Source organism: Acinetobacter sp. ANC_7513, from assembly GCF_056779915.1.
On sequence record NZ_JBWYIW010000016.1, the window covers coordinates 1 to 47845 of the forward strand.

Below are 47845 nucleotides of genomic sequence, written 5' to 3' on the forward strand. Positions count from 1 at the left end.
TAATTAAACCCTTGTAATTAAATAAGAAGCTCCATTCAGTTAATTTATGCCAAAAGATTGATGATTCTTGCAATTAAAAAAACAACAATAATCGCGAAATTTTCGGATTTAATCTAATATTTAATGTACTGCTGAAATTTTCTCTAAAAAATACTTTGTTCTTTCATGTCGCTCTTGTGGCTTATTAAAGAAGTCATCAGTCGGGCAATCTTCTAGAATTTTGCCTTGATCCATAAATATCACTCGATCTGAAACTTTTTTTGCAAATCCCATTTCATGCGTAACACACATCATCGTCATGCCTTCTTTTGCAAGTTGGCTCATGACTTCAAGCACTTCACCGACCATTTCAGGATCTAATGCGGAAGTGGGTTCATCAAAAAGCATACAGACTGGGTCCATACAAAGACCACGTGCAATCGCGACACGTTGTTGTTGACCACCTGATAATTGTCCTGGAAATTTATCTTTGTGTGCTGTCAAACCCACTCGATCCAAATATTGTAAGGCCTTTATTTTAGCTTCTTCAGTTGAGCGATTAAGTACTTTGATTTGTCCTATTGTTAGGTTCTCTAACACAGTCATATGAGGAAATAGTTCAAAATGTTGAAATACCATACCTACTCTAGATCTGAATTTTGCTAGATTCGTTTTAGAGTCTTTTAAAGCGGTACCATCAACGATAATATTTCCTTGTTGAAAAAGTTCTAAAGCATTCACTGTCTTAATAAGTGTAGATTTACCTGAGCCAGATGGACCGCATACAACGACAACTTCACCTTTGTTGATAGTGGTTGAGCATTCGCTAAGTACCTGAAAATCTCCATACCATTTGGATACATCTTGAATTTCAATCATTGGCATTTTGATTCTCCTTATCGAATAATGGCTATTTTTTGATGTAAGTGTTTAACTAGTCGTGAAAGTGCAAATGAAATGACAAAATAGACGACAGCAACAACTAGATAAAAAACGGCTTTGGTTTCCGAACCATAGGTATTAGCTAAAGTATTTGCATTGCCTAGGAAATCTGGTGCACTGATGACATAAACCAAAGATACATCTTGAAAAAGAACAATGGATTGCGTCAATATCACGGGTAACATATTTCTAAAAGCTTGGGGTAAAACTACGTATGACATTGTCTGGCGATAATTAAAACCCAAGGCGTAACCTGCATTCACTTGTCCTTTAGAAACTGATTGAATGCCAGAGCGGACAATTTCTGAAAAAAAAGCAGCCTCAAAAATGGCGAAGGTTACTACACTTGAAAATAAAGGTCCCCAATAGGTGTGATATTGGAAATCGAAAAACTTAGGAAGTAAAAAGTAAAAGATAAAAATAACTTGAATGAGGGGAACACCTCGAAAAAAGTCGACATAAAATTTTGCAAATCCACTGGCAATTTTATTATTCGATAGACGCATCATCGCGATTGGTGTACCAAGAAGAATCCCACCAATAATCGAAAGAATGGTTACTGTAACTGTAAATTTAAAACCAGCGATCAAACTTGCAACGACATCGGGATGAGTTAGAACACTAAAGTCCATTTTATTTACCTCCCGAACCTAGACCTGGTACAGCCATCCGTTTCTCAATCCATGCCATCAGGTATTTAATTGAATAAGTGATGATGAGATAAACAGGTGTTGAAAGAATTAAAATGACCACGTCTTGAGAGGTTTCTTCTCGCATTGTTTTGGTATATGCAAAAAAATTCAAAACACTTAAGGCAAAAAGTACGGCTGAATTTTTAAATACATTCATTGCTTCTGATGTCAGTGTTGGCCAAACGATTCGATAAGCCACTGGCAGAATGACATAACGATAACTTTGGTTTAAATTTAAACCGATCGCATAAGCTGCATTTTTTTGACCTTGTGAAACGGTATTAATACCTGCTCGAACCTGCTCAGCAATCCTTGCAGCGGTATATAGGCCCAGCGCAAATACACCAATAATTGCTGGATTATTATTTAAAATATTTTGCCACCATCCGCCAGAAACCATTTCACCACTTCCAGTACTCATACTCAATGGTAGAAGTTGAGGGAAAACGAATGCCCAGAAAAATAGTTGAACAATTAAGGGTATATTTCTGAATAACTCTACATAACAAGTCCCAATGAATGACAGTAATTTATTGGGTAATGTACGCATAATGCCAATAAGTGAACCAAGTATAAATGCGATGAAAAAGGCAATGACAGCAGTCCAGATCATGGTCCAAATACCTGATCCAAGTATCTGTAACCAAGTCGGTGCATCAGCAACAGCTGAATAACTTGAACCTCCAATTGCACTACAGATAGATTCAGCCCAATCTTTTTTATCAACGCCATATTCGTTGGATGCCAAGCAAAATGACGTCCAATTTAAAGAACCAACAGCCATTGAAATTCCCTGCAATGGTTACGAGAAAAAAGGGCTTAAGTGTTTCTATTTAAGCCCTCATAATTTTTGTTATTTAATCCCTGCATCATTCGGAGATGCTTTTAATTTTTTAAATGAGCTACTCATAGGCATGTTTAGATTGATATTGCGTGGTGGAATAGGTGATAAGAACCATTTTTTATAAAGGGTATCCATTTGACCATTTTTCCACATTCCAGTTACCACACGATCTGCAATCGCTTTAAACTTGGCATCGCCTTTAGGCAGCATAATTCCGTAAGGTTCTGACGAAAGGACTGGACCTACAATTTTAAAATCTTGAGGTTTTGATGATTTGGCAATGAGCCCTGCAAGAATATTGTCATCCATAACAAATGCAGCTGCACGTCCCGAAGCGACCATTGCAAAAGAATCAGCATGATCTTTACCATAGACATTGGTAACTTTTATTTTTTCTCCTCGTGCACCCATTTTGATGTATTTATCCGAGGTTGTTCCTTGCGTTGTGGCAACGGCTTTACCATTTAAATCACCTAAATCTTTGAAAGGCGCTGAAGCTTTGACTGCCATACGTACTTCAGTGGCAAAGTAATTTGTAGAGAAGTTGACTTGCTGTTGTCGCTGGACAGAGTTGGTTGTCGTCCCGCATTCCATATCAATGTTTCCAGCGAGCATTTCAGGAATTCGCGTGGAAGAAGTAACCGCTTTATATTCAACTTTTAAGTTGGGGAGTTTTAAGTCTTTTTTTAATTCGTTAGCTACGTTATTACAGATATCGATGGCATATCCCATAGGTTTACCACCAACAATATATGAGATTGGATCAGAAGATTCACGATACCCGATGATCACTTTTCCATTTTTTTTGATTTTCGCAATGGTGTCAGTAGCATTGGCTTGACTCATTGTTCCACCAGCGATGATGAAGCCTAATGCGCTGAGAAGGACTTTACCAGATAGACTTTTCATCAAGAAATCTCCATGTCTTTTAATATATCGTTCTTATAATTTTGACAGTTCTCAAATTTGGTTGAAATCTATTCAAAATAAGCTATTAATTATTTTTATACTTTCTATGAGAATAAGTAAAGAATAAAAAATACTCGAAATTCGAATGAATTTAGATTTTTTGATTAACGCGAAACAAATCATGAGCTTATAAAACCTTAATCATGAGTAAGTGGTTTATTTTTAATCAACCATAACTGCAGATAACGCTAAAAAATTATTTTTTTTATTTAAACTTGAGTGCTCATATTTTTTCTGAATATTAATTAAAAAAAAATGATTGAATTATAATGTATTTTATCCTTATTTGTTATTAACAATTAAGACTAATTGATTAACTTAACACTTGAAACTTATGTTATAAGAATTGTAGGCATGATTATTGCTTAAATAATAACGATGTTAGGGGGTAATGATTAATGAAATTAGCGTTAGGACTAAAAGTATCCAATTCTTTGTCTTTGACACCCCAACTCCAACAAGCGATCCGACTTTTACAATTATCCAGCTTAGAGTTGGAGCAAGAAGTTCAATTGCAGTTGGATAGTAATCCCTTACTTGAGAAGGTGGAAGACGATTCCCCAATGCAAAGTTTGGAGGAGTTGAATCAGGAGCAGTCTGCTAGTGATCTTACTCGAGAATTAAATGCAGATCATTTACCAAATGATTTACCTGTAGATACTGAATGGGATGATGTCTATACTCATCAATCATCATCAATGGAATTACCAGAATATGAAGAACGTGAGGATAATCGTTCAATTCAAAATACACTGAAAGATCATATTTTACAGCAAGTTAATCTCCTAAATTTCTCCCAAACTGATCTTTTGATTGCCTATTGCATCGTAGATGGTTTGGATGAAAAAGGCTTTTTAGATGAGAGCGTTGAAGAAATTCACCACGCAGTGCTGACTTTACTCGCACAGATGGATATTCAAGAAGATGTTGAGATTGATGAAATTTTAGTGGTGTTGAAACATATACAAAGACTAGAGCCGATTGGCGTTGGTTCACGCAATCTTGTGGAATGCTTATATGTTCAGCTTCAAGTATTGCCTAATACCTTACCTTGCCGTAATGACGCGTTATTGTTATTGCAGCATTATGAATTATTGATTGCCAATGACCTAAATAAATTACTGAAGCAAACAGGTTTTAAACTTGAACAGTTAAAAGCAGCAATACAACTTTTAAAATCATTACAACCCTATCCAGGTCTAATGTTTGAGAATAAAGAATCTGATTACCAGGTACCTGATGTGGTGGTGGCAAAGAAAAATGACAGTTGGCATGTGCACTTAAATCCGGATATTTTGCCAAAATTACGCATCAATCCTTATTATGCAAATATGATTCGTCGAGCTGATCAAAGTGCAGATAATCAATATTTACGCAATCAAATGCTTGATGCTAAAAATTTTATTAAAAGTGTAGATGAGCGCCATAAAACGCTTTTAAAAGTAGCGACATGTATTGTTCAGCATCAACGAGATTTTTTAGACTTGGGTGCTGAAGGAATGAAACCTTTGGTGTTGAGAGAGGTGGCGGAGGAGGTTGAGTTACATGAATCAACAGTATCTCGTGTAACCACCAATAAATATTTGCTTACTCCGAGAGGGTTGTTTGAACTTAAATATTTTTTCTCAAGCCATGTTGGAACAACGTCAGGTGGTGAAGCGTCTTCAACTGCGATCCGAGCAAAAATTAAAAAGTTGATTGCTGAAGAGAACCCAAGAAAACCATTATCTGATAACAGTTTAGCTAAGTTGTTAAATGAGGATGGTATCGATGTTGCACGTCGTACAGTCGCAAAATATCGCGAATCGTTACATATTCCTGCATCATCCGATCGAAAAGTCTTGATCTGAAATTTGAAGTGTGATTATTCTAGAGGTTCATTATGACGAAATAATGAATCTCTTTTTTTTAGTTACACGAGGTTTAGCCAGCATGATTTCATGACTTAAATTTGCAGAATAATTCTATGTTGAATGTTCTGTCATGCAATCACATGGCTTAACTCAATCAAATCCTTTAGAAGGAGAGGGATAGGATTATGCAAATAACAATTCGTGGACATCATTTAAGTATTACTCCTGCAATAGAAGAGAATATTCGTTGTAAATTCGCCGAAATGACCAAGCACCTTGATCAGGTCAATAGTATGCAGGTGAAACTCACAAAGGATCACCAAGTCGATAAGCGTTCGAAAAAAGGAAGTTCGAATCATATCGCTGAAGCAATCGTGCGTTTACCCGGCGTCGAACTTTTTGCTCAAGCATCTGGCGATGATATGTATGCATCAATTAAAAAATTAACTGAGAAAATAAAAAGACAGTTAATGCGATATCGTAAAATGCAAATGGCTTTTCAGCCGCTGCCTATATGACGGTCTGTAGCTGAAAATAAAAAAAGAGGTATATTGCCTCTTTTTTTTATAGATAAATTGTATAGCAGATGAATTCATTGAATGAGTTATAGTAAAATAATCCGTTTTTACACAATCGATCGTCCCATGAGAGGTCTTTGCAATGAATAGTGAACAGCTCACTGAAATCTTAAAAGCTGCTTTCCCTTCTGCTGATGTTGCTGTAAGTGGACAAGGTGGGAAATTTGACCTCCGTATTGTAGATGATCTGTTTGAAGGTAAAAGAACAGTTGCTCGTCAACAAGCAGTTTATGCTCCTCTTAACGAATATATTAAAAGTGGTGCAGTTCACGCTGTAACCATACGCGCAATGACAAAAGAAGAATGGCGCAAAGCTAGTCTTTTCGGAGCTTAAGGAATAAATGGATAAATTTCTAATCACTGGTGGTAAAAGACTAGAAGGCGAAGTTCGCATCTCTGGTGCAAAAAATGCTGCATTGCCACTTTTAGCAGCAATGATTCTTGCTGAAACACCAATTACGCTCAGAAATGTACCCAAGCTTAAAGATGTTCATACGCTTGTAAAATTAATTGCAGGGCTTGGGATTACCATGAAGTATGAAGGTGATACTGTTGTCGCTGATACTTCAACCCTTGATAATCAATTTGCACCATATGAACTCGTAAAGACTATGCGAGCGTCTATTTTGGTGCTTGGCCCATTGCTGGCGCGCTACGGTAGTGCAAAAGTATCTTTACCTGGTGGTTGTGCTATTGGCTCACGTCCTGTTGACCAGCATTTAAAAGCATTAGAAGCTTTAGGTGCGGAAATTGAAGTCGAAGCAGGCTATGTCAATGCAAAAGTTGATGGTCGCTTAAAAGGCGGTGAAGTTGTTTTCGATATGGTCACTGTAGGTGGGACAGAAAACATCCTCATGGCTGCTGTCTTAGCAGAAGGTGTTACTACCATCCGTAATGCGGCTCGTGAACCTGAAATCACTGATCTTGCACTAATGCTCATAAAAATGGGTGCGAAGATTGAAGGTTTAGATACGGATACATTAATCGTCACTGGCGTAGAAAGTTTGCATGGTTGTGAATACTCAGTTGTTGCTGACCGTATTGAAACAGGATCTTATTTAGCTGCTGCTGCTATTACGGGTGGACGAGTTAAAACGACACATACAGATCCATTGCTGATGGAATCAGTGTTGGATAAATTTGAAGAAATGGGTGCAGAAGTTACGCGCGGTGATGATTGGATCGAACTCGATATGATGGGTAAGCGTCCTAAGGCCGTTAGTTTCCGTACATTGCCTCATCCAGATTTTCCAACAGATATGCAAGCACAATTGATGGCGGTCAATGCAATCGGTCGTGGGTTTGCAACAATTTCAGAAACGATTTTTGAAAACCGTTTTATGCATGTACCTGAATTGTCACGTATGGGCGCTAATATTCAGGTTGAAGGTAATGATGCAGTTGTAACAGGAGTTGAAAAACTTTCAGCTGCACCTGTTATGGCAACAGATTTGCGTGCTTCATTTTCTTTAGTTTTGGCTGCTTTAGCTGCTGAAGGAGAGACTTTAATTGACCGTATTTATCACATTGATCGCGGTTACGAAGATGTTGAAGCAAAATTACAAGGTTTAGGTGCCCAAATTAAGCGAGTGAGCGAGTAAGTTAATGAGCGATATGAGAAACGATGATCCTAATTTTGACGTAATGGGCAATTTTGATCATGGTTTAACCTTAGCATTAAGTAAAGGTCGTATTTTAAAAGAGACATTGCCATTGCTAGAAACAGCAGGGATTAATCTTTTAGAAGACCCAGATAAATCGCGTAAATTAATTTTTCCTACGACGCATAAACATGTTCGAATTTTAATTTTACGTGCATCTGATGTACCAACTTATGTAGAAAATGGTGCGGCTGATATTGGTGTTGCAGGTAAAGATGTACTGATGGAACATGGTGCACAAAATGTCTATGAACCATTAGATCTTAAAATTGCAAACTGTAAGTTAATGACAGCGGGCAAAGTGGGTATGGAGCGTCCGAAAGGTCGTTTGAAGATCGCGACCAAGTACGTGAATTTGACGCGTCAATACTATGCGAGCTTAGGCGAGCAAGTAGATGTGATTAAACTTTACGGTTCGATGGAGCTTGCACCTTTGGTTGGTTTGGGTGATTACATCGTTGACGTCGTGGACACAGGTAATACACTTCGCGCGAATGGTTTAGAGCCTCTTGAAGAAATTTGCAAAGTGTCTTCAAGACTGATTGTGAACAAAGCGAGCTTTAAGCGTAAACAAGCCTTACTTAATCCGATTCTTGCACAGCTTGAAAAAGCGGTGGAAGAAAGAGAAGCGAAAAAAGCTTAAGCTAGTTTAAAAAAAAACCGCCTTATTAGGCGGTTTTTTTTATGCGGTTTAATAATTTTAACTAGTTCTTGAACTAAATCATTAAAAGATTGATCGTAATCTTTTTTGTGCTCTGCAAAAGTTTTATCTGATTCGTTTATTTCTATTGATAATGGATCGGTGATAGTAACTTTAATATTTTTTGTAGTTATCATTTCATATAATTGATCGCTGAATTCTCTTCGAGCAGCATTTCCGATTATAGGTGGTGAATTTTCGAAATTCGTACCAAAATTATGTAGATCAATGATCTGAGTATTTGGGGTCACCTTAAATGCGTCATTGATGTGTCTGTAATAATTATTTAAATAACTTTCTTCAATATAAGTTATAGATTGATCAAAAAAATGAAACTGCATATAGAACTTTTTGTAGAACTTTATATCAATACGATCTTGATGGTTTAAAATTTTGTTTAGTAGTTCTAAGCCTTGTTGAATTAATTCGATCTCATTAATTTGAGACAAGCTTACTCTTTCATGCTCAAGGCTTGGAATGATTACAATGCTTTCTTTAACAGAATAAAGTGATTCAATTAATTTGTATTTTTTGTAAATTTTAAAATTCACTTCAATTAAAAGACTTATTAGTTTCTCAGCTTGTGATTTTTCTAAATCATATTGTTTTTCAATCTTCCAATTTAAGAAACCAATAATTGCAACTATTGGCGTCAGTACATATGCGGTTAAAGTTACTATATCTTGGATTCCTTGTTTAGTAACGGCACACATCAAAGACTGTCCCTGACAGTAATAAAAGTATTGAAAAATCCACAAATAGTTAAAACAACGACATAAATACCTAAATAGTAACCGACATATTTTTCTATTTCTTTCATCTAAAATCCCCCCGAGTAAAATCAAATTATGATAAGAACAGAGCTCAATAGAAAATTCAATTTAATCAAAAGTTATTTTCAATCATTTCTATCTGGGTTGCTTGAATGAAGATGCCCACAAATCAGTAGAAAACAGGTAAACTAAAGCTTCCCTTTAATTTCATTGTGGATAAATTGATGCGACGTTTATCGACTCAAGATCAAAATTTTAAGCAAGACTTTGCTGACTTGCTCGCTTTTGAAACCGTGAGTGACCCAGAACTTTTAAAAACAGTAGACAAAATCATTGCCGATGTTCGTCAACATGGTGATGCTCATGTTCTCAAACTCACACAACAGTTCGATCGACATCCAGCGCATCAATTTTCAGATTTAGAACTGACACAAGATCAACTTAAAGCTGCATTTGATCATTTAACGACTGAAGTTCGAGAAGCTTTAGAGTTGGCTGCAAATCGTGTCCGTGAATTCCATCAGGCACAAAAACAAGATGGTTGGACCTATGTTGATGCTTTGGGTAACACCTTAGGTCAAAAAGTGACGCCGCTTGACCGTGTTGGAATTTATGTGCCAGGTGGTTTGGCTTCATACCCATCATCAGTACTCATGAATGCGGTTCCTGCTCACGTCGCAGGAGTACCTGAAATTATTATGGTTGTGCCTGCACCAAATGGTGATTTAAATCCATTGGTGTTGGCAGCTGCGTATTTGGCAGGTGTCACTCGAGTTTTTACGATTGGTGGTGCACAAGCGGTTGCAGCATTGGCCTATGGTACTGAAACTATTCCAGCAGTAGACAAGATCACTGGACCGGGCAATCGTTTTGTTGCAGCAGCAAAACGCGCCGTATTTGGTCAGGTAGGTATTGATATGATTGCAGGTCCTTCAGAAATTTTAGTGTATGCTGAAGGGGAAAATAATGCAGAATGGCTTGCAATGGATCTTCTGTCTCAAGCAGAGCATGATACTGTTGCTCAAGCTGTATTTATGACGCCAGACGAGCAACTGCTTCATGATGTCGCGATTGCAATTGAAGAGCACTTAAAAGCACTTCCTAAAGCAGAAATCGCACGAACTTCTATTGCTAATCGTGGTGCGCTCGTTTTAGTTAAAGATCGTGCCGAAGGTGCAGAATTGATCAATCAAGTTGCCCCTGAACACTTGATGCTATGTTTAGATGAAGCACAAGAAATGGCTGAAGGTATTCGCCATGCAGGTGCTATCTTCATGGGGCGTTATACGCCTGAAGCAATTGGTGATTACTGTGCAGGTCCGAATCATGTATTGCCAACCTCGGGTACGGCACGTTTTTCATCACCACTCGGGGTGTATGATTTCCAAAAGCGTTCAAGCCTAATCATGTGTTCGGAAGATGGCGTGAAAACTTTAGCGAAAACAGCAGATATTCTCGCACAGCAAGAAAACTTAGATGCTCACGCTCGTTCAGCGCGATATCGTTATCAGTAATTTAAACCATAAATTTGGTATGAATATTCCTCTCTAAATCTGTTTTTAAGCATTGCTGGAAATCGAAATGCAAGTGAGGTTAGGTGAGGGTAATTAAAAAATCTCTCCCTAACCTCCTTAGTCAGTGAGGGGAATTTAGAGAATTTAAAAATGAATATTACAGTAGAACAAATGCGTTTTTGGAGTCCCGAAGTACGTGAACTAGAGCCATATGTGCCTGGTGAACAACCCAAAATCCAAAATCTTTTAAAATTGAATACCAACGAGAACCCGTATCCACCATCTCCAAAAGTTGTAGAAGCGGTACAACAAGTTTTAGCAAATGGCGCGGATGTTTTACGTTTGTATCCTGACCCTGACGCATCGGAATTAAAGCAAGCAATTGCGAAACAGCAACATGTTCCAGTGGGGCACGTGTTTGTTGGTAATGGTTCTGATGAGGTTTTAGCTCATATTTTTAAGGCATTTTTTGTTCAAGATTTGCCAATTCTTTATCCAGATATTACCTACAGTTTCTATCCTGTTTATAGCCAATTTTTTGGTGTGAAAACTCAAATTTTGCCTTTAAACGAAAAATTTGAAATTGTTGTGGATGACTATAAGCAACCAAATGGCGGCATCATTATCACCAATCCAAATGCCCCTACCAGCATTGCACTTGGTTTGTCTGCAATTGAGGAAGTACTTCAATCGAACCCAAATTCAGTGGTTGTGATTGATGAAGCATATGTAGACTTTGGTGCTGAATCTGCAGTGGCTCTCGTAGAAAAATATGACAACTTGGTGGTCTGTCAAACAACTTCGAAATCACGTTCGCTTGCGGGATTACGGGTCGGGTTTGCGATTGCACAGCCGCATTTAATTGCAGCGTTAGAAGCGGTAAAAAATAGCTTCAATTCATATCCAATGGATCGTTTTGCGATTGCCGCTGCAGTGGCGTCTTTCGAGGATCAAGCCTATTTCGAAGCGCAAAATGCCAAAGTGATTGCCAGTCGTATAAAGTTAGTTGAGCAACTGCAATCTTTAGGATTTGATGTGTTGCCTTCTGCCGCAAATTTTATATTTGCAACTTTACCAAGCAAAGATGCAGGTCAGCTTGCAAATGAATTGCGAGAGCGTGGCATTATCGTAAGATATTTTAATAAACCACGTATTAATCAATATTTGCGTATCACCATTGGTACCGATGAGCAAAATCAACGTTTAATAGACACCTTGAAGGATGACATTTTAAAAGTGTGAGTGCTGCAAATTTTTGTTGTGGAAAAAGCGACCAGATAGGTCGCTTTTTTATGATTCGTACCATTGATTCATCAGTTTTAGCATGGCATCAACCTTATCAAAACATTCTTGATATTCTGCATCGCAATCTGAACTGATTGTGACACCACCACCAGCCCAAATAGACACATCTTGCTGATATTTTTGAATTGTTCGAATCAAAATATTCCAAGAACCAGTACCATCAAAATTAAAATAACCAATAGAGCCACAGTATGCACCGCGTGGGGACTCTTCAAGTTCTTCAATAATTTCCATCGCTCGAATTTTGGGTGCCCCCGTTATTGAACCGCCGGGGAGCGCTGCGTGTAAAACATCTAATTGATGAACATCGGATTTTAACGTCGCTTCAATTTCACTGACCATGTGGTGGACTTGATTAAAGCTTTCAATGTTAAATAATTTTGGTGTCTTGACAGTGCCAGTTTCTGCATAAATGCTTAAATCATTTCTGAGAAGGTCAACAATCATCAGATTTTCGGCCTTATCTTTCTCAGAGTTGATGAGTGTTTGTTTGGATTCTTGGTCTTTTTGAGTATCTTTAAAGCGTGGCATGGTGCCTTTGATCGGTTTAGTGATCATTTTTTTATTGGGTCTAAACTCGATAAATAACTCAGGTGAACAGCTCAAAAGTTCAAGGTTATCAATTTTAAGATAAGCAGCATAAGGAGCATTTGTGAGTGCCCAAAAAGGTTTAGCTATACTCAGTAGCTCACCTTCAGCTTGTGCTACAAATTCTTGAGTTAGGTTAATTTGGTAACAATCCCCAGCAACAATGTAATCTTTTACTCGTTGAAATGCAGTTTGATATTGTTGTTTAGTCCAACGTGCTTGCATGGGTGAACTGAGTTGAAATGATGATGGACTAGATTGCTGAATACAGTCTAATAATCGTGTATAAAGGCGCTCGGCATTATGTTCAGTGCTATAGAAAACCCAATCATTATTTTCATAAATCAAATAGCTTTCATACAAGCCAAAAAACAATTGTGGTTGTTTTTTTACCTTAGTGTTGATTTGAAAATTTGCTGCAAAATTATAATCATAGTATCCAATGTAACCACCTCTGAAATAATGGCGTGCAGAGTCAGAAAGTGGATTTTCACTACACTGAACAAAATCTTTGAGTGAAGAAATTTGACTTTCATACTGATAATTAAAATCAGAGCAACGCACAAATTGACTGAATCCGCCGTTTATATAAACGCAATATTTTTTTGGCAAAAATCCGATAATCGGTAAATCCTGATTTTCAAGATATACCAATCCTGTCAATGAACCAATTTTTTGCAAAAAATCAGCTTTACTTAGTCCTGAAATTTTTAAGTTTTGTTTAAAAAATGAAGCACTTACCATTTGTGACTTGTTACACTCTTTTCAGAAAATTTGCATCACCCATTTAATACTAGTTCACACTTATGCCATTTATCGGGAATAGGTCGAATTTTCTTAACAGATATTGATCATAAGATAACATAAGGTTAACTTAATACTGCAAAGCGAACTGCTCAAGGATGAAGTTTCAGTCGTTAAATTATAAAAACTTCAGAAACACGGAGAGCAGTCAAAAAAATGAAAAAAATGCTCTTGGGAGAGTACATAATGAAATTATTCACAAAATTGGCTTTAGTTTCTTCAATGGCGGTGAGCGTGAATGCTATGGCGATGCAGGCAATGGATGATGCATCACTCAGCGCAACGACTGGTCAAGATGGTATTACTATTGCCATTGATACAACTGCTGGTATCGAAATCGATAAGTTATATATTCATGATAATGATGGTTTTACAAATAGCGCTTTGACATTCGGTGATACGACCATTAATACAGCTGGCACTGCTGATCCAACAATTGGTGCTGGTGCAATCACGGTTAACGGTTTAACGATTTCAAAGGGTACTGGAAATACTCAAAACTTAGCAACGTTGAAAGTTGATGCCGCAGATGTTGGTGGTCAAGCGGTACTTAATGTTCTTGCTGAAACTGGTGCTTTAGACATCAATGTTGGTTCTATTGGGGTTGCAAGCTCTGGCACTTACAGTTCTGATGACAATGTTCGTGGTGTGGTTGAAGGTTCTGAAAAACAAATTATTACAGGTTTAACATTATCATTGGGTGCAACCAAAGCAAACGTTCAATTAGGTAATGCACCTCAAGGCGCTATGATTGTCGTTGATTCTGAAATCACTGGTGGTTTATCTACAAGCTTAACTATTAATGATACATCTACATCGGGTGGTGGTAGCATTGGAATCGAGGGCTTGAAAGTTACAAGTTCAGGCAGTAAAAACCTGAATGCTGACGCCAAAATTGGTGTAACAAAAGATGGATTATATATCAGCCCAGCTCAATCACCATTGAATGCTTACATCCAAAAAGTTTCTTTAGGTGAAGCTAATAAGAGTATCGGTTCAATCGAAGTTCAAGGTTTGAATTTGGGTAGCACTTCAATCAAAATTTCTGGTCACTAAGTTTTTATACAAAAAACGCGTGTTGATCACGCGTTTTTTAAATTTTGCGAATTTGAAATTAAAAAGTAAAAGTACTGTATTTTTAGGATGAAAAAGGTATTCTGAATATAAGAATAAATGTGAGTGCAAACTCCAACTACAGAATCATAAAGGCAAGTACGCCGAACTAGAACAGTTAACATTATGATAGAAATTACTTTAGGCTCTGCAATTATGTATTTTTTTGCGAGTCATGCTCTCGAAATTAAAGAAAAACCACGCGAAGCAGTTTATTACAGTGAGATTGCAGACTCACGACATCTATCTTATACAAAAAATCACCGTGAACCTGTAGTTATCAAGCCGGCTATCGAAAATCAGTTTAGAGGAATAGTTCGTCAAGCGTATGACTATAGTTGTGGTTCTGCGGCGTTGACGACAGTTCTTAATGGTCACGCTGGTCTAAATTTGACAGAACAACAAACCATGGAGGGATTGTTGCGATTTGGCGAGTATGATCGAATCATTGAGCGTAGAAGCTTTTCATTATTGGATATGAAGCGCTTCGTCACTGCTTTAGGTTATGAAAGTGGGGGGTACCGTGGTGAATTCAAAGACCTGATTAAACAGACACAACCTGCTATTGTTCCAATTCACTATGCAGGTTTTAAGCACTTTGTTGTATACAAAGCATATAAAGATGGAAGGGTTTATGTTGCTGACCCTGCATTAGGAAATATCAGTTTTGATGAAGCACGATTTAAAGAAATTTGGGAAAACAATACCTTATTTTTAGTGAACGTTCCTGAATCTCAACAGAAAGATCTATTGGCATTACAAGAAACAGATTTAAGACATGTCGATGATGCAACAATTAACCGTTACGCCTTAGTTGATGCACAATTTTCGTCAGATTATATGAATAAAATCGCAGATAAAGCCTCAACTATGCGTAAAGTATTAGATCTTGATCCCAAATCTCCAACGTATAATCAACCCATTACAACATATATGCGGCTTTACTATAAACGTAAGTAATTTAAATGCAATTAAATTGAATTGAAACAAAATCCAAATAATGAAGAATTGTGGTAGGAAGTAAAATGAATAATCAATGGACGAAAAGAACGCTACTCGCAATCAGTATTCAAATGATTGTCACAGGCGTCTATGCAGCACCCGAAACAGTTGAAGCTCCATCAGAAGAGAATATTTCTCAAGATACTCAAAATAATACTGAAAATAGTTCTGCGACCGAGCTTGAACAAGCACAATCAAGTTATACGGCAGAATCTACTGAAAATGTTGATGCAACACCTTCTCTTAAGCCAGGTGTTGAAGGGCAGGCTGCAAATGCACTCCAACAAAAAGAAGGTGATGCGACGCAAGAGACTAACTTGCAGGAAGTTTTTTCCTCTAATGAGCGACAATATTCACTGATTAAGCGTGGTGAGTTTTCAACGTTCTATGATCTTGATTATTCGTACTATCGGGATTCACAAATAAATGCTTCGATCGATGAAGGACAGTTGTATCAACTTCGTATTGATGAAGATGCAAATCATACGATTACCAATACCATCACAGCGCAATATGGTTTAAGAGATAACATCACGCTAAATGCTTCAATTCCATTGGTTGCAAAGTCTGATAGTGTCAAAGATACGACCACTGCTGGTTTGGGTGATATTAGTTTAGGGGCGCGTTGGGAGCCATTTCCACTGAAAGAAGGTCGTTTGCCACTTATTTTGTTTGGTAATCTATCGACAAAAACAGGTGATAGCCCCTATGAAATTAATCCTTTGACGGATCTCTCAACAGGTAAGGGGTATTATTCAGTTGGTGTTGGTGCAAGTACAAGAAAATATATTGATCCAGTTGTATTGTTTGCGTCAGTATCAACAAATTATGGTTTTAAGGAATCTGGCTTAAATCAAATCCGAGGGGGAGGAAATACTCAAGGTGAAGGTTTAACCGGGCGTAACCGTGTTTTAGATACATTTGAACCCGGTGTTACGGCTGGATTCTCGTTCGGGTTTGCATATTCATTTAACTATGATGTCTCGTTGACCATGTCTTATCAGCAATCGATGAACATGGGTACCAAATTTACATATGATACAGGTGAATATTACGAGCCTGCGACTCAGACCAGTTCTATGTTTGCGGTGGCTCTCGGTGTACGTGTTAGTCCGAAGACGATTGTCAATGGAACGATAGGTATCGGTTTAACTGAAGATTCTCCAGATGTTTCTCTCGGCCTATCGTTCCCATTAGATATACTTGGCTTCGGTAAGAAAAAAGCAAGCTAAAGGAGTTCGGAAATGAGTCAATTCCGTTTGCATCCTTTAGTTACGGCAATTGTTCTGAGTGGATGTAGTACGCAAGTCTTTGCACACCTTGGGCAGAATTTATCTGTAGATGTACGCTCATTATCAATGGGTAATGCTGTCACTGCAGATCCACCCGGGATTAGTGCAATTCACTTTAACCCTGCGGGTTTAACCAAACTCAAAGGGTTACAAACCGACGTTCAAGGGTTAGTTGCTAATTTTGATATTCAGCGTGAATTTTCCGCGCCATCAGGTTATGACGTCTTTGGATATTCTGATGATCCATTAATCTGTAATGATGCGCTTGATAATCCATCAAACCTCTGTACTGATTTTAAGGATTCTGTGAGAGGTGATGTCGAGTACGCATCCTTATATATTCCTATATTGAAAAAAATGGTGGATTTAGGAGAGGGATGGCCAGTAGCAGCTCCAACTGGAGGAATCTCCTACAACCCACCAGGATCTAAGTTTACTTTCGCTACAGCAGTTTATGCACCAATGGTTGCAGGTTTCGGTGCAGAAGATGGTAATCCGGGTAACTTCATGGGGCAGCAAGTTGCCATGGAGCGTATTACATATTTATCACCATCGATTGCATATCAAGTAAATGATGAACTTTCAATTGGTGCTTCAGTGGGCATGTCTTATCAAGCCATTGCCATGAAAACAGATTTACGTTTTCCAAATGAAATGATTGGTCTTCTTCGGATGGTGGATGAGTCTGTCTGTGCCCCTTTCCGTGGAGGGAATGACAATATTGTCACGAATATTTTGTTATTCGGCTTATGTAATACCAATGAGGGCATGAATCCATTTTCAACTTTCGGGAAAATCAATGTTGAAATGGAGCAGAGTTTATCACCAAGCTACAACTTAGGTGTCTTGTGGGAACCCACTGAAGAGTTTGGTTTGGGGCTGGTTTACCAAAGCGGTGCTAAAATGCGCTTGAAGGGTAAATATATTGTAGAAAATGGAAACGCATCCCGAGAATTAATCAAAGGACTAAACTCCTCACCTACGGGGCAAGTTTTGGCAACCATACTTGGTTTTCCAAACTATGTACCTGCGATTGAAACTGGTCTAATGTCTATGGATTTAGAATATCCAGCACATTTCCAAGCGGGGATTAAGTACAAAGTATTCCCGGACTTACAGGTAAATTTCGATGTGGGATGGACTGACTATGCGGCTTGGGATAAGTTTAAATTTGAGTTCGATCGTCAAATTTCTGCTCTGAAGATTGCAAAACTGTTATCTAATGATGTAACAGACTCTTCTTTATCTCTGCCTCTAGGTTTTCAATCTCCATGGAGTTGGGGCGTTGGCGTTGAATATTCTGCCAATGACCGTTTGAAATTCCGTGCTGGTTATGAACCTAGAACAAGTGCGATCCCAGATGGAAAGCGGAATACAATGGTACCGATCAATAATGCACAATTGTTTGGATTGGGTATTGGTTACCGTTTTGATGAAGATACAGATATTGATTTATCAGTCGGGTTCCTTCGTAGCCGCGATAGAATTCCAGCGGGATCAAGTAGCCTAGCCAATCTAGACGCCGTGGATAATTTATTACTTAATCCATATGCTGGCTTAAATGTATCGACGAATACCAAAGTTACGATTTTAGGTATAAATTATAGAACGAGATGGTAATGGACTTAAATCTTGAGCAATTTAAACAAATAAAGATAAGAGTAAGCCAGTCTCTCGGTTGTGTCTTATGCGCAGGTTCTTTTTTAATATGTCCTACATTGAATGCCCAAGACTTTTACACAATTATAGGTCCAGATGGTAGACCGATTGTCATTGAAAGATCTGCATCTAGTGCTCAAAAAAACGAATCTATTAAAAATCGAAAATCAATTCAAAGAGAAAATGTTCAGCCAAAAATCATTCAAAAAAAACCAGCAGATGAGCCTAAAAAAATACAGGTTGAAATCGCTCAGCCGAGTATTAAAGCTCCTACAGCGAGCAAATCAGTTGGGCGCAGTCAAAATGACAATGTTGAACAATCAACAGTGAGTGTTGAAAAAAAGACTCAAGATCAAACGACGAAAATTGATCTTGCACAGACTAAAGTCAATACGAAACATGAGCAGTCATTAACAAAAAATAAATCTACACACGATCAAAATTCTAAAGAAAGCGTTCAACGTGTTGAGCAGATTTCAGATAGCAAAAACGCAGGTGGTTCACTGAAAGCTGAAAAAGGAAGTCCTGTAACTGTAATTGATGGTGTTGAATACATTGATCATGAATATCTTGAGGATCATGAGTTTAATCTGGAAGGAAGAAAACGGTTTTATGTAGTTCCTGATACGCAGGGTGTAGGTGCAGCTCGTTTTGAAACAATTGAGCGACAAAAAGGGATTACCAAAGCCGTTTTATCTCAGTTCCTACAGCCGACAGAGCCTACAGCGAAAGAAGCAATGGCTTTATCGAGTACGTACATGCGTATTGAAGCAAAAGATCTTGCAGAATCTTTGGAACGTAAATGCTTTCAAGATAAAAAAATTCAGAAAGCTAAGCGTTTGAAGGGTGCTCAAGGTGAAATTGGTTTATGGCCAGTTGCGCCATTGAAAGAACGTTTTGCTTATGAGGTGGTGGAGTTAGATGAATCAATTGATCAGATTCAAATTCAATCATTTGCTTCATCTCAAAATAACCCAACTTTTTATTGGCCGATTGCAGTATTTTTGGATCAGCAAGGTTGCATTTTAGAGGGAGCGACTGGTTTTAAAAGTACAGATACTCAAGCCAACGTCACGACATACTCTGCACTCGAAGGTATATTAAAAAAACCACCTCAAACACGATATTTATTACTCACCCCTTTAGTCGAATCAATTGATATTCAAAATCAAAAACTCGTGAATACTGGTCAGCTAAAGCTTAAGGCCATCAAATAAAAGAGAACTAGAATGAAAAAGTCTAATATTATCCCATTCACGTTTTCCACGCTTTTTTTAGCACTGACTGGATGTGGTGGAGAGAGTGCTAAAATAAATGAAGATCCTAACCGTGGTTCCGTTACAACCTCTAATGGTTGTTTAACCTCAAATGATGCTAATTGTCTTGGATTTGTCTTGGACTATCCTGTAGAGGGACTAAAGTTCGATTGTAGTACTGACAAACTGAATCACTATCGAACTGAACTCGATCCTAATGTTGCGATTGGTTCATGCAAAGTGGGAGACAAAGTTACATTTTATATTCAGGGTGAAGCCAGTGCTCGAAAAATTGAGTTAGGGACGGTCGATTTAGGTTCAATTGTGCCTAAGAAAATGAGCGATGTTTATATTCAGATTGGTGTGCAAGATATGGCTCAAGGGCTAACTGGTAAGCCAATTGAAAATTTTAATATGTCCGATCCTACCTATAACGCAATGGTCGGAATTACACGAATTTTGCAAACATTAGGTGTAGATCAAATCAGTAATGTGCCTGGTGATATACAGCAAGTTGTGCTGTCAAAAGACAATTTGGATGGGCTTCAAGTGATCAGCCAAAATATAACGGCCAATGAGTTCAAAAATGGCAGTTATGTTCAGATCCTGAAACCATGGTTAGATGTCGATAAGGTATCAATTGATGATGCGGAAAAAGTAGCACAACAGATCATAAGAATGAGAAGTGTGGGTATTTATCAGGCCAATCACTTACTCTTTATTGGACAAAATACTAATTTCGCAGGGTTTCACGGCTCAAGCCTAAACAATAATCAAGCAATTGCTGATATGAGCGTAATTACTACGCGCGAAGGTTATGCGAGTGGTTATCTCTCACAGTGGAGAGGGAAACCAATTGTTACGGGTAGTAATACTTCAGAAGAGTTAGCACGAGTATTATTAATCAATCAAGTACCACCTGAAAAATTAGATGTCGTTTCTAATTCAAAAGATTGGTTGAATAATATCTCACAAAAAATACAAAAACCTTTAGTTTTTAAAAGTATTGAATCTTCAAATGACAAATTAGAAATCTATAAAGGAACTCTGTTTGGTCAATCCATTATTCCTGGTAATCAGTATGCTTATCAAGGATTCTTAGGCAGCAAGGATACACCTACAAGCACTGAGGTATATGGGGAGTGGCGTCAAGATGTCAATTCTGAGCGCTATACAGGTAAGCTTGATATTCTAAAATACAGTCCAGTGAGCTATTTAGATCGTAAAGTGTTCAAAACACGTAAAAATGTTGAAGCTGGGGATCAAATTATTTTCCCATTATACGCAGATTTAGTGTTTAACTTTAATGATAAAACGATTCCATCACAAACAGTGAGTATTGTCATTGATGAAAATGGAGATATACGAACCAATCGTACTGCATCGAGTTTAAAATCTACCACTTGTCCAAGCATTAAGAATACTTCAACCATGACAGATGAATTGGATGTTCAACAATTCATTGTTGGTACGACAGGCACAACATATTCAACTGCAAATGATAAATCTCTGACAATACGTATGATTCTAGCGAATCCAATTTTTGGGAACCTAAATGGGGTCAGAGCTGGACTAAATAACAGACCAGACTTTGGAGTCGATTCTAATAGTGAACTTGTGTCATCTGGAGGTGTACGTTTAAATTTACAAAACTTAATCGTAAATAATGACATAAGAGCGGGTATTAATATCACGAGTTGGGATACTAAGGGCTCTACAGCCGCAGCTGAATGGGTGAATACGCATGCGACATACCAACACACGTACAATTCGATTCCAGAGAATAAACCAACGACTGAACAACTTAATCTAGCAAAGCTTAGAACAGGAACAATTGAAATTGCTTTAACACCTTGTTATCAAATAGGTCGAAAAGCTTAACCAAAAAAACTCCATCTTATGAGATGGAGTTTTTTTTAACCTGTTTGATCAAGTCGAGTACCTAAGGTCTCTAAGTGTGTAGGAAAATGATTCGATTTTCGGTCTTCAAAATAATGACGAAGCGTTCGTTCAACACTTGGGAAAGCTAAACTATCCCATGGAATCTCATGTTCTTCAAATAAACGACTTTCGATAGTTTCTTCACCAGCCCCAAATTTACCTTCAACAAGGTGAGATTTAAATAATACGTAAATTTGACCAATACGAGGGATATTGTACATACAGTACAATTGCTCAATTTCCACTTCAGCTTCAGCTTCTTCACGAGTTTCACGAGCTGCACCTTGCTCCATTGTCTCGAAGAGTTCCATATATCCTGCTGGTAGCGTCCAAAGACCATAGCGTGGCTCAATCGCTCTACGACATAAGAGTACTTTATCTTCCCAAATCGCTAAGGCTCCACAAATGACCTTCGGATTCACATAGTGAATGGTCTTACAATGCGTACAGACTTGGCGTACTTTATGATCACCTAAAGGAATCTGTTCGGTCGTCGGTTGCCCACAGGCCGTGCAAAAAGGCATATGCTGTCAAGTAAAAATGAGATGATTCAGCATACCCCAAAAAAATAACTTTCGCATCATTTATAGCCTTATGCACAAAATTTCATATATGATGGGATGAGAATAAAAAAGAGAGATCGAGCTATTCAAGATGATGGATCATTCATTAACATTGCAACTGCAACAACACCTTAGGTTTTCTAAACGCATTCAAAAAGCTGATGCTGCAGTATTACTTGCAATCACCAATGAAGATGATCCTAAAATTCTGCTGACGCGTCGCTCTATTTATATGAATAATCATGCGGGTGAAGTGTCATTCCCAGGAGGAAAAAGAGATCCGAACGACACCAGTAATATTGTTGTTGCACTCCGAGAAGCGTGGGAAGAAACGGCTTTGAATCCGTTCGATGTAAAGTTGCTAGGTGATCTGCCTTCAGAGCGCTCAAAAGCGGGTGTTTTAGTAAAACCTGTGGTTGGATTGATACCGCCTAATGTGAAGCTTGTCCCACAACCTACAGAAATCGATCGTATTTTTTTTGCTTCAATCCGCGAAATGATGGATGCTCGCCCAACACCTTATGAAGTTCGATTGGCTAAGCAATCAATCTATTTTCCAAGTTTAAGAGTTGAGAATGAGGTGATATGGGGTCTTACAGCAAGGATCCTGATTTCGTTGTTTCAGTATGGCTTAAATTATAAAAAAAACTGGCCCTTTTTGCTCAATTCCCCAAGTTTTAAATCTTCAATTTTCAAACAACATTAAAATATTAAATGCATAGGATTGCTGCATATGATGTACAAATTTCAAGACAAAATCCCTTCAACGACGATTCAACCATGGAATGGATGGATTGCAGAAAATGCCACTGTGATTGGCGATGTTGAACTTGGACAAGAGGTGAGTGTTTGGTTTGGTGCGGTAATACGCGGGGATAACTGCAAAATTCGTATTGGTGATTTCAGTAATATTCAAGAAAATGCCGTCTTACACACTGATCCCGGCATTGAATTGAATGTTGGGCAATATGTCACCATTGGTCATCAAGCAATGTTACATGGTTGTACGATTGGAGATAATAGTTTGATTGGTATCAACGCCGTCATATTAAATAATGCTGTAATCGGTAAAAATTGCATTATTGGCGCGAATGCGTTGATTCCAGAAGGTAAAATCATCCCAGATAATTCATTGGTGATGGGCTCTCCTGGCAAAGTAATTAAAACATTAGATGAGTTTGCAGAAGCTAAACTCAAAATGAGTGCGATGCATTATGCGCATCATTTCAAAAATTTCACTCAGCTTGAAAAATTTGAATTTTAAATATAAGTGTTGAGATTGATACGAGCGTTCAATAATCACTAAATCTGAACAGATCTGCTCTCGCAGGAATAATTCGAGTGGAGTATGATTAGCACCATTTTTAACGATTTATAGGGGCATGCATGAAATTGCTTGCATTAGAAACTGCCAATGAGCAGTGCTCAGTTTCGTTAATTGATGAGAATCAAGTACTTTTTTATCAACTAGATGATCGTGCAAAAGCGCAGACCCAATCTATCCTCCCAATGATTGAAGCAGCTTTTCAGCAAGCTGAAGTACACGTTTCAGATTTGGATGCGATCGCTTTTAGTCGTGGTCCTGGCTCATTCAGCGGTGTGCGTATTAATGCAGCAGTCACTCAGGCACTTGCATGGTCACATGACGTGCCTGTGATTCCTGTTTCATCCCTTCAAGCTCTGGCACAGGCTGCTTATCGAATGTATCTACTGACAGAAGTTACGGCTGTACTTGATGCAAGAATGAGTGAGGTCTACATTGCAAGTTTTCAGTTAAATGCTCAAGGTTTAATGCAGTTGGTGGATGAAGAGCAATTATTAAATTATGAAAATGCTGCAGCCTATCAAAAGTTTCAAATGATTGGTTCAGGAACAAAATGTATTCATCCCGAATTAAATGATTATTCACATGTCCAAGCAACTGCTGAGGATATAGCGACGATTGCACGTGAACATGCTTTAAAAGAACAATGGCTCAGTGCCGATCTCGCACTACCCGTTTATTTACGTGACAATGCGTGGAAAAAAATTCCAGAACAAGGCAAAGCATAATTAGGAATTTCTATGGATCTTTTACTGCTGCTTAAAGCGGCAATTATGGGTATCGTTGAAGGTATTACTGAGTTTTTACCCATTTCTAGTACAGGCCATTTAATTTTAGCCGCTGAACTCATGAATTTCTGGACCAAGGAAAAAAGTGATGTCTTTGTGATTGCCATTCAAATGGGGGCAATCGCAGCGGTTATTTATGAATATTGGTCGCGCTTATGGGGTGCTGCAACGGGTATGGTCACTGGCGAAGCCCAAGGTAGAAGACTCGGATTTGGTTTAATCTTGGCTTCAATCCCAATTGTTACAATAGGTTTGACCTTTGGGCAAACAGTAAAAGAGCTATTATTTAATAACTACGCGATTGCAATTGGCCTGATTGTGGGTGGTTTAATTATCATTTGGGTAGAAAAAAATCCCCCAAGAATACGTGTCAAAGAAGTTGAAGAGCTCAGTTATAAAGATGCAATTTGGATTGGTTTAATTCAAGTGCTCTCTTTGATCCCAGGTACGTCACGTTCTGGTGCTACGATCATCGGGGCAATGTTTTTAGGCGTTTCCCGCAAAGCAGCAACCGAATTTTCATTCTTTCTTGGAATTCCAGTCATTATTGGTGCTGGATTATTAGATTTATATCAAAGCTATGATGTGTTCCAGACTGCTGAAGATTGGGCAGTGTTGACAACTGGGTTGATTGTTTCATTTGTCTCAGCTTTATTACTCATTCGAGCTTTGGTTGCCTATGTCGCAAAACGTGATTTTATGATTTTTGCTTGGTATCGAATTGCTTCAGGTTTAGTGATCCTTCTCTTTGCATTTACAGGTTGGAAATTATGGTAAGCGAAATACGCTTATTTGCTGAACGAGATTTTCTTGAGAAAGCACAGCATTTTAATGCTGTGCTTTCTTCTCGTGGGGTGCAGTCAACAATCGAAGAGGTTGAAAAATTGAATGCTCGATTTTTCAGACATCATCCTGAACTTGCGCTTTGTGTTGATCAAGATGGGTTGTGGCTGTGCGCACAGGGCATGCGTATGCAACCTGATTGGAAAGCCGAAGTCGGTCGCTTAAAACGTGCTAGCTTGAAATCTGAAATGATTGCGAGGGCATGCCAGTTATCTGAAAAACCCCAGCTCATTGATGCCACCGCAGGGCTTGGGCATGACAGTTTACTGATGGCACATTTAGGGGCAAATGTCACATTAGTTGAACGACATCCAATTTTATATACTTTGTTAGAATCTACTCATCAACAAGCGAGTCTTGACCCATTTTTAAAGAGTATTGTTGCGCGTATACAGCTGGTTTTCTCAGATTCTGCTGATTATCTTAAGCAATGTGCAAACCAACTCGTCGATGCCGATGTAGTGTATTTAGATCCAATGTTTCCACAGCGCGATCAGAATCAAAATGCCATTAAAAAACAAGCGCAAGTGAAAAAACAAATGCAGCTGTTACATCTTCTGTTGCCTGAAGATGGAGAGATGGATTTAGGTGAAGAATTGTTGGCATTGGCTCAAAGCGTTGCTAAGCGAGTTATTGTAAAGCGACCAAGACATGCTGTTTATCTCAATGCGCAAAAACCTGATCATCAATGGTTAGGTGATGCATGTCGCTTTGATGCCTATTTTCAAACGATTGTTTCTGAGTAGTTTGGTAAATGACTCAAAAATAATCGAAAAATTGTTATATAGTTAAAAGTAGCATTGATAATTATTTAACCGAGCATAAACTTAAAAAAGCTGATCCAAGCACCTACACAGTAATCTTATGATAGACCTTAAACCTTCAATTAACTTTTGGCATGATTTAAAAAGTAACCAGCTTGCAGGGATTTGGTTATTTTTAGGTTCAAGGAAATCACTACAGATTGTAAGGCCATCAATTCTTCAACTTATTTTTTGGGGAATTCTTGGAGGTTCAGCGAGCTCTTTATTTAGCTGGTTGTTATCGAATGGTGCTGGAGAATTTAATTCTCAAGGATTAGTGAGTTATGCGCTCTGGCCATTTATTGCTTTAATTGTTGGGATTTTCCTTTCACAGCGTACTAATAATCCACGTTTGATGTTAGTGCCAGCATTACTTTGGTTAGTACTAGACACACATATTGTTTTGATTCAGTGTCTTATCCAATATTATTTTAATAACTTTGACTATCAACCTAATTTCCTTGTTGATCATTTGCAGCACATATTTTCTTTATTGTTTGTTTGGCAAAGTTTAGCTGTTGTTTGGGTTTTTTCGCGTGAATTAAAATGGCCTTGGTGGGAGCGACTGCTCATCATGATCGCCACGTTTTTTACACTTTTTGTGTGGCAGATTTCGTCACAAAGTCAACCAATTTGGAAGGTAGATGAGGCGCCTCCAAGTATTTCAGAACAATCATTTTACGCGCAAAGCAGATTATTAAATCAGGCGCTTGAACAGATTCAATTTGGAGAGTTTGCGAACTCGCATTGGTATTTTATGGGCGTAGCTGGTGCAAGTTATCAAGATGTATTCAAATTGGAAATTCAAAGATTTAAAGATCAATTTGATACGCGTTTCGGAACCTTTGGTCGTTCAATTGCGTTAATTAATAATCCTGCGACTCGCGAAGAATATCCAATTGCGTCAAAGACCAGTATTGATTTGGCATTGCAACGTATTGGCGCTCAGATGAATCGTGAAAGTGATGTCCTGTTTCTTTATATGACTTCCCATGGATTGAGTAACCAATTTCAAATGGAGAATACGCCAATTGATTTGGAAGACATAGATCCAAAATGGTTGCGCCAAACGCTTGATAAATCAGGGATCAGGTGGAGAGTCATTGTGATTTCATCATGTTTCTCTGGTAGTTTTATTCCAGCGTTGCAATCGCCAGATACATTAGTCATTACTGCAGCTGCAGCAGATCGAGAGTCTTTTGGTTGTTCAAATGATGCAGACTCGACTTATTTTGGACGTGCTTTCTTTGATTTAGCGATGCGTGAAAAAAATAGCTTACGTGAAGCCTTTGAAGATGCATCAGTCAATATTGCGCATTGGGAAAATGCACAAGGGTTTATGCCATCAGAGCCACAATGGGTCATTGGTAAGAATATGGAAATTATGTTGCCGCAACTTGAAAAGAGATTATTTCCTCAGGTTGGATTATCAACCGTAAGTAGTGAACACCAGAGTGATAGTGCTCAGTTTACGAATATGCGATGATGTTTTAAAAATTAAATGTGTGAGGCAGTGCAATGGAATTGGTTCAAAAGAATAAATGTTTTGATGGTGAACAACGTGTTTATCAGATCAATTCAAAGTTTTTGAAAAATCCGACTAAATTTTCTGTATTTTTACCTTCACAGGCACTCGAAGGTCAAAAATGTATTGCGTTGTACTATCTTGCAGGTTTGACTTGTACTGAAGAAACTTTTGTCATCAAAGCACACGCACAACGTTTAGCTGCACAATTGGGAATTATATTGATTGCTCCAGATACATCACCTCGTGGTGACGACGTGGCGGTCGGGGATTCTTGGGATATAGGGCAAGGGGCTGGATTCTATTTAAACGCAACTCAAGCACCTTGGGCTGAGCATTATCAGATGGAGTCGTATCTTATACATGAGCTGTATTCTCTAGTTCTTACATCGTTTCCTGTACAGGATGAGGGGATTGGTATTTTTGGTCACAGCATGGGAGGACACGGTGCACTCACGCTTGCTTGGAAGTATCCAGACTTATTTAAGTCAGTCTCAGCATTTGCACCGATTTGTGCGCCATCAATTTGTCCATGGGGTGAAAAGGCATTTTCAGCTTACCTCGGAGAAGAACGTGAGTTATGGAAAGCACATGATGCGAATGAACTCGTGAAAGAAAAGGGTGCTCTATATCACGAAGTTTTAATTGATCAGGGGGTTGCAGATCAGTTTTATGCTCAACTTAATCCAGCGCTATTTGCTGAATCATGTAAAACCGTAGGTCAAAAGCTCACATTGCGGGAGCATGAGGGTTATGATCATGGATACTTCTTTATCCAAAGTTTTATTGATGATCATCTGCAATTCCATGCTTTACAATTGCAAAATTAATCTCATTTGAATTTTAAGATATTCATACTTAAGTTCGTTATAATGTGTGCGATATCACATTTAAACCATGTTGAATGATGACATCTCTCGGGATGTCATTTTTATAATCAGAGAAAATAATAATGAATTCATCAGAACACTCCGCTGAACAAGCACCCTTACCGTTCATCAACGATCCATTTCCATTATCTGATGCAGATGAAAATCGACCGATTTATATGGGGAAAGTATTTAAATTTAAATTTCATGGCAATGCGATGGAGTACTTTGGCATATGGATCGTCAATATTTTATTGACGATTGCGACATTGAGCCTATATGCGCCATGGGCGAAAGTACGTCGTTTAAGATATTTTTATAACAATACCGAATTTTTTCATCGCTTTTTTGATTTTACTGGTTTACCGACTAAAATTTTGATTGGTCGACTGATAGCCATTGGCATTTGGGCAATATTTGCGATTGCCTCATATATGGATATGACGATAGCAGCATTTGGTGGACTGATTATTTATATTGCTCTTCCATGGTTGGTACGAGCCACAATTCGATTTAATGCGCGCAACAGTAAATTTGGGAACAGCCGTTTTTATTTTTCTGGCACGAATAAAGAAGCCTATAAACAATTTTTAATTGCGCTTGCTATCACCATTTTTACATTAGGAATATTTAGCCCTGTCGCAATTTGGATTTATAAAAAATATACGCTTAATCATTTGTACGTTGGACAACTCAAATTTCAATTAAACAATGACTGGCCTAGTTATATGCGAGCAGTATATGTTCCCATGATTCTCTTTGTATTGATTCTTATGCTCATCGGATTTGGTGGTTCGACATTATCAATACTCAGTGGTCATGGAATGGATATGATGCTGATGATGATCTTTGCCGTTTATGCGATTGGAATGTTGTTTATTGGTCCGTTAATACAGGCACGAATTTTTATTACTACGTGGAATAGCACAACACTCAACAGCAGTCAGTTTAAGACCAGTTGTAATCAATGGCGCTATGCATGGATTGTTGCGAGTAATTGGATCGCTAGAATCTTAAGTTTAGGATTATTGTCAGCATGGGCTGCTATTCGCATTTATCGATACCAAGTTGAATCGATGAGCTTAGAATTAAATGATGATCCAAACCTGATGATGAATATTGCGCAAAGTGATCATAGTGCCATCGCGGAAGAAATTAGTGATATTTTTGATATTGATATTTCACTTTAGGAGTTAATTCAATGAATCAACCTCTCACAGTGACATATTATGATGGTGTTCTTTCTAAGCCTTTTACAGCACAGATTCGCCCTGCTAATCAAGACAGTATCGCTGTCAGTTATACAGATAAAGGCGAAGTGAAAACAGTCTACTATCATGCAGATGAAATGGTATTGCTTGGTAAAATTGGTCGACGTAATCCAGCTTTAGAGTTAACACATGACGCTAGGATTGAATTTCATGAGCGTCAGCTTCCTGAATGGTTGCCTGTTGAGCATAAAAATTTTCATCAAAAAGTATGGAAACTTGAACGTACACCATCGTTGATTATTTTTAGTGTTATTTTCGTGGTCGCACTTGGTTTCTCCGTCATTAAATGGGGAATACCGACGGCATCGCACATTGTTGCTTTCCAGCTGCCAGAAAATACGCTGAATCGTTTGGGTGGTCAGGCAGAAGTTTATTTAGCCGAATACACTAAACCTTCTCAGTTATCACAGCAAAGACAGGATCGGATTCTCGCGGATTATCTGAAATATGTTGCTGAGGGTCGTCCCGCTCAGTTGAAATTTAGGGAAGGTACCTCGCTTGGAGCCAATGCACTCGCATTGCCAAACAATACAATTTATCTCACCGATGAATTAGTAAAGCTTGCCAAGAATGATCAGGAAATTATCGGCGTTTTGGCACATGAACAAGCACATTTATTAAAACGTCACAGCTTACAACAAGGTCTTTCGAGCCTAGGATTCAGCGTACTTTATATTGCTATCACTGGTGATGGATCGGATTTAATTGCGACTTTGCCAGTTGCCATGATTGGTGCAGGATATTCACGGAGGTTTGAGTTAGAATCAGATCAGTATGCGCTAGAACTCATGCATAAACATGAAATGGATACAGTGCATTTTGCAAACTTTTTAAAACGTATGAGTGATGATATGGGGGAAGACGAAGATCAATCAAAAATTCTTGATCTCTTTGCAAGTCATCCTGCCACAGAAGAACGAATTCGCCGTGTTACTGAATTTAAACAGCAAAAATAATGAAAAGCCGACTTTATGTCGGTTTTTCTTTAACTTTCTCTAGACCATATAACTTGATAGTCAGCTTGAACCATGCGATTGATATGATCAAGCACGACATTTTCTAGTCGTATTAATTCTTCTAAAGATATTTCTTCTTTATTCACAACACTGACATGAAGTTGATCAGGTTGTATTGATAATTCAACTGTCACTTTTGGCATAAAAATTTGATATTGGTCATCGGTATTGGCGACATCAAATTTATGTTTCCAATGATTGCTTAATCGTTTAGCGATACGTAATGCTTCGGAGCTTTCTATCGTTGTGGTTGTTTTCATTATTTACCCTAATACTTGAAATTCATTGTATCTTAACATTCATCTCACTATAAGGTTGTTCCGAATATGCAACATAGCTTTGCATAAGTCATATTCCGTCCTTGAATATTTTTTAATCAACGATTTGCATTTTGAGTTGAAATTTAAATAGCAGTAATTTCGAAGGAATGAATAAACGAAGTTTTGCTATAATCATCTTTTGAATTCTAATTTCCCGCCAGGTCCTGACATGTCCAAGCCATTCTTAATTGCTCCATCGATTTTATCTGCTGATTTCGCTCGCTTAGGTGAAGAAGTCGAAAATGTACTTGAAGCAGGTGCAGATGTGGTCCATTTCGATGTAATGGACAATCATTATGTACCAAATTTAACTTTTGGTGCTGGTGTATGTAAGGCACTTAAAAAATATGGTATTCAGGCTCCAATTGACGTTCATCTTATGGTGAAACCAGTCGATCGTATGATCGGAGATTTCTTAGAAGCGGGTGCAGATATCATCACTTTTCATCCAGAAGCATCAGACCATATCGACCGTTCATTGCAGCTGATTAAAGCTGGTGGTGCTAAAGCAGGTTTAGTTTTTAACCCTGCAACACCTTTACATTACCTTGATTATGTACTGGATAAAGTGGATCAAGTCTTATTAATGAGCGTCAACCCTGGCTTCGGTGGACAAAAGTTTATCCCAATGACACTAGATAAGCTTCGTGAAGCACGCAAAATTATTGATGCATCTGGTAAAGATATTCGCTTAGAAGTTGATGGTGGTGTTGGTCCAGCAAATATTCGTGAAATCGCTGAAGCTGGTGCTGATATGTTTGTGGCTGGTTCTGCCATTTTTGGAAAGCCAGATTATAAAGCTGTAATTGATGAAATGCGTGCAGAGTTGGCGAAAGTAGGTTCAATTAACGTTTGATCCGAAACATGTATAACACTACACACATCTGTGGATAAGTTTATGGATAACATGGTGGATATCTGTGTTGATAACAGTCTGGATAATTTGATTAGATTATAATCATATTTAGTTCAATGGTTTGTTTATTAGACAATAAATGTATAAAAAGGACTCATTTGAGTCCTTTTTTACAAATAATGGATCTTCTTATCCTTTCTGTTGAATTGTTAGGGGGGAGAAATTTTCGTTGCTCATTATTTGGCTTATCTTCATTAATAAGTCTTAAAAGAGCGAGATAAAAAATCAATTTAAATTTAAACATCCCAGACCAGTGATTCTATAGTGCAGTAAAGTGTTTTAATTTAGTGCGGATTTAGTCTTCTATCTGCCAATAGCGATCGCCTTTGTAATACAATAGCCTAAAAATGCAGAAATAATCTAGAAAAGCTAGTCCGATAATGACCTATTTTTTGTAGGTGTATTTTGGGTCAAAAATTGTAAAATTGCGCCTATTTTGTGCGTGTGTTGATATAATTCAACCATCATTTGGAGGAACGACCTCCCTCATTTCTCTGAGAAAAATCGTCAGGACGGCCTGACTCTTAAATTATTTTAATTGGGAGCAGGCATCATGGCTTGGTTTATTCTTATTCTCGCGGGTTTATTTGAGATCGTTTGGGCATATAGTATGAAAATGTCTGAAGGATTTACTAAATTCACACCGACTGCAATTACTCTATTTTTTATGGTTCTCAGTTTTGGGTTGTTGGCACATGCCATGAAAACATTCCCTCTGGGAACTGCCTATACGATTTGGACGGGGATTGGTGCAGTAGGGTCTTTTTTAGTCGGCATTTTTATTCTGGGTGAGCCTGCGACAGCAATGCGGATGATTGCGGCTATTCTGATTATTTCAGGTTTAGTCATGATGAAATTAGCTTCAGCGTAAGATTTAAGGCAGCGTATCCATACGCTGCTTTTTTTAATTGAGAGAGGGTTTATTTTGGCTTGGTTAGTCTTGATTGTTGCAGGGTTGTTGGAAGTGGTCTGGGCCTATTTTATGAAAGTTTCAGATGGATTCACCAAATTGACACCCAGTATTTTGACGATCGTTTTCATGATCGCAAGTTTTGCTTTACTTTCCCATGCGATGAAAACTTTGCCACTCGGGACAGCTTATACCGTATGGACAGGCATAGGCGCTGTAGGTTCATTTGTGGTTGGGATTTTTATTCTTGGAGAACCTGCAAATGCAATGAGAATGATCGCTGCAGTATTGATTATTTCGGGTTTGGTCTTGATGAAGTTATCATCAACATAGTTAGATGATTCAACTTTCAGGCGATTAAAAAATGACTCAATTTTATTTAAAAAAAATAATGACACCTGTCGGTGAACTTCAATTGGTTGCTCATGATCGAGCATTGATTGTTGTCGCTTGGGAGAATGCACTTCCTCAGTTTATCCGAAATCAAATCGTAATTCAGCGGGATGATCACGAGATTTTATGCATTGCCGAAACACAGCTTCGCGAATATTTTTTAAAACAACGTCAGGTATTTGATTTGCCTATAGAACTTTATGGGACAGAATTCCAACGCTCGGTATGGAATGCGCTGTTAAAAATTCCTTTTGGAGAGTCTAGAACGTATAAGCAAATTGCTGAGGATGTTGGGAATGTAAAAGCGGTTCGAGCGGTAGGCTTGGCCAATGGGAAAAATCCTATCGCGATCATTGTACCTTGTCATCGTGTAATAGGTGTCAATGGCAAGCTGGTCGGATTTTCAGGAGGTGTGGAAAATAAGCTTAAGCTGCTGCAGCTTGAAGATGATAAGTGGTGATGTTATAACAGCATAAACATATGAAATACAAAAATTATGTCTAATGAAAATCCTATAATTACAATTGTTTTTAATCTCATATCGCAGTTATGGTGGTTGATCTTAATTCTAGCAATCATCCCTGTATTCAAAATGTTTGTACCTTATATCAAAGGAAAATTGGGTGAATACATTGTCCAATATCATGCAAAAAAATTTTTGAATGAGGACTATATTTTACTGAATGATCTAACATTTTTGGATCAGGACAATCAGACCACACAGATTGACCATATTTTATTGAGTCCTTATGGAATATTTGTGATTGAGACCAAAAACTATAAAGGTTGGATTTTTGGCTCATCACATCAAAAAATGTGGACTCAAAAAATTTATAAATCTAGCCATAAATTTCAAAATCCATTGCACCAAAACTACAAGCATATAAAGGTTTTAGAGGGATTGTTAAAAGATTTAATCGATTCAAATCTGTCGATACATGGGTTAATAGTTTTCGTGCCTAATTGTGAGTTTAAAACACCAATTCCTGTACATGTTCATTGGGGTAAAAGTTGGATTGAAGAAGTTAAAAGCTACCAAATGAAAGTGATTGATGATCGTAGACTACAGAGAATTAAATATCGTATTGAAAAAGCAGCGCTTCAAAAATCGTGGAAAACCAATAGAGAACATATCCGATCAGTCAAAGAAAGACTAAAAGATTAATAAAAAAAAACCCACAGTCAGTGGGCTTTTTATTTAGAAGCGTTTTGGAATTCTTTGGCCACCTTCAACTGGGATTTCAGCACGTTTTAATACACCAAATAGCCATGTTTCCGCATGGTGAACTGCATTTTTAATTTGATCACCTTGTGCCAACCTCCCTGCAATAAAACTAGCAAGAGAACAGCCTGAACCATGATACTCACCTTCAAGACGAGGACATTTTGTTTCAGAGACCATATCACCGTTGATGTAGAGTGCATTTCTAATATAAGTCGGTGTGTCTTCGTGACCACCTTTGACTAATACAGCTTTAGCACCCATTTCAAATAACTTCTGTGTAGCTTGATCTAAATCTTCACAGCCTGTTAATGCGCGAAGTTCAACGGTATTCGGTGTAAGAATCGTAGCAAGAGGAATCAATTCAACAAAAGCCTTGACCAATGTTGCTTGATTTCCTAATGAGCCACCACTATTGGCAACCAAAACTGGATCGAGTACATATTGGAAATCAGGATGTGCTCTTAGGAATTCTGCCAAAGCGGCGATATTGTCGGTAGTGCCGAGCATGCCAGATTTCACTACTTTGATAGGAAGATCGTTCACTACAGCATTCGCTTGAGCCAGCAGTAAATCTTTTGAGGTTGCTTCAAATCCAAAAACTTGTTGAGAGTTTTGAATGGTTAACGCTGTACATGCGATTGCTGCATGAGCACCACTTTGGCCGATCGCTTCAATATCTGCTTGTAAGCCAGCACCACCAGATGGATCTAAACCAGAAAAGCACAATACAGTAGGGCGCACAACAATGTCCTTCATCGATCAATTTGGAGTAGTATAGGCAAGTTTCTGAGAAGTCTCGATAGCATTTCTAAAAAAGGTACAGCATGATTAAAAATATTCTCATTGATTTAGATGGAACGCTAACTGATCCTAAAGTGGGTATTACGACTTCTGCACGTTATGGTTTAGAAAAAGTAGGTCATCTTATCGCGGAGGATGAGAATATTGATTGGATTATTGGACCACCTTTAAAAGCCTCGTTGGCCAAAATTTTGAAGGTTGATGTGAATGATGATTTGGCGGAACAGGCTTTACTTGGTTATCGTGAACGCTTTGCTGTAAAAGGTTTATTTGAAAATTTATTATTTGAAGATGTAGCAGAGACATTGGCAACACTTAAGAACAAAGGTTACAGATTGTTTTTAGCTACTGCAAAGCCTGAGGTGTATGCCCAGAAAATTCTTGAACATTTCAATCTCACACCGTATTTTGATTATGCCTATGGCAGTGAGTTAAATGGTGACCGCACCAATAAAGCTGAACTTATTGCATATATTTTAGAGCGAGAAAAAATTAAGCCAGAAACCTGTTTAATGGTAGGGGACCGAGAGCATGACATTATCGGTGCTCGAAAAAATGGGATTGAAACGATTGCGGTGGAATACGGTTATGGCAGTGATGCAGAGTTAGCCGCTGCTGCACCCAAAGCCAGAATTCAAGCTTTCCATCAAATTTTAAATTACGTTGATTAATCTAAGCCGAAATTTGGGCTCAAGAGCAACTCTCAAGAGATTGCTCTTCGTAGCTTAGCTTAGATCCAAGTACAAGGACTCTTTGACCTCTTCCATCACGATGTAACTATGGGAGGATGCAGAGGAGGGAAGCATTTTAAGCAGGTCACCCAGTAGTTGGCGATAAGCACTCATTTCTTTTAGTCTCGCTTTCACCAAGTAATCGAATTCACCTGAAATTAAATGACACTCTAATACCTCAGGTATCTCAACTAAATTCTTGGCGACTTGATCAAAAACATCTCCAGATTTCGCCGATAACTTAATTTCTAGAAAGACGAGTAAATTACGCTCCAATAACTCCGGATTTAATCGGGCGTAATAGCCCATAATAATGCCATCTCGTTCTAGTCTTTTCACTCTTTCCGAGCATGGGGTTGTAGAAAGATTTACTTTTGCAGCCAGTTCACTAATGGCAATACGACCGTCCTTTTGCAGAATATCTAAAATCATACGATCAGTGCGATCTAATTTCCGCATGAATAATTTCCTTATTTTTTAATTTTTTCAGGATAAAACCCTTAAATTACCTAAATTATAACGATTAAAAGAGTGAAAAAAACTATTAAAGCAAAAATATACTAGTGAAATAAACTACACAGTGCTGAGGGATAGTTCATGCGCGTTATTGTATTAGGTAGTGGTGTCATTGGTGTTGCAAGTGCGTATTACCTAGCGCAACAAGGAGCAAGCGTCACTGTATTAGATCGTCAATCAGGTCCTGCCGAAGAAACGAGTTTTGGCAATGCAGGACAGATTTCTCCTGGGTATTCTACACCATGGGCCGCACCAGGAATTCCATTTAAAGCGGTTAAATGGATGTTTCAACATCATGCACCATTAGCAATTAATGTAGATGGAAGCTTGTGGCAGCTGAAATGGATGGCTCAAATGTTGAAGAACTGCAATGCGGCACATTACGCCATCAATAAAGAGCGTATGGTACGTGTTGCTGAATACAGTCGAGATTGTTTAAGAGAATTACGCGAAAATATTGGCATATCTTATGAGAATCGTTCAAAAGGAACATTACAAATTTTTCGTAAGGATGCGCAATTAGACGCAGTTCAACGAGACATTGAAGTTTTAAAAGAAACAGGTGTCGAATTTGAGTTATTAGATCGTGAAGGTCTAGGTCGAGTTGAACCTGCATTAGCGGAAGTTAAAGACAAATTAGTCGGTGGCTTACATCTTCCAAATGATGAGACTGGTGATTGCTATATCTTTACCAACGCGCTTGCTGAATATGCAAAAGGTATTGGTGTTAAGTTTAAATTTAATCAAAATGTTGAAAAACTCGTAGTTGAGGGCGACGAAATTAAAGGCGTTATTGTAGACGGTCAGGTACTCACGGCAGATCGTTATGTACTTGCCTTCGGTAGCTATTCACGAGATTTTATTAAACCATTAGGTCTAGATTTGCCCATTTATCCTGTAAAGGGATATTCATTAACTATACCTATCGTGGATGCGCAATATGCCCCTCAATCAACTGTCTTAGATGAAACTTACAAGATTGCAATAACTCGTTTTGATCAACGAATTCGTGTTGGTGGGATGGCTGAGTTAAGTGGTTTTAATAAAGAGTTAAATGAGGATCGCCGTGGCACCTTAGAGATGGTAACGCGTGATTTGTTCCCAGGCGGAGATATGGCACAAGCCAGCTTCTGGACGGGACTACGACCAATGACGCCAGACAGTACGCCTATTATCGGTGCGACGAAATATAAGAATCTATTTTTAAATACTGGACATGGCACGCTCGGTTGGACTATGGCATGTGGTTCTGGAAAGCTGATTAGTGATTTAGTGCTGAATCGGACTCCAGAGATTAGTACCGATGGACTTTCAATTCAACGTTATAACCACGCAGCATAAAGGCTGCGTGGTTTGCTATTAAAAAATAAATAATAGGACAAGGAATATGTCTCGCCCAATACAGGCTGTTATTCACTTAAACGCGATCAAGCATAATTTGAAAGTTGCTAAGCAACATGTACCGAATGCCCAAGTTTTTGCTGTTGTTAAAGCTAATGCTTATGGTCATGGGATCGAGCGCATTTATTCAGCCTTAGTGGATGCAGATGGAATTGCACTTCTAGAGCTGAGTGAAGCACAACGAGTTCGAGATTTAGGTTGGAAAGGCCCAATTTTGCTTTTGGAAGGTATCTTTCAAGAAGCGGACTTACAGTTGTGTCACGATTTAGATCTTCAATTTACCGTTCATAACGAGATTCAAGTCGAATGGATTAAGCGGTTTAGTCTTGATGCTCATTTTAATATTTTTTTGAAAATGAACAGTGGTATGAACCGTTTAGGATTCCAACCTCAACGTTACCCTGAAATTTGGAGTCTGTTAACTGAATTGCCACAAGTGGCATCAATCACTCACATGACACATTTTTCTGATGCTGATGGCGAGCGCTTGAATAAGGTTGGGGTTGACTATCAAATTTCAGTATTCAATCAAATCATCAGCGTTTTAGGTGGTCCTTGTTCACTAAGTAATAGCGCAGCCATTCTTAGACATGCCAATCATGTCCACTCTAACATTGTACGTAGTGGCATTATGTTGTATGGGAGTTCACCGGATTATCCAACCCATACTATTCAAGATTGGGACTTAAAACCAACAATGTCTTTAAGAAGTGAATTGATTGCAATTCAAGAAATTAATCCTCAGCAAAGTATTGGCTATGGATCGACATTTTTTGCAGAACAAGCTATGAAAATTGGCATTGTCGCTTGTGGATATGCAGATGGATATCAACGGATTACTCAATCTGGCACAACAGTGCTTGTGAATGGACAAAAAACTTCTTTGATTGGTCGTGTAAGTATGGACATGCTAGCTGTTGATATCACGCATATTGAAGATGCAAAAATTGGCAGTGAAGTCGTACTGTGGGGCGTCTCAAAGTACGGAAGTTTGTTACCGATTGATGAGGTCGCTGTAGGAGCGAGTACTGTGGGATATGAGTTAATGTGTGGCGTAACGACGCGGGTTCCATTTGTTCTAGAAATTTAATGTTAAAAATTCAACGATCAACACTAGGATCGATACTGAGTAATCAAGGAATTAATATGCAAAATCAGGATATTCAAAAATTCAATAGTAATGGCGTGATGAGTGCAGTTACAGTCTTTAATCAAGTGGCTTATCTTTCTGGTCAAGTACCTAAGATTACGACGCCTGATATCGCCTTACAAACGAAAGATGTGCTGAATACGATCGACGCTCTTTTGGCTCAAGTAGGCACAGATAAATCTCGTTTATTGTCAGCACAAGTTTTCGTGAAGAATTTGGAAGATTTTCAAATCTTCAATCAAATTTGGATTGAATGGATGGAGGATTCAATACCACCATCACGAGCAACCATTCAGGCTGACCTCGTTAATCCAGAATGGTTAATTGAAATCGCAGTGATTGCTGCATTGAAATAACTGAATATAAGTAAGACTTCACGAGGAAGAGTCATTTATGGCTCCTCTCATAATAACAAAATCTCTCGAATCTCAGTTTGAAGCGGAATTTAGGCTGATCGATTAGATTAGATGGTGTAAAAGGATGTTGAATAATGACAACCACAAATATTGATGAACAATCATCTCCCAATGAATTACAGCGTAAGCTTTCAAATCGACATTTACAACTCATCGCCATCGGTGGAGCGATTGGTACAGGGTTGTTTATGGGCTCAGGAAAAACGATTTCACTTGCAGGACCTTCAATCATCATCATTTATATGATTATTGGTGCCATGTTTTTTTTCTTGATGCGTGCCCTTGGTGAAATTCTTTTATCTAATCTGCACTACAAATCATTTATTGATATGGCACATGATCTCATTGGACCAGGTGCAGGGTATTATATTGGTTGGTCCTATTGGCTGGGATGGATTTTGGTCGGTATTGCTGATTTAGCAGCAATTATCAATTATCTCAGTTTTTGGTTACCTCCAGATCAAATGTTTACCCCAATGGGGCAAGCAGCGATTAGTGCAGGATGTGTCTTATTCATACTCGCAATTAACTTAGTCACTGTAAAACTTTTTGGTGAAATTGAGTTTTGGTTTGCATTAATCAAAATTCTAGCCATTATTGGATTGATCTTGGTGGGTGCCTTCATGGTGTTTACGAGTTTTCAGTCACCAAGTGGTGCTGTTGCAAGCTTCAGTAACATTTGGTCTCATGGTGGAATGTTCCCGAAAGGAACCATGGGCTTTTTGGCAGGCTTTCAAATCGCAATGTTTGCCTTTGTTGGTGTAGAGTTACTCGGGACGATGGCTGCGGAAACCAAAGATCCTGAAAAAAATTTACCAAAAGCGGTTAATGCTATTCCGACACGTATTATTATTTTCTATGTGCTTTCGTTGATCATGATTATGTCTGTGACACCTTGGATCAATATCCCAGCAGATCAAAGTCCATTTGTCACATTATTCTTATTTGCGGGTATTGGTTCAGCTGCTGTGATTATGAACCTAGTGGTTTTGTCTTCTGTGATGTCTTCCATGAACAGTGGTGTCTTTTCTACCAGTCGAATGTTATTTGGATTGGCCCGTGACGGCCAAGCCCCTCAAAAGCTAGCAGAACTTTCAAGTCGTGCCGTACCTGCTAAGGGATTAATCTTTTCATGTACATTTATTATGGCCGGTGCAGCATTTCAGTATTTTGTGCCAAATACGATGGAAGCTTTTACATTAGCAAGTTCGCTGTGTGTGATTCTTTTCATTAGTATTTGGGCGATTATCATGGTGTGCTATATACGCTACCGTAAATTGCGACCTGAGCTACATGAAAAGTCGAATTTTAAAATGCCGGGTGGAGTGGCAATGTCATACGTTGTATTGGCATTTTTGCTATTTGCATTAATCATTTTAAGTTTAGAGCCAGACACGCTTAAAGCTTTGATGATTAGCCCAATCTGGTTGATTCTGTTAGCTGTAACATACCGTGTTCTTTATAAACCACGTATGCGTAAGCGTAACCATAATTAATTTTTAGAGAAAGAAAAAACCTCCACGAATGGAGGTTTTTTTATATTCTTTAGTTAGAATGTAGGTTTGACCACAACTAAAATTACAACTGCGAATAAGATCAATGTGGGCATTTCGTTGAAATAGCGCCAGAACTTATGACTTTTATAGTGTGCATTATCAATGAGTTTTTTACGGTAATATCCACACACTAGGTGGTATATGACCAGTAATCCGACTAAACCAACTTTTAAATAAAACCATAAAGCTTCATGATAATGTCGAGTTGCATCACCCCAGTCCACTAAAAAATGTGCAGTGATCAATGTTGCGATCATCGCAGGCCACATAATGCCACGATAAAGCTTACGTTCCATGACTTCAAAGCGTTGATGACTTATGGCATCGTCACTCATCGCATGATAAACATAAAGCCGTGGTAGATAGAACAAAGCAGCGAACCAACATACCACAGCAATAATATGTAATGCTTTTACCCATAGGAAAGCATCTGAAGGAGCATCCATCTAATCACCCATTATGGGCGGAATTAAATTAGCCTTCCCATTTCTTGAAAATGAGGCAGGCATTTACGCCGCCGAAACCAAAACTGTTACTCATTACAGTATTCAGTTTTGTATCGCGTTTTTCAAGTACGATATCAAATGGTTTTGCACCTTCATCAAGCTCAGTAACGTTGATATTTGGTGCAATAAAGTCATTCTGCATCATGAGAATAGAGTAAATCGCTTCTTGTACACCTGCAGCGCCTAAGCTATGACCTGTCATAGATTTTGTTGAACTTAAAGGTGGTACTTGACCTTCACCGAATGCGCGTTCCATTGCTTTCAATTCAGTCACATCACCAGCTGGTGTAGATGTGCCGTGTGTATTTACATAATCAATTTTTTCAACACCATGCTGTTTTGCTTCATCAAGTGCCATCAAGATGCAACGTGTTGCACCTTCACCTGATGGTGCGACCATATCAGCACCATCAGAGTTGGCTGCATATGCAACGACTTCAGCAAGAATATTTGCACCGCGCGCTTGAGCATGCTCAAGAGATTCAAGTACCACGAAACCACCGCCGCCAGCAATGACAAAACCATCACGATCAGCAGAGTAAGGGCGAGAAGCGGTTTCTGGTGAGTCATTATATTTTGAGCATAAAGCACCCATTGCATCAAATAATAGACTTTGTGACCAATGGTCTTCTTCACCACCACCAGCGAGCATTAGATCCTGTTTGCCAAGTTGAATCAGGTTGTATGCGTAACCAATGGCATCAGCTGAGGTTGCACAAGCACTTGTAATAGAGTGAGCGATACCTTGTAATTTGAATGCCACACCAACGTTAGCTGTAATAGTATTTGACATATTGCGTGGAACAAAGAAAGGGCCAATTTTACGTGCGCCTTTCTCTTCAAGAAGTTCAATCATTTCAGCGACAGAAGCTGTAGAGTTACCGCCTGAACCACCCGCAATACCATAACGAGGATTGCCCGCAAGATCTTCAGCGGTTAGACCCGCATTTTCAACCGCAGCGACTGCAGCGTTATAGGCATACATCGCACATACACCCATAAAGCGTTTCAGTTTACGGTCAATACCGTCAAAATTTTGTTCTGCTGCAGCACTAACATGACTTTTAAAATTAAGTTCAGCATAAGTTGGGTTAAAACGTGTGCCTGAAATACCATTTTGTAAGGCATGATTTACATCTTCTAATGTATTACCAATGCATGAGTTAATGCCCATACCAGTGATTACAACACGTTTCATTTACAATTCCCTATTATGGTGAAGTCATTTTATGGAAAAATTCACATCGATGATTTGATTGGATGTAAAAGTCCATAAGATCTTGTCAAAAATTCGTATCATGATATCAGAATCTATTTTAAATTCTTATGGCAAATCAATATCGCAGCGTTAAAACGCTTATTGGCAGATATGTTCACTATATTGCAACCGAATAAAACACGATAAAGTTGAGATAACTCTTGACTGCGCATAGAATTTTAAACATAAGTGATAAATGCGAAGGAGGGTTGTAAATGGCAAATTCTAATAATAAGCAATCTAGCGGACTGGTATTAAAAGCATTTGGAGTGGCTAAAAAGCTCAGTGCTACTGGATTTGAACTGGCACAACATGTTGCACCAGGATCAATTGCGAAATTGACGCAACAACCTGATCCACAAAAAATTATTGACATAACTTTAGATGAGAGAAAAATGACTGAACAAAAAAAGTACGAAACCCCTCAACAATTATTTCGTGATCATGTCCCTCAAGTTTCTCAAAAAATTTTTGGTCGTCATTACAGTAAATTAAATAATGTTGCTTCTTTTATCTCTCCGGACTTAAACAACAAAGTTGCAGATTATTTTTTTGATAAATTGAATGATTTTGTTTCTGAGTTAAGTTCAGTTGAGCATGTATTAAAGGAAGTTGGTGCAAAAAGCTTGGATGAACTTAAATCAAGCCCTGATCGTGCGAATCGTATCGGTGAAGCATTAGCCAATCAAAATAAGTTGATTGCAGCGGTTCAGGGGGCAGTGTCTGGTGCGACAGGCGTAGTTGGTACGGCCATCGATATTCCTTTCTCGTTGGCATTTACGTTGCGTAGTATTTACCAAGAAGGGCGCGCGCACGGTTTTGAACTTAATCATCGTCAAGAGCAAGAGATCGTTGAGTATGTATTCAAACAAGTCGATTTAGGTGTTATTGCGGAAAAGCAAACACTTTTAGTGGCATTAAGAACAGTCGCAAATTTATTGGAAACACAAGATACTCATCAGCTACAAACCCTATTGGGCTCTAGTAACGACTTCACGGCTTTAAAAAATTGGCTGAGTAATCCTGAAGGTGGTTATAAATGGAATTGGTTGAATCAGATTCCTCAAATTTCAATTTTATCTAAATTAGCACCTGTGGCTGGTGCTGGTATTGGTGCAGTATATAGCTGGCGTTTTGTGGAAGAGGCTCATACTAAAGCTAGAGCTGTTTTTTCAGGAGCACAGAAGTACATTCTCCAACATCCAGATGAGCAGGTATCTGTTCAGGAGGCCTTTGAGCGCGGTACAGAATTATTAAAGCAATCTTCACTCGCATTGAATTCCGCAGTGTCAATCAATAATGAGTTAGTGGTTGAGGTTGAAGAGTTTGCAAAAAAACTTGAAGGAGAAGAGTCTATTCAAGTTGATGAGTCTGCAGTTCATAATGATTCAATTTCAGCAATTAAAATTGAAGCAAAATCTACCGAGTCTGAAAAAGAAGAAGTGGTCAGTGTTGAGGATGGTCTTAAGGCCTTAGCTGAAAAACATGTGGAATCGGCTTCTAATGAAAGTGTTCAAGACGCTGATAAAGACCAGCCTCAAGGCGAACCTATTGTGCAGGTAAAAGCGCCCCCTAAGCGTCGTAATTCAAAAAAGAAAGACTAAGCAGCAAACTCACTACCTACGTCACAGAAAAAACAATAAATTTAGTTATGAATGGTTGATCAAATCATTCTGAAAATTTCGTTGTAAGCACACAATGGTCAATATTTGATGTCATGTTGAATGTTGACCATTTTTACTTCTTGGCTTACAATTGCATGCCCTCAAAAAGTAGTATTTTTTGGGGCTTTTTATTAACGGGAGAATTGCCACATGGCAACAACAAATCAGTTGATCCGTAAGGGTCGTACGACTTTGATTGAAAAATCAAAAGTTCCTGCGTTGAAGGCTTGTCCACAACGTCGTGGTGTTTGTACACGTGTTTACACAACTACACCTAAAAAACCTAACTCAGCAATGCGTAAAGTTTGCCGTGTTCGCTTAACTTCAGGTTTTGAAGTATCTAGCTATATCGGTGGTGAAGGCCATAACCTACAAGAGCACAGTGTTGTTCTTATCCGTGGTGGTCGTGTTAAAGACTTACCAGGTGTACGTTACCATACCGTTCGTGGTTCTTTAGACTGTGCTGGTGTTAAAGATCGTAACCAGTCTCGTTCTAAATACGGTACTAAGCGTCCTAAGAAATAATCTAACTAGATCATTTTCTTAAACGTATAGAACTGCAATCCTTTATCGTCTCGCTTGTCTGATTTCTGCATTTAATTTTGTGAAATTCAAGCGACGTGTAGTAAGGCCAGCGAATAGTACATGACACTTTGTACTGCTGCTGGATAAACCTGAAGTGTCATATTTATAGGTAGTATTAAAATGCCAAGACGTCGCGTAGTCGCTGCTCGTGAAATCCTTCCGGATCCTAAGTTCGGCAGCCAAACAATCGCTAAGTTCATGAACCACGTAATGCAAGATGGTAAAAAATCTATTGCTGAAAGTATCGTTTACGGTGCTTTAGACCGCGTTCAAGAAAAATCTAAAGTAGACCCAGTTGAATTTTTCGAGACTACTCTTGAAAAAGTTCGTCCTATGGTCGAAGTAAAAGCACGCCGTGTTGGTGGTGCTACATACCAAGTTCCTATGGAAGTACGCCCATCCCGTCGTACTGCTTTAGCGATGCGTTGGTTAGTAGATGCTGCTGCTAAGCGTTCTGAAAAAACTATGGCGTTACGCCTTGCTGGTGAGTTGCTTGACGCAGCTGAAGGTAAAGGTTCAGCGATCAAGAAACGTGAAGATGTGCATCGTATGGCTGAAGCCAACAAAGCCTTCTCTCACTACCGTTTCTAAGCGGATAAAACAGCCCCTATTCAGGAGGGTGGTAAGTCGGGTTTCACTGATTTGTCATCGAATCGCTTTAAGCTGCTCAGCAGCTTAAAGCGTCCTGTTTTAAACAACAAAATTTAGGAATGCAAGAAATCATGGCTCGTCAAACCCCAATTTCTCGTTACCGTAACATTGGTATCTCAGCACACATTGATGCTGGTAAAACAACGACTTCTGAACGTATTTTGTTCTACACAGGTGAGAGCCACAAACTAGGTGAAACTCACGAAGGTTCAGCAACAACTGACTGGATGGAACAAGAGCAAGAACGTGGTATTACTATTACTTCAGCAGCAGTAACTTGCTTCTGGAAAGGTATGGGTAACCAGTTCGAACAACACCGTATTAACGTAATTGACACACCGGGACACGTTGACTTCACGATCGAAGTTGAGCGTTCTATGCGTGTTCTTGACGGCGCGTGCATGGTTTACTGTGCTGTAGGTGGTGTACAACCTCAGTCAGAAACTGTATGGCGTCAAGCAAATAAATATAAAGTACCTCGTATTGCGTTCGTTAACAAAATGGACCGTACTGGTGCAAACTTCTTCCGTGCTGTTGAACAAGTAAAAACACGTCTTGGTGGTAATCCAGTGCCAATCGTGATTCCTGTTGGCGCAGAAGAAAACTTCCAAGGTGTAGTAGACCTTATCGAAATGAAAGCGATTATCTGGGATGAAGCATCTCAAGGTATGAAGTTTGAATACGGTGAAATTCCTGCTGACCTTGTTGAGCTTGCTCAAGAATGGCGTACGAACATGGTTGAAGCTGCTGCAGAAGCATCAGAAGAACTCATGGATAAGTACCTAGAAGAAGGTGATTTGACTAAAGAAGAAATCATCGGTGGTCTTCGTGCACGTACATTGTTGAATGAAATTCAACCAATGCTTTGTGGTTCAGCGTTCAAAAACAAAGGTGTTCAACGTATGTTGGATGCTGTTATTGAATTCTTACCAGCACCTACTGACGTTGAAGCAATTAAAGGTATCTTAGACGACAAAGATGAGACAGAAGGTTCTCGTGAAGCGTCTGATGAAGCACCGTTTGCTGCGCTTGCGTTCAAAATTATGAACGACAAATTCGTTGGTAACTTGACATTCGTTCGTGTTTACTCAGGTGTTCTAAAAGCTGGTAGTGCAGTTTATAACCCTGTTAAATCTAAACGTGAACGTGTTGGTCGTATTGTACAGATGCACGCTAATGACCGTCATGACATCGAAGAAATTCGTGCGGGCGATATCGCGGCATGTGTAGGTCTTAAAGATACGACTACAGGTGATACACTTTGTGATGAAAACAACGTAATCACATTGGAGCGTATGGAATTCCCAGAGCCAGTAATTGCACTTGCAGTTGAACCTAAAACTAAAGCTGACCAAGAAAAAATGTCAGTTGCTTTGGGCCGCTTGGCGAAAGAAGATCCATCATTCCGCGTTCGTACTGATGAAGAATCTGGTCAGACTATTATTGCTGGTATGGGTGAGCTTCACCTTGACATCATCGTTGACCGTATGAAGCGTGAATTCGGTGTTGAAGCGAACATTGGTAAACCAATGGTTGCTTACCGCGAAACGATTAAAAAATCTGTTGAGCAAGAAGGTAAGTTTGTTCGTCAAACTGGTGGTAAAGGTAAATTCGGTCACGTATATGTACGTTTAGAGCCAATGGATCCTGAAGCTGGTAAAGACTACGAGTTCGCTGAAGAAGTTGTTGGTGGTGTTGTACCTAAAGAATTCTTTGGTGCTGTAGACAAAGGTATTCAAGAACGTATGAAGAATGGTGTCCTAGCTGGTTACCCAGTTGTTGGCATCAAAGCGACATTGTTCGATGGTTCTTACCATGATGTCGACTCTGACGAATTATCGTTCAAAATGGCGGGTTCTTACGCATTCCGTGATGGTTTCATGAAAGCAGATCCTGTTCTTCTTGAACCTATCATGAAAGTTGAAGTAGAAACTCCAGAAGACTACATGGGCGATATCATGGGTGACTTAAACCGTCGTCGTGGTATGGTTCAAGGTATGGACGATTTACCTGGCGGTACTAAAGCAATCCGTGCTGAAGTTCCACTTTCTGAGATGTTCGGTTACGCAACACACATGCGTTCTATGTCTCAAGGTCGTGCGACTTACTCTATGGAATTTGCTAAATATGCTGAAACTCCACGTAACGTGGCTGAAGGCATCATTGCTAAGTTCCAAGCTGGTGGTAAAAAAGGTGACGACGAGTAATCTTTCGATTACTATAAGCCCAACTAATTCATAGTTTAAAACCAAGTGCTCATGGAGTGATCCTCCATGAGTAGTTTAAAAAGGAAGATCTCATGGCTAAGGCTAAGTTTGAACGTAATAAGCCACACGTTAACGTGGGCACAATCGGTCACGTTGACCATGGTAAAACAAC

At 38.8% G+C, this 47845-nt stretch carries 48 protein-coding genes and 1 pseudogene; 37 read left to right on the top strand and 12 right to left on the bottom strand.

Annotated elements, in window-relative coordinates:
* Positions 1-120: 120 nt before the first annotated feature.
* From AC1M9B_RS13640 to AC1M9B_RS13655, 4 genes are all read right to left on the bottom strand, one after another.
* Entirely contained in the window at positions 121-864 is a 744-nt protein-coding gene (locus AC1M9B_RS13640; RefSeq protein WP_481609297.1) for an amino acid ABC transporter ATP-binding protein, read from the bottom strand.
* An 11-nt stretch (positions 865-875) separates the two neighbouring features.
* Positions 876-1553 (bottom strand): amino acid ABC transporter permease, encoded by a 678-nt coding sequence (locus tag AC1M9B_RS13645; protein WP_481592364.1) that lies wholly within the window; start codon positions 1551-1553, stop codon positions 876-878.
* A gap of 1 nt (position 1554) precedes the next feature.
* Positions 1555-2397, bottom strand: a complete 843-nt coding sequence (locus AC1M9B_RS13650; RefSeq protein WP_481592365.1) for an amino acid ABC transporter permease — start codon at positions 2395-2397, stop codon at positions 1555-1557.
* 69 nt (positions 2398-2466) lie between these two features.
* Positions 2467-3366, bottom strand: coding sequence for an amino acid ABC transporter substrate-binding protein (locus AC1M9B_RS13655; RefSeq protein ID WP_180028739.1), 900 nt, complete (start codon positions 3364-3366; stop codon positions 2467-2469).
* A gap of 458 nt (positions 3367-3824) precedes the next feature.
* Between AC1M9B_RS13655 and AC1M9B_RS13660 the strand changes: the two genes are divergently transcribed.
* The 5 genes from AC1M9B_RS13660 (at position 3825) to hisG (ending at position 8161) form a co-directional block, all read left to right on the top strand.
* Positions 3825-5276 (top strand): RNA polymerase factor sigma-54, encoded by a 1452-nt coding sequence (locus AC1M9B_RS13660; RefSeq protein WP_481609298.1) that lies wholly within the window; start codon positions 3825-3827, stop codon positions 5274-5276.
* Between the two features lie 188 nt (positions 5277-5464).
* Positions 5465-5797: a ribosome hibernation-promoting factor, HPF/YfiA family gene (hpf, locus tag AC1M9B_RS13665; protein ID WP_035268921.1), complete on the top strand. Its 333-nt coding sequence runs from the start codon at positions 5465-5467 to the stop codon at positions 5795-5797.
* Positions 5798-5939: 142 nt separating this feature from the next.
* Positions 5940-6191: a BolA family iron metabolism protein IbaG gene (gene ibaG / locus AC1M9B_RS13670; RefSeq protein WP_180000146.1), complete on the top strand. Its 252-nt coding sequence runs from the start codon at positions 5940-5942 to the stop codon at positions 6189-6191.
* Between the two features lie 7 nt (positions 6192-6198).
* Positions 6199-7458: a UDP-N-acetylglucosamine 1-carboxyvinyltransferase gene (gene murA, locus AC1M9B_RS13675; protein WP_481592367.1), complete on the top strand. Its 1260-nt coding sequence runs from the start codon at positions 6199-6201 to the stop codon at positions 7456-7458.
* A 4-nt stretch (positions 7459-7462) separates the two neighbouring features.
* Entirely contained in the window at positions 7463-8161 is a 699-nt protein-coding gene (hisG, locus tag AC1M9B_RS13680) for an ATP phosphoribosyltransferase (RefSeq protein WP_180000150.1), read from the top strand.
* Here the strand turns inward: hisG and AC1M9B_RS13685 are convergent.
* Positions 8158-8931 carry a hypothetical protein gene (locus tag AC1M9B_RS13685; RefSeq protein WP_481592368.1) on the bottom strand — a complete coding sequence of 258 codons (774 nt, stop codon included), beginning with the start codon at positions 8929-8931 and terminating at the stop codon, positions 8158-8160. The two genes, hisG and AC1M9B_RS13685, sit on opposite strands and share 4 nt — an antisense overlap.
* Before the next feature lie 272 nt (positions 8932-9203).
* Between AC1M9B_RS13685 and hisD the strand changes: the two genes are divergently transcribed.
* Positions 9204-10505 (top strand): histidinol dehydrogenase, encoded by a 1302-nt coding sequence (gene hisD, locus AC1M9B_RS13690; RefSeq protein ID WP_481609299.1) that lies wholly within the window; start codon positions 9204-9206, stop codon positions 10503-10505.
* Positions 10506-10655: 150 nt separating this feature from the next.
* Positions 10656-11747, top strand: a complete 1092-nt coding sequence (gene hisC / locus AC1M9B_RS13695) for a histidinol-phosphate transaminase (RefSeq protein ID WP_481609300.1) — start codon at positions 10656-10658, stop codon at positions 11745-11747.
* Between the two features lie 48 nt (positions 11748-11795).
* On the opposite strand, the gene pabB is transcribed toward hisC, so the two are convergent.
* Positions 11796-13142, bottom strand: coding sequence for an aminodeoxychorismate synthase component I (pabB, locus tag AC1M9B_RS13700; protein WP_481609301.1), 1347 nt, complete (start codon positions 13140-13142; stop codon positions 11796-11798).
* 246 nt (positions 13143-13388) lie between these two features.
* Here pabB and filA point away from each other — a divergent pair, with 246 nt between their 5' ends.
* The 6 genes from filA (at position 13389) to filF (ending at position 21405) form a co-directional block, all read left to right on the top strand.
* Positions 13389-14258, top strand: coding sequence for a putative pilus system protein FilA (gene filA, locus AC1M9B_RS13705; protein ID WP_092768589.1), 870 nt, complete (start codon positions 13389-13391; stop codon positions 14256-14258).
* A gap of 183 nt (positions 14259-14441) precedes the next feature.
* Complete coding sequence (gene filB, locus AC1M9B_RS13710; protein ID WP_481609302.1) at positions 14442-15275, top strand: putative pilus system C39 family peptidase FilB; 834 nt, start codon at positions 14442-14444, stop codon at positions 15273-15275.
* 65 nt (positions 15276-15340) lie between these two features.
* Positions 15341-16549 carry a putative pilus system protein FilC gene (gene filC / locus AC1M9B_RS13715; RefSeq protein WP_092768595.1) on the top strand — a complete coding sequence of 403 codons (1209 nt, stop codon included), beginning with the start codon at positions 15341-15343 and terminating at the stop codon, positions 16547-16549.
* Between the two features lie 12 nt (positions 16550-16561).
* Positions 16562-18229, top strand: coding sequence for a putative pilus system OmpP1/FadL family transporter FilD (gene filD, locus AC1M9B_RS13720; RefSeq protein WP_180000164.1), 1668 nt, complete (start codon positions 16562-16564; stop codon positions 18227-18229).
* On the top strand, positions 18229-19485 hold the full coding sequence (filE, locus tag AC1M9B_RS13725) for a putative pilus assembly protein FilE (protein WP_481609303.1): 1257 nt from the start codon (positions 18229-18231) through the stop codon (positions 19483-19485). The genes filD and filE overlap by 1 nt, the downstream gene beginning before the upstream one ends.
* Positions 19486-19497: 12 nt before the next feature.
* The gene (gene filF, locus AC1M9B_RS13730) at positions 19498-21405 is read left to right on the top strand and encodes a putative pilus system protein FilF (protein ID WP_481609304.1); all 1908 of its coding nucleotides are present in this window, start codon (positions 19498-19500) and stop codon (positions 21403-21405) included.
* Between the two features lie 35 nt (positions 21406-21440).
* Here filF and AC1M9B_RS13735 read toward each other — a convergent pair whose 3' ends face one another.
* A complete protein-coding gene (locus AC1M9B_RS13735; protein ID WP_035268253.1) occupies positions 21441-21989 on the bottom strand; it encodes an NUDIX hydrolase in 549 nt (182 codons plus the stop codon).
* Between the two features lie 130 nt (positions 21990-22119).
* On the opposite strand from AC1M9B_RS13735, the gene AC1M9B_RS13740 reads away from it, so the two are divergent.
* The 9 genes from AC1M9B_RS13740 to AC1M9B_RS13780 all read left to right on the top strand — a co-directional run bounded on the left by AC1M9B_RS13740 (position 22120) and on the right by AC1M9B_RS13780 (position 30407).
* Positions 22120-22734, top strand: coding sequence for a CoA pyrophosphatase (locus AC1M9B_RS13740; protein WP_035268255.1), 615 nt, complete (start codon positions 22120-22122; stop codon positions 22732-22734).
* A gap of 27 nt (positions 22735-22761) precedes the next feature.
* A complete protein-coding gene (locus tag AC1M9B_RS13745) occupies positions 22762-23292 on the top strand; it encodes a gamma carbonic anhydrase family protein (protein WP_481609305.1) in 531 nt (176 codons plus the stop codon).
* A gap of 122 nt (positions 23293-23414) precedes the next feature.
* The gene (gene tsaB / locus AC1M9B_RS13750) at positions 23415-24080 is read left to right on the top strand and encodes a tRNA (adenosine(37)-N6)-threonylcarbamoyltransferase complex dimerization subunit type 1 TsaB (protein ID WP_481609306.1); all 666 of its coding nucleotides are present in this window, start codon (positions 23415-23417) and stop codon (positions 24078-24080) included.
* Positions 24081-24092: 12 nt separating this feature from the next.
* Positions 24093-24917 (top strand): undecaprenyl-diphosphate phosphatase, encoded by an 825-nt coding sequence (locus AC1M9B_RS13755; protein ID WP_481592376.1) that lies wholly within the window; start codon positions 24093-24095, stop codon positions 24915-24917.
* Positions 24911-25729: a class I SAM-dependent methyltransferase gene (locus tag AC1M9B_RS13760; RefSeq protein WP_481609307.1), complete on the top strand. Its 819-nt coding sequence runs from the start codon at positions 24911-24913 to the stop codon at positions 25727-25729. Before AC1M9B_RS13755 ends, AC1M9B_RS13760 begins: the two co-directional genes overlap by 7 nt.
* Positions 25730-25847: 118 nt before the next feature.
* The gene (locus tag AC1M9B_RS13765) at positions 25848-27272 is read left to right on the top strand and encodes a C13 family peptidase (RefSeq protein WP_180028728.1); all 1425 of its coding nucleotides are present in this window, start codon (positions 25848-25850) and stop codon (positions 27270-27272) included.
* A gap of 32 nt (positions 27273-27304) precedes the next feature.
* A complete protein-coding gene (gene fghA, locus AC1M9B_RS13770) occupies positions 27305-28141 on the top strand; it encodes an S-formylglutathione hydrolase (RefSeq protein ID WP_481609308.1) in 837 nt (278 codons plus the stop codon).
* Between the two features lie 218 nt (positions 28142-28359).
* The gene (locus tag AC1M9B_RS13775; RefSeq protein ID WP_257219954.1) at positions 28360-29370 is read left to right on the top strand and encodes a YjgN family protein; all 1011 of its coding nucleotides are present in this window, start codon (positions 28360-28362) and stop codon (positions 29368-29370) included.
* A gap of 11 nt (positions 29371-29381) precedes the next feature.
* The gene (locus AC1M9B_RS13780) at positions 29382-30407 is read left to right on the top strand and encodes a M48 family metallopeptidase (protein WP_481609309.1); all 1026 of its coding nucleotides are present in this window, start codon (positions 29382-29384) and stop codon (positions 30405-30407) included.
* Between the two features lie 29 nt (positions 30408-30436).
* Here AC1M9B_RS13780 and AC1M9B_RS13785 read toward each other — a convergent pair whose 3' ends face one another.
* Positions 30437-30727 (bottom strand): DUF2218 domain-containing protein, encoded by a 291-nt coding sequence (locus tag AC1M9B_RS13785; protein WP_481609310.1) that lies wholly within the window; start codon positions 30725-30727, stop codon positions 30437-30439.
* Positions 30728-30956: 229 nt separating this feature from the next.
* Here AC1M9B_RS13785 and rpe point away from each other — a divergent pair, with 229 nt between their 5' ends.
* From rpe to AC1M9B_RS13810, 5 genes are all read left to right on the top strand, one after another.
* Entirely contained in the window at positions 30957-31643 is a 687-nt protein-coding gene (rpe, locus tag AC1M9B_RS13790; RefSeq protein WP_180000186.1) for a ribulose-phosphate 3-epimerase, read from the top strand.
* Between the two features lie 613 nt (positions 31644-32256).
* Positions 32257-32574, top strand: a complete 318-nt coding sequence (locus tag AC1M9B_RS13795) for a DMT family transporter (RefSeq protein ID WP_481588038.1) — start codon at positions 32257-32259, stop codon at positions 32572-32574.
* Between the two features lie 54 nt (positions 32575-32628).
* Positions 32629-32946, top strand: a complete 318-nt coding sequence (gene sugE, locus AC1M9B_RS13800) for a quaternary ammonium compound efflux SMR transporter SugE (RefSeq protein WP_180000188.1) — start codon at positions 32629-32631, stop codon at positions 32944-32946.
* Positions 32947-32977: 31 nt separating this feature from the next.
* Positions 32978-33466 (top strand): methylated-DNA--[protein]-cysteine S-methyltransferase, encoded by a 489-nt coding sequence (locus AC1M9B_RS13805; protein ID WP_180028722.1) that lies wholly within the window; start codon positions 32978-32980, stop codon positions 33464-33466.
* 36 nt (positions 33467-33502) lie between these two features.
* Positions 33503-34171 (top strand): nuclease-related domain-containing protein, encoded by a 669-nt coding sequence (locus AC1M9B_RS13810; RefSeq protein WP_180028721.1) that lies wholly within the window; start codon positions 33503-33505, stop codon positions 34169-34171.
* A gap of 33 nt (positions 34172-34204) precedes the next feature.
* Here AC1M9B_RS13810 and AC1M9B_RS13815 read toward each other — a convergent pair whose 3' ends face one another.
* Positions 34205-34972 carry a hydroxymethylpyrimidine/phosphomethylpyrimidine kinase gene (locus tag AC1M9B_RS13815; RefSeq protein WP_035268321.1) on the bottom strand — a complete coding sequence of 256 codons (768 nt, stop codon included), beginning with the start codon at positions 34970-34972 and terminating at the stop codon, positions 34205-34207.
* An 83-nt stretch (positions 34973-35055) separates the two neighbouring features.
* Between AC1M9B_RS13815 and AC1M9B_RS13820 the strand changes: the two genes are divergently transcribed.
* Positions 35056-35703, top strand: coding sequence for an HAD-IA family hydrolase (locus AC1M9B_RS13820; protein WP_481589576.1), 648 nt, complete (start codon positions 35056-35058; stop codon positions 35701-35703).
* A gap of 54 nt (positions 35704-35757) precedes the next feature.
* Here AC1M9B_RS13820 and AC1M9B_RS13825 read toward each other — a convergent pair whose 3' ends face one another.
* The gene (locus AC1M9B_RS13825) at positions 35758-36222 is read right to left on the bottom strand and encodes a winged helix-turn-helix transcriptional regulator (protein ID WP_092768640.1); all 465 of its coding nucleotides are present in this window, start codon (positions 36220-36222) and stop codon (positions 35758-35760) included.
* 138 nt (positions 36223-36360) lie between these two features.
* Here AC1M9B_RS13825 and AC1M9B_RS13830 point away from each other — a divergent pair, with 138 nt between their 5' ends.
* From AC1M9B_RS13830 to AC1M9B_RS13845, 4 genes are all read left to right on the top strand, one after another.
* Entirely contained in the window at positions 36361-37620 is a 1260-nt protein-coding gene (locus tag AC1M9B_RS13830) for a D-amino acid dehydrogenase (protein WP_481609311.1), read from the top strand.
* Positions 37621-37666: 46 nt separating this feature from the next.
* Entirely contained in the window at positions 37667-38770 is a 1104-nt protein-coding gene (gene alr, locus AC1M9B_RS13835; protein WP_481609312.1) for an alanine racemase, read from the top strand.
* 56 nt (positions 38771-38826) lie between these two features.
* A complete protein-coding gene (locus AC1M9B_RS13840; RefSeq protein ID WP_035268302.1) occupies positions 38827-39186 on the top strand; it encodes a RidA family protein in 360 nt (119 codons plus the stop codon).
* Between the two features lie 134 nt (positions 39187-39320).
* On the top strand, positions 39321-40742 hold the full coding sequence (locus AC1M9B_RS13845) for an amino acid permease (RefSeq protein ID WP_092768649.1): 1422 nt from the start codon (positions 39321-39323) through the stop codon (positions 40740-40742).
* 53 nt (positions 40743-40795) lie between these two features.
* Here AC1M9B_RS13845 and AC1M9B_RS13850 read toward each other — a convergent pair whose 3' ends face one another.
* Positions 40796-41248, bottom strand: coding sequence for a CopD family protein (locus AC1M9B_RS13850; RefSeq protein ID WP_481588043.1), 453 nt, complete (start codon positions 41246-41248; stop codon positions 40796-40798).
* A gap of 28 nt (positions 41249-41276) precedes the next feature.
* Positions 41277-42506, bottom strand: coding sequence for a beta-ketoacyl synthase N-terminal-like domain-containing protein (locus AC1M9B_RS13855; RefSeq protein WP_035268310.1), 1230 nt, complete (start codon positions 42504-42506; stop codon positions 41277-41279).
* A 275-nt stretch (positions 42507-42781) separates the two neighbouring features.
* Here AC1M9B_RS13855 and AC1M9B_RS13860 point away from each other — a divergent pair, with 275 nt between their 5' ends.
* The 5 genes and pseudogenes from AC1M9B_RS13860 to AC1M9B_RS13880 all read left to right on the top strand — a co-directional run.
* A complete protein-coding gene (locus AC1M9B_RS13860) occupies positions 42782-44170 on the top strand; it encodes an EcsC family protein (RefSeq protein WP_481609313.1) in 1389 nt (462 codons plus the stop codon).
* A gap of 210 nt (positions 44171-44380) precedes the next feature.
* Positions 44381-44755: a 30S ribosomal protein S12 gene (gene rpsL / locus AC1M9B_RS13865; protein WP_004648013.1), complete on the top strand. Its 375-nt coding sequence runs from the start codon at positions 44381-44383 to the stop codon at positions 44753-44755.
* Between the two features lie 180 nt (positions 44756-44935).
* The gene (gene rpsG, locus AC1M9B_RS13870) at positions 44936-45406 is read left to right on the top strand and encodes a 30S ribosomal protein S7 (protein ID WP_004648014.1); all 471 of its coding nucleotides are present in this window, start codon (positions 44936-44938) and stop codon (positions 45404-45406) included.
* 131 nt (positions 45407-45537) lie between these two features.
* The gene (fusA, locus tag AC1M9B_RS13875) at positions 45538-47673 is read left to right on the top strand and encodes an elongation factor G (RefSeq protein ID WP_035268315.1); all 2136 of its coding nucleotides are present in this window, start codon (positions 45538-45540) and stop codon (positions 47671-47673) included.
* Between the two features lie 92 nt (positions 47674-47765).
* Positions 47766-47845, top strand: a pseudogene (locus AC1M9B_RS13880) (hypothetical protein); the annotation flags it as partial.

Excerpts from the sequence above, each read along its gene's own strand:
- AC1M9B_RS13640 (WP_481609297.1), bottom strand. The coding sequence starts at position 864 with ATGCCAATGATTGAAATTCAAGATGTATCCAAATGGTATGGAGATTTT.
- AC1M9B_RS13645 (WP_481592364.1), bottom strand. The coding sequence starts at position 1,553 with ATGGACTTTAGTGTTCTAACTCATCCCGATGTCGTTGCAAGTTTGATC.
- AC1M9B_RS13650 (WP_481592365.1), bottom strand. The coding sequence starts at position 2,397 with ATGGCTGTTGGTTCTTTAAATTGGACGTCATTTTGCTTGGCATCCAAC.
- AC1M9B_RS13655 (WP_180028739.1), bottom strand. The coding sequence starts at position 3,366 with ATGAAAAGTCTATCTGGTAAAGTCCTTCTCAGCGCATTAGGCTTCATC.
- AC1M9B_RS13660 (WP_481609298.1), top strand. The coding sequence starts at position 3,825 with ATGAAATTAGCGTTAGGACTAAAAGTATCCAATTCTTTGTCTTTGACA.
- hpf (WP_035268921.1), top strand. The coding sequence starts at position 5,465 with ATGCAAATAACAATTCGTGGACATCATTTAAGTATTACTCCTGCAATA.
- ibaG (WP_180000146.1), top strand. The coding sequence starts at position 5,940 with ATGAATAGTGAACAGCTCACTGAAATCTTAAAAGCTGCTTTCCCTTCT.
- murA (WP_481592367.1), top strand. The coding sequence starts at position 6,199 with ATGGATAAATTTCTAATCACTGGTGGTAAAAGACTAGAAGGCGAAGTT.
- hisG (WP_180000150.1), top strand. The coding sequence starts at position 7,463 with ATGAGCGATATGAGAAACGATGATCCTAATTTTGACGTAATGGGCAAT.
- AC1M9B_RS13685 (WP_481592368.1), bottom strand. The coding sequence starts at position 8,931 with ATGTGTGCCGTTACTAAACAAGGAATCCAAGATATAGTAACTTTAACC.
- hisC (WP_481609300.1), top strand. The coding sequence starts at position 10,656 with ATGAATATTACAGTAGAACAAATGCGTTTTTGGAGTCCCGAAGTACGT.
- pabB (WP_481609301.1), bottom strand. The coding sequence starts at position 13,142 with ATGGTAAGTGCTTCATTTTTTAAACAAAACTTAAAAATTTCAGGACTA.
- filA (WP_092768589.1), top strand. The coding sequence starts at position 13,389 with ATGAAATTATTCACAAAATTGGCTTTAGTTTCTTCAATGGCGGTGAGC.
- filB (WP_481609302.1), top strand. The coding sequence starts at position 14,442 with ATGATAGAAATTACTTTAGGCTCTGCAATTATGTATTTTTTTGCGAGT.
- filC (WP_092768595.1), top strand. The coding sequence starts at position 15,341 with ATGAATAATCAATGGACGAAAAGAACGCTACTCGCAATCAGTATTCAA.
- filD (WP_180000164.1), top strand. The coding sequence starts at position 16,562 with ATGAGTCAATTCCGTTTGCATCCTTTAGTTACGGCAATTGTTCTGAGT.
- filE (WP_481609303.1), top strand. The coding sequence starts at position 18,229 with ATGGACTTAAATCTTGAGCAATTTAAACAAATAAAGATAAGAGTAAGC.
- filF (WP_481609304.1), top strand. The coding sequence starts at position 19,498 with ATGAAAAAGTCTAATATTATCCCATTCACGTTTTCCACGCTTTTTTTA.
- AC1M9B_RS13735 (WP_035268253.1), bottom strand. The coding sequence starts at position 21,989 with ATGCCTTTTTGCACGGCCTGTGGGCAACCGACGACCGAACAGATTCCT.
- AC1M9B_RS13740 (WP_035268255.1), top strand. The coding sequence starts at position 22,120 with ATGATGGATCATTCATTAACATTGCAACTGCAACAACACCTTAGGTTT.
- AC1M9B_RS13745 (WP_481609305.1), top strand. The coding sequence starts at position 22,762 with ATGATGTACAAATTTCAAGACAAAATCCCTTCAACGACGATTCAACCA.
- tsaB (WP_481609306.1), top strand. The coding sequence starts at position 23,415 with ATGAAATTGCTTGCATTAGAAACTGCCAATGAGCAGTGCTCAGTTTCG.
- AC1M9B_RS13755 (WP_481592376.1), top strand. The coding sequence starts at position 24,093 with ATGGATCTTTTACTGCTGCTTAAAGCGGCAATTATGGGTATCGTTGAA.
- AC1M9B_RS13760 (WP_481609307.1), top strand. The coding sequence starts at position 24,911 with ATGGTAAGCGAAATACGCTTATTTGCTGAACGAGATTTTCTTGAGAAA.
- AC1M9B_RS13765 (WP_180028728.1), top strand. The coding sequence starts at position 25,848 with ATGATAGACCTTAAACCTTCAATTAACTTTTGGCATGATTTAAAAAGT.
- fghA (WP_481609308.1), top strand. The coding sequence starts at position 27,305 with ATGGAATTGGTTCAAAAGAATAAATGTTTTGATGGTGAACAACGTGTT.
- AC1M9B_RS13775 (WP_257219954.1), top strand. The coding sequence starts at position 28,360 with ATGGGGAAAGTATTTAAATTTAAATTTCATGGCAATGCGATGGAGTAC.
- AC1M9B_RS13780 (WP_481609309.1), top strand. The coding sequence starts at position 29,382 with ATGAATCAACCTCTCACAGTGACATATTATGATGGTGTTCTTTCTAAG.
- AC1M9B_RS13785 (WP_481609310.1), bottom strand. The coding sequence starts at position 30,727 with ATGAAAACAACCACAACGATAGAAAGCTCCGAAGCATTACGTATCGCT.
- rpe (WP_180000186.1), top strand. The coding sequence starts at position 30,957 with ATGTCCAAGCCATTCTTAATTGCTCCATCGATTTTATCTGCTGATTTC.
- AC1M9B_RS13795 (WP_481588038.1), top strand. The coding sequence starts at position 32,257 with ATGGCTTGGTTTATTCTTATTCTCGCGGGTTTATTTGAGATCGTTTGG.
- AC1M9B_RS13805 (WP_180028722.1), top strand. The coding sequence starts at position 32,978 with ATGACTCAATTTTATTTAAAAAAAATAATGACACCTGTCGGTGAACTT.
- AC1M9B_RS13810 (WP_180028721.1), top strand. The coding sequence starts at position 33,503 with ATGTCTAATGAAAATCCTATAATTACAATTGTTTTTAATCTCATATCG.
- AC1M9B_RS13820 (WP_481589576.1), top strand. The coding sequence starts at position 35,056 with ATGATTAAAAATATTCTCATTGATTTAGATGGAACGCTAACTGATCCT.
- AC1M9B_RS13825 (WP_092768640.1), bottom strand. The coding sequence starts at position 36,222 with ATGCGGAAATTAGATCGCACTGATCGTATGATTTTAGATATTCTGCAA.
- AC1M9B_RS13830 (WP_481609311.1), top strand. The coding sequence starts at position 36,361 with ATGCGCGTTATTGTATTAGGTAGTGGTGTCATTGGTGTTGCAAGTGCG.
- alr (WP_481609312.1), top strand. The coding sequence starts at position 37,667 with ATGTCTCGCCCAATACAGGCTGTTATTCACTTAAACGCGATCAAGCAT.
- AC1M9B_RS13840 (WP_035268302.1), top strand. The coding sequence starts at position 38,827 with ATGCAAAATCAGGATATTCAAAAATTCAATAGTAATGGCGTGATGAGT.
- AC1M9B_RS13845 (WP_092768649.1), top strand. The coding sequence starts at position 39,321 with ATGACAACCACAAATATTGATGAACAATCATCTCCCAATGAATTACAG.
- AC1M9B_RS13850 (WP_481588043.1), bottom strand. The coding sequence starts at position 41,248 with ATGGATGCTCCTTCAGATGCTTTCCTATGGGTAAAAGCATTACATATT.
- AC1M9B_RS13855 (WP_035268310.1), bottom strand. The coding sequence starts at position 42,506 with ATGAAACGTGTTGTAATCACTGGTATGGGCATTAACTCATGCATTGGT.
- AC1M9B_RS13860 (WP_481609313.1), top strand. The coding sequence starts at position 42,782 with ATGGCAAATTCTAATAATAAGCAATCTAGCGGACTGGTATTAAAAGCA.
- rpsL (WP_004648013.1), top strand. The coding sequence starts at position 44,381 with ATGGCAACAACAAATCAGTTGATCCGTAAGGGTCGTACGACTTTGATT.
- rpsG (WP_004648014.1), top strand. The coding sequence starts at position 44,936 with ATGCCAAGACGTCGCGTAGTCGCTGCTCGTGAAATCCTTCCGGATCCT.
- fusA (WP_035268315.1), top strand. The coding sequence starts at position 45,538 with ATGGCTCGTCAAACCCCAATTTCTCGTTACCGTAACATTGGTATCTCA.